General features: G+C 67.3%; 53 protein-coding genes and 4 tRNA genes (2 of these 57 running past the window's edge). 44 read left to right on the plus strand and 13 right to left on the minus strand.

The annotated features are described in order from the left end of the window. The 3 genes in view from EKM57_RS12325 to EKM57_RS12335 are tightly spaced (each overlapping or abutting the next) and all read left to right on the plus strand, a layout consistent with a single transcriptional unit that may run on beyond the window. Nucleotides 1–21 carry the final stretch of a GNAT family N-acetyltransferase gene (locus EKM57_RS12325; RefSeq protein ID WP_129792802.1) on the plus strand. It extends 1,203 nt beyond the left edge of the window, so the window shows 21 of its 1,224 coding nt (coding positions 1,204–1,224); its start codon lies off the left edge, out of view; it ends in the stop codon at nt 19–21. After that, complete coding sequence (locus EKM57_RS12330) at nt 18–881, plus strand: cupin-like domain-containing protein (RefSeq protein WP_129792803.1); 864 nt, start codon at nt 18–20, stop codon at nt 879–881. Before EKM57_RS12325 ends, EKM57_RS12330 begins: the two co-directional genes overlap by 4 nt. Further along, nucleotides 878–1,867: a polysaccharide deacetylase family protein gene (locus EKM57_RS12335; RefSeq protein WP_129792804.1), complete on the plus strand. Its 990-nt coding sequence runs from the start codon at nt 878–880 to the stop codon at nt 1,865–1,867. Before EKM57_RS12330 ends, EKM57_RS12335 begins: the two co-directional genes overlap by 4 nt. Here EKM57_RS12335 and EKM57_RS12340 read toward each other — a convergent pair. Continuing rightward, nucleotides 1,834–3,489 (minus strand): M28 family metallopeptidase, encoded by a 1,656-nt coding sequence (locus EKM57_RS12340; RefSeq protein WP_129792805.1) that lies wholly within the window; start codon nt 3,487–3,489, stop codon nt 1,834–1,836. The genes EKM57_RS12335 and EKM57_RS12340 overlap by 34 nt on opposite strands. A 252-nt stretch (nt 3,490–3,741) precedes the next feature. On the opposite strand from EKM57_RS12340, the gene EKM57_RS12345 reads away from it, so the two are divergent. From EKM57_RS12345 to clpX, 7 genes are all read left to right on the plus strand, one after another. After that, complete coding sequence (locus EKM57_RS12345; protein ID WP_243451017.1) at nt 3,742–4,002, plus strand: hypothetical protein; 261 nt, start codon at nt 3,742–3,744, stop codon at nt 4,000–4,002. A 151-nt stretch (nt 4,003–4,153) separates the two neighbouring features. Then, nucleotides 4,154–4,236 (plus strand) — tRNA-Leu (locus EKM57_RS12350). Nucleotides 4,237–4,296: 60 nt separating this feature from the next. Next, entirely contained in the window at nt 4,297–5,859 is a 1,563-nt protein-coding gene (gene tig / locus EKM57_RS12355) for a trigger factor (RefSeq protein ID WP_129792806.1), read from the plus strand. Between the two features lie 234 nt (nt 5,860–6,093). Continuing rightward, a complete protein-coding gene (locus tag EKM57_RS12360) occupies nt 6,094–7,047 on the plus strand; it encodes a glycosyltransferase family 2 protein (RefSeq protein WP_129792807.1) in 954 nt (317 codons plus the stop codon). Between the two features lie 137 nt (nt 7,048–7,184). Beyond that, entirely contained in the window at nt 7,185–10,034 is a 2,850-nt protein-coding gene (locus EKM57_RS22680; RefSeq protein ID WP_305849911.1) for a TonB-dependent receptor domain-containing protein, read from the plus strand. Between the two features lie 172 nt (nt 10,035–10,206). Beyond that, nucleotides 10,207–10,845, plus strand: a complete 639-nt coding sequence (clpP, locus tag EKM57_RS12370) for an ATP-dependent Clp endopeptidase proteolytic subunit ClpP (protein WP_129792808.1) — start codon at nt 10,207–10,209, stop codon at nt 10,843–10,845. Nucleotides 10,846–10,932: 87 nt separating this feature from the next. Next, nucleotides 10,933–12,189 (plus strand): ATP-dependent Clp protease ATP-binding subunit ClpX, encoded by a 1,257-nt coding sequence (gene clpX, locus EKM57_RS12375; RefSeq protein WP_129792809.1) that lies wholly within the window; start codon nt 10,933–10,935, stop codon nt 12,187–12,189. Here the strand turns inward: clpX and EKM57_RS12380 are convergent, their stop codons facing one another. The 3 genes from EKM57_RS12380 to EKM57_RS12390 all read right to left on the minus strand — a co-directional run bounded on the left by EKM57_RS12380 (nt 12,190) and on the right by EKM57_RS12390 (nt 16,680). Beyond that, the gene (locus EKM57_RS12380; protein ID WP_243451037.1) at nt 12,190–15,291 is read right to left on the minus strand and encodes a DUF3857 domain-containing protein; all 3,102 of its coding nucleotides are present in this window, start codon (nt 15,289–15,291) and stop codon (nt 12,190–12,192) included. 158 nt (nt 15,292–15,449) lie between these two features. After that, nucleotides 15,450–16,214: a hypothetical protein gene (locus EKM57_RS12385; protein WP_243451018.1), complete on the minus strand. Its 765-nt coding sequence runs from the start codon at nt 16,212–16,214 to the stop codon at nt 15,450–15,452. After that, nucleotides 16,201–16,680 (minus strand): hypothetical protein, encoded by a 480-nt coding sequence (locus EKM57_RS12390; protein ID WP_129792811.1) that lies wholly within the window; start codon nt 16,678–16,680, stop codon nt 16,201–16,203. Before EKM57_RS12390 ends, EKM57_RS12385 begins: the two co-directional genes overlap by 14 nt. A 148-nt stretch (nt 16,681–16,828) precedes the next feature. Between EKM57_RS12390 and lon the strand changes: the two genes are divergently transcribed. The 11 genes from lon (at nt 16,829) to EKM57_RS12445 (ending at nt 25,637) form a co-directional block, all read left to right on the plus strand. After that, the gene (gene lon / locus EKM57_RS12395; RefSeq protein WP_129792812.1) at nt 16,829–19,234 is read left to right on the plus strand and encodes an endopeptidase La; all 2,406 of its coding nucleotides are present in this window, start codon (nt 16,829–16,831) and stop codon (nt 19,232–19,234) included. 154 nt (nt 19,235–19,388) lie between these two features. Next, complete coding sequence (locus EKM57_RS12400) at nt 19,389–19,664, plus strand: HU family DNA-binding protein (protein WP_129792813.1); 276 nt, start codon at nt 19,389–19,391, stop codon at nt 19,662–19,664. A 110-nt stretch (nt 19,665–19,774) separates the two neighbouring features. Then, nucleotides 19,775–19,849 (plus strand) — tRNA-Val (locus EKM57_RS12405). Between the two features lie 40 nt (nt 19,850–19,889). Beyond that, complete coding sequence (locus tag EKM57_RS12410; RefSeq protein ID WP_129792814.1) at nt 19,890–20,663, plus strand: ABC transporter ATP-binding protein; 774 nt, start codon at nt 19,890–19,892, stop codon at nt 20,661–20,663. Further along, on the plus strand, nt 20,660–22,204 hold the full coding sequence (locus tag EKM57_RS12415) for an ABC transporter permease/substrate-binding protein (RefSeq protein ID WP_129792815.1): 1,545 nt from the start codon (nt 20,660–20,662) through the stop codon (nt 22,202–22,204). The genes EKM57_RS12410 and EKM57_RS12415 overlap by 4 nt, the downstream gene beginning before the upstream one ends. Nucleotides 22,205–22,531: 327 nt before the next feature. Beyond that, the gene (locus EKM57_RS12420; RefSeq protein WP_129792956.1) at nt 22,532–22,807 is read left to right on the plus strand and encodes an usg protein; all 276 of its coding nucleotides are present in this window, start codon (nt 22,532–22,534) and stop codon (nt 22,805–22,807) included. Continuing rightward, nucleotides 22,771–23,142 carry a DUF167 domain-containing protein gene (locus EKM57_RS12425; RefSeq protein WP_256386888.1) on the plus strand — a complete coding sequence of 124 codons (372 nt, stop codon included), beginning with the start codon at nt 22,771–22,773 and terminating at the stop codon, nt 23,140–23,142. The genes EKM57_RS12420 and EKM57_RS12425 overlap by 37 nt, the downstream gene beginning before the upstream one ends. 44 nt (nt 23,143–23,186) lie before the next feature. Then, nucleotides 23,187–23,263 (plus strand) — tRNA-His (locus tag EKM57_RS12430). A 29-nt stretch (nt 23,264–23,292) separates the two neighbouring features. Beyond that, nucleotides 23,293–24,342 (plus strand): Glu/Leu/Phe/Val dehydrogenase, encoded by a 1,050-nt coding sequence (locus tag EKM57_RS12435; protein ID WP_129792817.1) that lies wholly within the window; start codon nt 23,293–23,295, stop codon nt 24,340–24,342. Between the two features lie 195 nt (nt 24,343–24,537). Beyond that, nucleotides 24,538–25,107, plus strand: coding sequence for a hypothetical protein (locus EKM57_RS12440; protein WP_206185412.1), 570 nt, complete (start codon nt 24,538–24,540; stop codon nt 25,105–25,107). Between the two features lie 38 nt (nt 25,108–25,145). Further along, complete coding sequence (locus EKM57_RS12445) at nt 25,146–25,637, plus strand: nuclear transport factor 2 family protein (protein ID WP_129792818.1); 492 nt, start codon at nt 25,146–25,148, stop codon at nt 25,635–25,637. 16 nt (nt 25,638–25,653) lie between these two features. On the opposite strand, the gene EKM57_RS12450 is transcribed toward EKM57_RS12445, so the two are convergent. Then, nucleotides 25,654–26,574: a DMT family transporter gene (locus EKM57_RS12450; RefSeq protein WP_129792819.1), complete on the minus strand. Its 921-nt coding sequence runs from the start codon at nt 26,572–26,574 to the stop codon at nt 25,654–25,656. Between the two features lie 103 nt (nt 26,575–26,677). Between EKM57_RS12450 and ccmC the strand changes: the two genes are divergently transcribed. The 7 genes from ccmC (at nt 26,678) to EKM57_RS12480 (ending at nt 31,560) form a co-directional block, all read left to right on the plus strand. Beyond that, entirely contained in the window at nt 26,678–27,400 is a 723-nt protein-coding gene (gene ccmC / locus EKM57_RS12455) for a heme ABC transporter permease CcmC (RefSeq protein ID WP_129792820.1), read from the plus strand. Further along, nucleotides 27,397–27,534 carry a hypothetical protein gene (locus tag EKM57_RS21905; protein ID WP_165357394.1) on the plus strand — a complete coding sequence of 46 codons (138 nt, stop codon included), beginning with the start codon at nt 27,397–27,399 and terminating at the stop codon, nt 27,532–27,534. The genes ccmC and EKM57_RS21905 overlap by 4 nt, the downstream gene beginning before the upstream one ends. Next, complete coding sequence (gene ccmE, locus EKM57_RS12460; protein WP_129792958.1) at nt 27,524–27,961, plus strand: cytochrome c maturation protein CcmE; 438 nt, start codon at nt 27,524–27,526, stop codon at nt 27,959–27,961. The genes EKM57_RS21905 and ccmE overlap by 11 nt, the downstream gene beginning before the upstream one ends. Then, nucleotides 27,958–29,889 carry a heme lyase CcmF/NrfE family subunit gene (locus tag EKM57_RS12465; protein WP_129792821.1) on the plus strand — a complete coding sequence of 644 codons (1,932 nt, stop codon included), beginning with the start codon at nt 27,958–27,960 and terminating at the stop codon, nt 29,887–29,889. Before ccmE ends, EKM57_RS12465 begins: the two co-directional genes overlap by 4 nt. After that, nucleotides 29,886–30,416 (plus strand): DsbE family thiol:disulfide interchange protein, encoded by a 531-nt coding sequence (locus tag EKM57_RS12470; RefSeq protein ID WP_129792822.1) that lies wholly within the window; start codon nt 29,886–29,888, stop codon nt 30,414–30,416. Before EKM57_RS12465 ends, EKM57_RS12470 begins: the two co-directional genes overlap by 4 nt. Before the next feature lie 89 nt (nt 30,417–30,505). Continuing rightward, complete coding sequence (locus tag EKM57_RS12475; RefSeq protein WP_129792959.1) at nt 30,506–30,913, plus strand: cytochrome c-type biogenesis protein; 408 nt, start codon at nt 30,506–30,508, stop codon at nt 30,911–30,913. Continuing rightward, nucleotides 30,910–31,560, plus strand: a complete 651-nt coding sequence (locus tag EKM57_RS12480) for a tetratricopeptide repeat protein (RefSeq protein WP_129792823.1) — start codon at nt 30,910–30,912, stop codon at nt 31,558–31,560. The genes EKM57_RS12475 and EKM57_RS12480 overlap by 4 nt, the downstream gene beginning before the upstream one ends. 176 nt (nt 31,561–31,736) lie before the next feature. Here EKM57_RS12480 and ald read toward each other — a convergent pair whose 3' ends face one another. After that, entirely contained in the window at nt 31,737–32,840 is a 1,104-nt protein-coding gene (gene ald, locus EKM57_RS12485; RefSeq protein WP_129792824.1) for an alanine dehydrogenase, read from the minus strand. Between the two features lie 167 nt (nt 32,841–33,007). Here ald and EKM57_RS12490 point away from each other — a divergent pair, with 167 nt between their 5' ends. Both EKM57_RS12490 and EKM57_RS12495 read left to right on the plus strand, forming a co-directional pair. Continuing rightward, the gene (locus tag EKM57_RS12490; protein ID WP_129792825.1) at nt 33,008–34,921 is read left to right on the plus strand and encodes a potassium transporter Kup; all 1,914 of its coding nucleotides are present in this window, start codon (nt 33,008–33,010) and stop codon (nt 34,919–34,921) included. 1 nt (nt 34,922) lies between these two features. Then, a complete protein-coding gene (locus tag EKM57_RS12495) occupies nt 34,923–35,429 on the plus strand; it encodes a 2'-5' RNA ligase family protein (protein ID WP_129792826.1) in 507 nt (168 codons plus the stop codon). A 30-nt stretch (nt 35,430–35,459) separates the two neighbouring features. On the opposite strand, the gene EKM57_RS12500 is transcribed toward EKM57_RS12495, so the two are convergent. Then, nucleotides 35,460–35,882, minus strand: coding sequence for a DUF3775 domain-containing protein (locus tag EKM57_RS12500; RefSeq protein WP_129792827.1), 423 nt, complete (start codon nt 35,880–35,882; stop codon nt 35,460–35,462). Between the two features lie 170 nt (nt 35,883–36,052). Between EKM57_RS12500 and EKM57_RS12505 the strand changes: the two genes are divergently transcribed. The 3 genes from EKM57_RS12505 (at nt 36,053) to EKM57_RS12515 (ending at nt 37,024) form a co-directional block, all read left to right on the plus strand. Next, nucleotides 36,053–36,129 (plus strand) — tRNA-Met (locus tag EKM57_RS12505). An 81-nt stretch (nt 36,130–36,210) separates the two neighbouring features. Beyond that, nucleotides 36,211–36,618, plus strand: coding sequence for a GFA family protein (locus tag EKM57_RS12510; RefSeq protein ID WP_129792828.1), 408 nt, complete (start codon nt 36,211–36,213; stop codon nt 36,616–36,618). Between the two features lie 22 nt (nt 36,619–36,640). Continuing rightward, entirely contained in the window at nt 36,641–37,024 is a 384-nt protein-coding gene (locus EKM57_RS12515) for a hypothetical protein (RefSeq protein ID WP_129792829.1), read from the plus strand. 260 nt (nt 37,025–37,284) lie between these two features. Here EKM57_RS12515 and EKM57_RS12520 read toward each other — a convergent pair whose 3' ends face one another. Both EKM57_RS12520 and EKM57_RS12525 read right to left on the minus strand, forming a co-directional pair. Further along, nucleotides 37,285–37,863, minus strand: coding sequence for a hypothetical protein (locus EKM57_RS12520; protein WP_129792830.1), 579 nt, complete (start codon nt 37,861–37,863; stop codon nt 37,285–37,287). A gap of 92 nt (nt 37,864–37,955) precedes the next feature. Continuing rightward, nucleotides 37,956–39,215 (minus strand): alanine racemase, encoded by a 1,260-nt coding sequence (locus EKM57_RS12525; RefSeq protein WP_206185413.1) that lies wholly within the window; start codon nt 39,213–39,215, stop codon nt 37,956–37,958. Nucleotides 39,216–39,387: 172 nt separating this feature from the next. On the opposite strand from EKM57_RS12525, the gene trxB reads away from it, so the two are divergent. Continuing rightward, on the plus strand, nt 39,388–40,368 hold the full coding sequence (gene trxB / locus EKM57_RS12530; protein ID WP_129792832.1) for a thioredoxin-disulfide reductase: 981 nt from the start codon (nt 39,388–39,390) through the stop codon (nt 40,366–40,368). On the opposite strand, the gene EKM57_RS12535 is transcribed toward trxB, so the two are convergent. Genes EKM57_RS12535 through EKM57_RS12545 form a run of 4 tightly spaced genes read right to left on the minus strand, consistent with a single transcriptional unit; the run spans nt 40,346 to nt 43,140 of the window. Continuing rightward, a complete protein-coding gene (locus EKM57_RS12535; RefSeq protein ID WP_165357396.1) occupies nt 40,346–41,167 on the minus strand; it encodes a hydrolase 1, exosortase A system-associated in 822 nt (273 codons plus the stop codon). The genes trxB and EKM57_RS12535 overlap by 23 nt on opposite strands. Next, nucleotides 41,152–41,826, minus strand: a complete 675-nt coding sequence (locus EKM57_RS21910; protein ID WP_165357398.1) for a hypothetical protein — start codon at nt 41,824–41,826, stop codon at nt 41,152–41,154. Before EKM57_RS21910 ends, EKM57_RS12535 begins: the two co-directional genes overlap by 16 nt. Further along, the gene (locus EKM57_RS12540) at nt 41,823–42,101 is read right to left on the minus strand and encodes an acyl carrier protein (protein ID WP_129792834.1); all 279 of its coding nucleotides are present in this window, start codon (nt 42,099–42,101) and stop codon (nt 41,823–41,825) included. Before EKM57_RS12540 ends, EKM57_RS21910 begins: the two co-directional genes overlap by 4 nt. Before the next feature lie 34 nt (nt 42,102–42,135). After that, nucleotides 42,136–43,140, minus strand: coding sequence for a GNAT family N-acetyltransferase (locus EKM57_RS12545; RefSeq protein ID WP_129792835.1), 1,005 nt, complete (start codon nt 43,138–43,140; stop codon nt 42,136–42,138). 58 nt (nt 43,141–43,198) lie between these two features. Between EKM57_RS12545 and EKM57_RS12550 the strand changes: the two genes are divergently transcribed. From EKM57_RS12550 to xrtA, 10 genes are all read left to right on the plus strand, one after another. Then, nucleotides 43,199–44,713: an acyl-CoA ligase (AMP-forming), exosortase A system-associated gene (locus EKM57_RS12550; RefSeq protein WP_129792836.1), complete on the plus strand. Its 1,515-nt coding sequence runs from the start codon at nt 43,199–43,201 to the stop codon at nt 44,711–44,713. Next, nucleotides 44,710–45,942: a pyridoxal-dependent decarboxylase, exosortase A system-associated gene (locus tag EKM57_RS12555; RefSeq protein ID WP_129792837.1), complete on the plus strand. Its 1,233-nt coding sequence runs from the start codon at nt 44,710–44,712 to the stop codon at nt 45,940–45,942. The genes EKM57_RS12550 and EKM57_RS12555 overlap by 4 nt, the downstream gene beginning before the upstream one ends. 257 nt (nt 45,943–46,199) lie before the next feature. Then, complete coding sequence (locus EKM57_RS12560; protein ID WP_129792838.1) at nt 46,200–46,844, plus strand: XrtA/PEP-CTERM system exopolysaccharide export protein; 645 nt, start codon at nt 46,200–46,202, stop codon at nt 46,842–46,844. Nucleotides 46,845–46,882: 38 nt separating this feature from the next. Continuing rightward, nucleotides 46,883–48,412: an XrtA system polysaccharide chain length determinant gene (locus tag EKM57_RS12565; RefSeq protein WP_129792839.1), complete on the plus strand. Its 1,530-nt coding sequence runs from the start codon at nt 46,883–46,885 to the stop codon at nt 48,410–48,412. Nucleotides 48,413–48,420: 8 nt separating this feature from the next. After that, nucleotides 48,421–49,383 carry a CpsD/CapB family tyrosine-protein kinase gene (locus tag EKM57_RS12570; RefSeq protein ID WP_129792840.1) on the plus strand — a complete coding sequence of 321 codons (963 nt, stop codon included), beginning with the start codon at nt 48,421–48,423 and terminating at the stop codon, nt 49,381–49,383. Continuing rightward, on the plus strand, nt 49,373–51,100 hold the full coding sequence (locus EKM57_RS12575) for a hypothetical protein (RefSeq protein ID WP_129792841.1): 1,728 nt from the start codon (nt 49,373–49,375) through the stop codon (nt 51,098–51,100). The genes EKM57_RS12570 and EKM57_RS12575 overlap by 11 nt, the downstream gene beginning before the upstream one ends. Before the next feature lie 23 nt (nt 51,101–51,123). Continuing rightward, complete coding sequence (locus EKM57_RS12580; RefSeq protein WP_129792842.1) at nt 51,124–52,212, plus strand: ExeA family protein; 1,089 nt, start codon at nt 51,124–51,126, stop codon at nt 52,210–52,212. 20 nt (nt 52,213–52,232) lie between these two features. Beyond that, nucleotides 52,233–53,078 (plus strand): XrtA system polysaccharide deacetylase, encoded by an 846-nt coding sequence (locus EKM57_RS12585; RefSeq protein ID WP_129792843.1) that lies wholly within the window; start codon nt 52,233–52,235, stop codon nt 53,076–53,078. After that, nucleotides 53,075–54,331: a TIGR03087 family PEP-CTERM/XrtA system glycosyltransferase gene (locus tag EKM57_RS12590; RefSeq protein ID WP_129792844.1), complete on the plus strand. Its 1,257-nt coding sequence runs from the start codon at nt 53,075–53,077 to the stop codon at nt 54,329–54,331. Before EKM57_RS12585 ends, EKM57_RS12590 begins: the two co-directional genes overlap by 4 nt. Beyond that, nucleotides 54,328–55,612: the 5' portion of an exosortase A gene (gene xrtA, locus EKM57_RS12595; protein ID WP_129792845.1), read on the plus strand. 239 nt of this gene lie beyond the right edge of the window; 1,285 of the gene's 1,524 nt are visible here — the first part of the coding sequence; the start codon lies at nt 54,328–54,330; its stop codon lies off the right edge, out of view. The genes EKM57_RS12590 and xrtA overlap by 4 nt, the downstream gene beginning before the upstream one ends.

Consider the following 55,612-nt stretch of genomic DNA (forward strand, 5'->3'; position numbering starts at 1 on the left):
GGCGGAAGGGGGATGGCATGAGCGCGCGCGCCTTCGCCGGTCCCGCCCAAGCGGTCTTCGCCGACGCCTATCCCGAGCAGCCGACCCTGCTCGACCACGGCCTCGTCGATCATCCGCTGTTGAAGCTCGACGCACTGGCCGAGCTGGCGACCAGAATCCGCCCGATCGATGCCGAATATAATCGCGGCGACCTTCCGGTCGGAATCGATCCCGCCGACACCCCCTCCAACGGCCTGTCCGTGGAAGAGACGATCCGCTCGATCGAGCAATGCGGTTCATGGATGGTGCTGAAGTTCGTCGAGCAGGATCCCGCCTATCGCGACCTGCTCCACGACACGCTCGCGGAGCTCGAGGACACGGTCCGCCCGTCGACCGGCGCGATGCTCAAGCGCGAGGCGTTCATCTTCATCTCCTCGCCCGGCGCGGTGACGCCCTTCCATTTCGACCCCGAGCACAACATCCTGCTTCAGGTTCGCGGCACCAAGACGATGACCATTTTCCCGGCGACCGACGAGGCGCTGGTGAGCGGGGAGGCGCACGAAGCCTTCCACGCCGGCGGTCATCGCAACCTGCCTTGGCGGGACGATTTCGCCGGCCGCGGCGAACCCTTCGCGCTGGAGCCCGGCAAGGCGGTCTACGTCCCCGTCAAGGCGCCGCACTGGGTCCGGAACGGGCCGGACGTTTCGATCTCCTTCTCGATCACTTGGCGATCGGAATGGAGCTATCGGGAGGAATATGCGCGCCGGATGAACGCGCTCCTACGCCGGAGCGGACTTCGGCCCGCCTCGCCGAAGCGCTATCCCCACCAGAACCATCTGAAGTCATTCGGCTACCGGGTCATCGACAAGGTGAAGCGGACAACCGGGCTGGCAGGATCGTGATTCCCGAGCTGCTCGTCGTCGTCGACACGGAGGAAGATTTCGACTGGAGCGCGCCATTCTCGCGATCCGCGGTCGCAACCCGCTCGATACCTGCCCAGGCGAGGGCGCACGAAATTTATGACCGCCTCGGCGTCGTTCCGACCTACGTCGTCGACTATCCGGTCGCCAGCGACCCGGTCGCGTCCGGCTATCTCCGGACGCTGCTCGACGCCGGCAAGGCGGAGATCGGCGCCCACCTCCATCCCTGGGTCACGCCGCCGCACGCGGAGGAGGTGAACCCGCGCAATTCTTATCACGGCAACCTTCCCCCGGAGCTCGAGCGGGCCAAGATCGAGACGATTACCGACGCCATTCGCGGCGCGTTCGGAGAAGCGCCGACCATCTTCAAGGCGGGGCGCCACGGATTCGGGCCCCACACCGCCGCATTCCTGGCGGAACTCGGCTACAAGGTCGACTGCAGCCGGCTTCCCTACGTCGACCTGAGGCATGACGGCGGTCCGGATCATCGTCGCGCGCCGGCTTATCCCTATTGGCTGGACCGGCCCGGCGGCCTGCTCGAAGTTCCTCCGACGGTGGGTTTCTTCGGCGCCGCGGCGGGCCTGGCGCCGCGCTTCGGCGGCCTGTTCGACTCGCGAGCGGCCGAACGGCTCCACTTGCCGGGACTGTTGGCGCGGGCCGGCCTCGCCGCGCGTTCGCGCCTGACTCCCGAAGGTGTCTCGGCCGACGAGCAGTGCCGGCTGATCGCGGCAATGGCGCGGCGTGGCCATCGGACCTTCAGCCTGGTCTATCACAGCCCGAGCCTGCAGCCCGGCCACACGCCCTATGTCCGGACCGAGGCGGACCTTGCCGCTTTCCTCACCACGCTTGAAAAGGTGCTGCTCTTCTTCCGCGACCGCATGGGTGGCCGCTTCACCACCATCAGCCAGGTCTATCGGGACTATTCGGCGGCGCGTCAGCGTGGCGCGGCGGACCGGCTCGCGGCCTGACCGGGCGCGGCAGGGCGCTGCGCCCTTCGTTGCCCCTCCGCGATGGCGTCGCCGAAGAAGCTGTCGGAATACCAGAGCGGCGCTTCGGGCTCGTCGGCAATCTCGCGGGCGATCAGATAGTTGAGCTGCGCAAAGCGCGCTCCGGCGTCCCAGTCGAACGGCAAGGCAAGGTCGTCGCGCGGACTGTGATAATATTCTCGCAGGAACTGGGTGAAGCGGTCGCGGCCCTCGCCGGCGAAGCCGGTCATCAAAAAGACCGAAGGCACTCCGACCCGAACGAATCCATAATGGTCCGAACGGGTGAACAGGCCTTCGTGCGGCAATGGATCGGGCGCCAGCTGGACGTTCATCCGGGCCGCTGCGCGTTCGACGATCGGCCCCAAGGTGCTGTGCTCGGCCCCGAACGCGATGACGTCGCTGAAATCGTAGGTGAGCACCGGCATGTCGAGATTGACCACCGCGACCACCCGACCGTCCGTCACCGGGTTGCGGGCGAGATATTCGGATCCGAGCAGCCCGACTTCCTCCGCGGTCACCGCCGCGAACAGGATGGGCCGGCGCGGCGGATTGCGGCGCATCTGCTTCGCCACTTCGATGAGGGTCGCGATTCCCGTCGCATTGTCCATCGCGCCGTTGCGGATCCGATCCTCCAGCCCGGCCTCGTCGCTGACGCCGAGTCCGTCGAGATGCGCCATCAGCAGCACATACTGGTCGGCCAGCGCCGGGTCGGAACCAGGCAAGACTCCGACGATGTTGGGGCTGGTGAAGCGGGTGGTCTCGGCCGGGTCGCGATCCACCCGAGCCGTCGCCGCGAGCGCAAAGCCGGCCGGCCTTTCCCGCTCGCGAGCCGCCTCGCGCAGCACTCGGGAAAGGCCTTGCGGGGCTCCTTCGAACAGTGCCTCCGCAACCGGCCGGTCCACCGTGGCGACGAAGCGCAGACCATGTGAGGAGAAAGGTTGCCCCTGCGCGTCGACCCAGGTCGTGCCGGGGCTGTCCGAGTAGTTGACCAGCCGTTCCCACGGGGTCCGCTCCGCGTCCGCGTCTCTGCGGACGATGATCAGGCCTACGGCGCCGCGCTCGGCCGCCATCCGCGCCTTCTCCGCATTCAGGTGCGCGCCGACGTCGCTCGGCGTGCCGGACGGATAACCGTTCAGCACCACGACGATGCGGCCGCGCGCGTCCAGACCGCGATAGTCGTCGAAACCCCGCGAGGGCAGGTCCAGGCCGTAGCCGGCGAAGAGGAGCGGCGCTTCAAGCGAAAGCGGCTCCTGATCGGGACTCGGCCGCATGAGGATGTCTGTTTTGTGGGTGAAGGTGCGCCCGCCGATCGTCAGGCGGGGCGTTCCGCTCGTGGCGTAGCGAACCAGCTCCACCGGCTGAAACCAGCTGTCGCCGGCGCCGGGCCGCAGGCCGAGCGACTCGAGCTGGCTCGCGACGTACCGGGCGGCGATGTCGTAGCCCGGCGTCCCCGATTCGCGGCCTTCGAGCCAATCGTCGGCCAGGAAGGCGACATGGGACCGGAAGGCCTCGGGAGAGAAGGTCGCTTCGCTGGGCGCCTGCGCCGTTGCAGCGACGGCAGAGAGCCATGCCGCGGCAATGGCCAGAAGGGTCCTGAACGACATCGAAGAATCTCCCGCGAAGACGGCCTCTGCAAGCCGCTGATCAGGCTATTGATTGGCGCCCCGAAGTCACAATTGAAACACTTTTCCTACGCGCCCGGCATCCCGCAGACACCCGCTTGGCAGAGAAAGGCGGCCATGTTCGCGAGGGGAAGCTGAATGCCACGGAACCGGAATAGTCAGCTTTCGTTCAACTCGTCTATGGAATCTAACCACTCGTCGCACTCACTGGAAGGCGACAAGGGAGTAAAAAAGATGTTGGTCTCGATATTCGGCAAGCAGGGCACCGCCTACCCGCACGACCCCTCGCGGCGCGGCTATCATGTCGTCTACCGCGAGAACGAAGTGAACCATTGCCCCGGCTGCGGTCGTTCGCACTGGTATGTGGGCCGCCTGTCCGCGGAATGCGGCTTTTGCGGCACCGCTCTGCCGCTCGCCGATGCCGGCACCTGGGGCGTCGGACTGGTGCGCCAGCGCGGGCCCGTGCCGCGCGAGGATCTCGCGGACGCTGCCTGAGCTGCCGCCTTCGATTGTTGCCGCCGCGGCCCGGCTCGCTCCGCGGCGGCGCCTCGCTTGATCGGGGCCCGATGCTGACACCCGAATCCACGACCGAGCGTGCTTGCCCTCCCGGCCAGCGCTGCTATAGACGCCGCCTTGCCGTGGCCCGGCGGGCGTGGCGGAACTGGTAGACGCGCTGGATTTAGGTTCCAGTGGGCAACCGTGGGGGTTCGAGTCCCTCCGCCCGCACCAGCTTCGCCGCTCACGAGCGCGAAAGCCGCATAATCCTGAAATGAAGGTTCGAGCCGACTCATGCAGACTGTCGAGACGTTGAACGAGGGGCTGAAACGCGCCTTTCGGATCACCATTCCCGCCAAGGATATTGACGCGCGGGTAGACCAGGAACTGAAGTCGATCGCGCCCCAGGTGCGTATGCCGGGATTCCGTCCCGGCAAGGTTCCGGCGAACCTCGTCCGCAAGATGCACGGCGCGGCGCTCGAGCAGCAGGCGCTGCAGAATGCGGTGCAGGAGGGCGTTCAGCAGCTCATGGCCGACCAGAAGCTGCGTCCGGCGATGCAGCCGAGCGTCGAGCTGGAGGAGGGCGGCCCCGGGAAGGATGCCGTCGTCAAGGTCGAGGTCGAGACCCTGCCGGACGTTCCGGAGGCGAAGATCGACGGGCTGAAGATCGAGCGTTTCGTGGTCGAGGCCAGCGACGAGATGATCGACGAGGCCGTTCAGCGCCTCGCCGCCGGCCAGCGCAGCTTCGATTCGGCGCCGGCCTCGCACAAGGCCGCGACGGGCGACCGTGTCATCATCGACTTCGAGGGCAAGGTTGACGGCGAGACGTTCGAAGGCGGTGTCGGCGAAGGCATGTCGGTCGAACTGGGTTCTGGTCGCCTCATCCCCGGCTTCGAGGACCAGCTTGTCGGCGTGAAGGCCAACGATCAGAAGACGGTCAACGTCACCTTCCCCGAAGATTATCCGGTCGACTATCTCAAGGGCCGCGAGGCCGCTTTCGAGGTGACCGTGAACGAGGTCCAGGTCGCCCGCGAGGTCAAGGCCGATGACGAGTTCGCCCAGTCGATGGGCCTCGAGGGCATTGCCCAGCTCCGCGATCTGCTGAAGGCGCAGGTCGAGCAGGAGCTCAATGGCCTCACCCGAACCCACATGAAGCGCCAGCTGCTCGATCAGCTCGCCGCCAGCCACGATTTTCCCGTTCCGGAATCCATGGTCGAGGCCGAGTTCGACCAGATCTGGCGTCAGCTCGAGCATGAGGCGGGTCACGAGGAGGATCCAGCCGCGGCGCGCGCCGAGATGGAAAAGGAGCGCGGCGACTATCGCGCGATCGCCGAGCGTCGCGTCCGGCTCGGCCTGCTGCTTTCGGACATCGGCCAGAAGAACGGCGTCGAGGTCAGCCAGCAGGAGATGAACCAGCTCGTCATGCAGGCGGCCCAGCAGTACAAGCCGGAGGATCGTCAGCGCTTCGTTGAATATATCCGCAACGAGCCGATGGCGGCGGCGCAGCTCCGTGCCCCCATGTTCGAGGACAAGGTCGTCGACTTCCTGTTCGACAAGGCCGAGATCAGCGAACGACCGGCGAGCCGCGAGGAGCTCGAGTCGGCGATCGAAGCCGAGGAAGGCCATGTCCACGGCCCGGGCTGCGGCCACGATCACGATCACGATCATGCCGCCAAGCCCAAGGCCAAGAAGTCCGCGAAGGCGGCCGCGAAGTCCGACGAGGCGCCGGCCGAGAAGCCTGCCGCGAAGAGCAAGGCCAAGGCTGCCGCCAAGGAGGAAGCCGCCGAGGCCGCTCCGGAGAAGAAGCCCGCCGCCGAGAAGGCAGCCGCCAAGAAGCCCGCCGCCAAGAAGGCCTGAGGCTAGCCTTCATTCCGGCCTTACGCCGGAAACGATTGTCCTGGATCGGCTGACGAGCTGACCCGCAAGCCCGTACCTGCTCACAGGTGGCGGTTTGCGCAGCTCGTTCCGGAGGACGAGCAGGTCTCCTGCTTCGCGAACGAGGATGGGCCTTGCGGCGGCGGCTTGATGACGAATTCACCTTTGCCCGCTAGACAGCTCGGCATGGCCCTGTCGAAGCCCGAGGAACCTATCATGCCCGCGGCCCATGGCGCCGCGGTGCTGCGGATCGCCGTGCTGCTTCCCTGCTACAATGAGGAAGCGGCGATCGCGCAGACGGTGGCCGGGTTCCGGGCCTCGCTCCCCCAGGCCGACATCTACGTCTACGACAATAACAGCTCGGACCGAACCCGCGAGGTCGCGGCCGCCGCCGGCGCGATCGTGCGAGCGGAGCGGATGCAAGGAAAAGGGCATGTCGTCCGGCGGATGTTCGCCGACGTGGATGCGGACATCTACGTGATGGCCGACGGCGACGCGACCTACGACGCCTCGGCGGCTCCGATGCTGATAGGCAAGCTTCTCGACGAGCAGCTCGACATGGTCGTCGCCGCACGCCAGTCCGAGATCGAGGAGGCGTATAGACGCGGACATCGCCTGGGCAATCGACTCTTCAACACGCTTCTCGCCAGCCTGTTCGGAAGAACGTTCAGCGACATCTTCTCCGGCTATCGGGTCTTTTCGCGCCGGTTCGCCAAATCCTTTCCGGCGCTGTCGAGCGGCTTCGAGACCGAGACCGAGATCAGCGTTCATGCGCTCGAGCTGGCCATGCCGGTAGGGGAAGCGGTTACCCCTTATGGCGCGCGCCCGGAAGGATCGCATTCGAAGCTCTCGACCTGGCGCGACGGCTGGCGGATCATGAAGACGATCCTCCACCTCTTCCGGACTGAGCGGCCCGTCATCTTCTACGGCAGCTTCAGCCTGTTCCTGGCTACGCTGGCGGTCGTCCTCTCCATTCCGATCGTCGTCACCTATCTCGAGACAGGCCTCGTGCCGCGCTTCCCGACCGCGATCCTCGCCACCGGCCTGATGATCCTTGCGGCGTTGAGCTTCTTCGCCGGGTTGATCCTCGACACCGTCGTGCGCGGCCGGCGGGAGGTGCGCCGGCTCCATTATCTGAGCCTTCCCGCCCCGGGCGTCTCCCGATTGTAGCGTTTCTGCAACGATCCTGAAAAATCCGTCGCTGCGAGCTTTCGGCAGCGTCGTTCCGCCCCCGTCATCCGTTTTCCCCGCACCGCGTGCTGAACGTCGGTAGGCGACGTGCGGCGCCGGCAAACGGGAGGGTTAGCATGACCAGCCTTATGCGCAGAATCCACCAGGGAACCGCCACTTTCGCCATCGCCGCGGCACTCGCCGGCTGGAGCAATCCAGCGCTCGCCCAGCCGAGCACCGACCAACCGGATCCGCTTCCTGAGGATGCCGCGCCCGGCGCCGGAGGCGAGCAGGCGATCCTTATCACCGGTTCGCGTATCCGGCGCGATCCGCTCGACCAGGACCAGCCGATCACCTTCGTCGACCGCGCCGACATCGATCGCACGGGCCTCGTCTCGACGGCCGAGGTGCTCCAGCGCATCCCGAGCTCGGGCGGAGCGCTGAACAGCCGGTTCAACAATAGCGGCAATTTCGGCAATCCGCCCGACGGCGGCGGCGTCGGAGCCGGCGCGGCCGAGGTCGACCTGCGCTATCTCGGCTCGCGCCGCACCCTCGTCCTTGTCGACGGCCTGCGGTTCGTGAACGCGGCATCCGCCAGCGGCGTGCCGGGCTCGACCGACCTCAACGCCATTCCAGAGAACATGATCGAGCGGATCGAAGTGCTGCAGGCCGGCGCTTCGGCCATCTACGGTTCGGACGCGATCGCCGGTGTGGTCAACATCATCACGCGTACCCAGCAGGAGGGTTTCCTCGCTTCCGCGCAACTGGGGCTGTTCGGCCAAGGCGACGGCTTTACCGAGAATTACCAGCTCAGCTGGGGCACCGGCAGCAGCGACGACAGCACGCGGATCGTCGTCGGCGGCCACTATGTCCACCAGAGATCGGTCAGCGCCGGCAACCGGGACCTGTCGCTGTTCCCGACGCCGGGCGCGACCGAATGCGACGACCAGTGCAGCTCGGGAACGCCCGCCGGGCGGTTCATCGTACTCGGCAATGATCTGACCCTGCGAGCGCCTGTGCTCGCCGGCCGTCCGGTCTTCAACCCCGCGAACCCGACCGACCCGGCCAGCGATTTCCGGCAGTTCCAGACCGCCGACCGCTTCAACTTCGCCCCCTACAATTTCCAGCAGATTCCGCTGGAACGCTATGGCGGGTTCGTCAACGTGACGCAGGAGCTCGGCGACGTCGCCAATCTTACGGTCCGGGCGATCTACAACAAGCGCAAGTCCCGCAACCAGGCGGCGCCGCTGCCCCTGTTCGTCGGGCCCGATGCCGGCAACGGCAACCTCCTCGACACGATCGACATCGACATCACCAATCCGTTTAATCCGTTCGGCGTGACGCTCGATCCGTCCACTTATGCCTTCATCGGCCGGCGCGTCGTCGAGGGCGGACCCCGCCGCTACGACCAGGAAGTCGACAGCTATTACGTGTCGGGCACGCTCGACGGTTCGTTCCAGCTGCTCGGCCACGACTGGTATTGGGACGTGAACGGGGTCTGGGGGCGCAACAAGGCGAAGCAGACGGTGCAGGGCAACATCAATGCCGCCAATCTGGCACGGGCGCTGGGGCCGGTGGCGGACTGCACCGCGCCATGCGTGCCGTTCAACATCTTCGGCGGGCCGGGCTCCATCACCCAGGAGATGCTCGACTATGTCGGCTTCACCCAGCGGGACAGCAGCCGTCAGCGGCTCTGGGATGTCTCTGCCAACCTGAGCGGCGGCCTGTTCGATCTTCCGGGCGGGACTGCGGCTATCGCCCTCGGCGTCGAGCATCGCGACCAGACCGGACGCTTCGATCCCGATCCGATCGTCGCGGCGGGCCTGGGATCGGACATTCCGGCGCTGCCGACCAGCGGCGGCTTCAACGTCGACGAAGCTTATGCGGAGCTGCGGTTGCCGCTGCTCGCCGAAACGGATTTCTTTCATCGCCTGGAGCTGACCGGCGCCGCCCGCTATTCGGATTACTCGACCTCCGGCTCCACAACGACGTTCAGCGCCGGCGCCAATTGGGAGCCGATCCCGAATCTTCTGTTCCGGGGGAGCTGGGCCGAGGGCTTTCGGGCGCCGAGCATTGGGGAGCTGTTCGGCACCCCCAGCCGCTTCGATCAGGAGGTCGACGATCCTTGCTCGGACTTCAACAATAGCGGCATCTCGGACGCGGTGCGTCAGAACTGCATCGCGGCCGGCGTCCCGGCGGACGGAAGCTACGTCCAGCTCAACCCGCAGCTTTCGGTCGTTACCGGCGGCAATGAGGCGCTGGAGCCGGAGACCTCGGAAAGCTGGGTTTTCGGCGGCGTCTGGCGACCTTCCTTCGCGCCGCGACTGTCGATCGAGGCAAACTATTTCGACATCCGCGTCGACGGAGCGATCCAGGCGATCGATGCCGAAGTGCTGCTCGGCCGCTGTGCCACCACGGCCGACGAACTCAGCTGCGCCGCCATCACCCGTACGGCATCCGGGCAGGTCGCACAGATACGCGGCTTCCTGCAGAATATCGCCAGCATCGAGACCGACGGGCTCGACGTGACCCTGAACTATCGCAGCCCGGAAACCGGCGCCGGCACGTTCGGCTTGTTCTGGACCAATACCTTCCTGCGCAACTACACGGTCACTGTGCCCGCCACCGAGGGCGTGACCGTGATCGAGCGTGAGGGGACGGAGCAGGGGAGCCCGGACCAGGCATTTCCCAAATTCAAGTCCACGGCGATCCTCGACTGGACGTTGGGCGAGTTCGGCGCCTCGGTCACTGGCCGCTACATCGACGGCGTCGACGAGGCGAACGGCAACCATATGGACGCGGTTTTCTATACCGACGTTCAGATCCGCTGGAATCTCGACGACGGCTTCGGCTTCGCGCTCGGCGTGAACAACCTTCTGGGCGAGGATCCGCCGCCCTGCTTCACCTGCGGGCTCAACAATATCGACCCGACGACTTACGACGTCCCCGGCACCGTCTTCTACGCGCGGGCGACGGTTCGCATGTAGCGCGTCCGGGGATGGATCAAGCAGGGGCCGGGCGCTTCCGGCCGGCCCCTGCCGCCCCTGGCGGAGCAAGGCTGTCTCTCGGTCGTTCATGATCGGTGGCGAGGGGCTTGAACCTTCGTCGCTTTGATCCGATGTTCCTCGCACGCCAACAGATCAGGATTCTCCCCCTTCCATGGACCACGAAGACATCATCGGCGGGCTCGTCCCCATCGTCATCGAGCAGTCGAATCGCGGCGAGCGCAGCTTCGACATCTATTCGCGGCTGTTGCGCGAGCGGATCGTCTTCGTCACCGGCGGGGTCGAGGATCACATGGCCACTCTGGTCACCGCCCAGCTGCTCTATCTGGAATCGGAGAATCCGAAGAAGGACATCTACATGTACATCAACTCGCCGGGCGGTGTGGTCACGGCGGGCATGGCGATCCACGACACCATGCAGTACATCCGGCCCAAGGTCGGGACGGTCTGCATCGGTCAGGCCGCTTCGATGGGCGCCTTCCTGCTGTCGGCGGGCGAGCCGGGCATGCGGGTCGCCCTGACCAATTCCCGGATCATGATCCACCAGCCGTCCGGCGGCGCGCAGGGAATGGCGACGGACATCGAGATCCAGGCCAAGGAAATTCTCCGCATTCGCCACCGGATGAACGAGCTGATGGCGAAATATACCGGCCAACCGCTCGAGGAGATCGAGCGCAACGTCGAGCGCGACAAGTTCTTCTCCGCCGACGAGGCGAGGACGTTCGGCCTGGTCGACGAGGTGTTCGAAAAGCGGCCTGTGCCGGCCGACGAGGGAGCCGCACGCGCGGCTTAACCTTTAGGCCATTGTGATTGTGATAAATTGCCGTCAGGATGGCCCCCCAGAGGCGAGGCCGGCACTGAATCGGCCTGAAGGAAGATTATGACGAAGCTCAGCGGCGGCGACAGCAAGAGCACGCTCTATTGCTCATTCTGCGGAAAGTCGCAGCACGAAGTGCGCAAGCTCATAGCCGGCCCGACCGTGTTCATTTGCGATGAATGCGTCGAGCTGTGCAATGACATCATCCGCGAGGAGACCAAGTCGGCGCTGGTCAAGACCCGCGACGGCGTCCCCACGCCGGCCGAGATCTGCAAGGTGCTGGACGATTATGTGATCGGCCAGGACCACGCGAAGCGCGTCCTCTCGGTCGCCGTCCACAACCATTACAAGCGGCTCGCCCACGGCGCCAAGGGCGGCGAGGTCGAACTCGCCAAGTCGAACATCCTGCTCGTGGGGCCGACCGGCTGCGGCAAGACCCTGCTCGCCCAGACGCTGGCACGCATCCTCGACGTGCCGTTCACCATGGCCGACGCGACCACGCTGACCGAGGCGGGCTATGTCGGCGAGGATGTCGAGAACATCATCCTGAAGCTGCTCCAGTCCTCCGACTACAATGTCGAGCGGGCGCAGCGCGGCATCGTCTATATCGACGAGATCGACAAGATCAGCCGCAAGTCGGACAATCCCTCGATCACCCGCGACGTCTCGGGCGAGGGCGTCCAGCAGGCGCTGCTTAAGCTGATGGAAGGCACCACCGCCTCGGTCCCGCCGCAGGGCGGCCGCAAGCATCCGCAGCAGGAATTCCTGCAGGTCGACACGACGAACATCCTGTTCATCTGCGGCGGCGCCTTCGCCGGCCTGGAGAAGATCATCGGCGACCGGCTCGAGGGCAAGTCGATCGGCTTCGGCGCCCATGTCGCCGCGCCGGACGAGCGCCGCACCGGGGAGGTGCTTCGCCACACCGAACCCGAGGATCTGCTGAAGTTCGGCCTCATCCCCGAGTTCGTCGGCCGTCTGCCGGTGATCGCGACGCTCGAGGACCTCGACACCGAGGCTCTGGTCAAGATCCTGCGCGAGCCCAAGAACGCCCTCGTCAAACAGTATCAGAAGCTGTTCGACATGGAGGACGTCAAGCTCACCTACACCGACGACGCTCTGGTCGCGACCGCCAAGAAGGCGATCGAGCGCAAGACCGGCGCCCGCGGCCTGAGGTCGATCATGGAGAATATCCTGCTCGACACGATGTTCGACCTGCCGTCGATGGACGGCGTCGACGAGGTGCTGATCGACAAGGACGTCGTCGAGGGCCGCAAGGAGCCGGTGCGCATCTACGCCAAGAAGGCTGAAGACGCCGCCTGATCAGGATCCGGCGCCGGCGGGGCTTACCGGCGCCAGCCCGTAGCGCTCGAACTCCCACTCGATCGCCGAATTGAGCCGGCGCGCGCGTGCAAGATCCCGGCCGCCCGCCGCAGCCTCGCTGCCACGGATTCGCGCCACGGCGCGCCCGTAGAGAGCGAACGAATTGACGGGAACTATGCCGAGAGCCCGGTCGAACTCGCGAGCGGCATCGCTCCATCGCTGCAGTCGCAGATAGACAAGTCCTCTCGCGATCATCGCCTCGTCATGCTCGGGATCAGCTTCCCGCGCGGCATTGCAGTCGCTAAGCGCCCGCTCGAGGTTGGTATCGGCTTCCGCGAGCAGCCAGCAGCGCGCAAGCTGGGCTCGGTAGTTGCCGGGATAGCGTCTCAGCCGCGCTTCGATCTGCGCCAGCGCCTCGTCATAGCGGCCGGACTTTACCAGCAGGCGCATCCGCAGCTGGTCGGTCGGCGTGTCCTCAGGCGCCAGCGTCCGTTCGACTCCCCTTGCCACCGCTGCCTCGTAGAGCTGAAGGGCGTTCCGATAGGCGTCCAGCGCTTCGGCGGGCCGCTGCAGCCGGGCAAGAAGGTCGCCTCGTTGCGCGGCGATGAAGAAGTTTGTCGGGTCTGCGGCTTGGGCGGCATCCATGGCGGCAGCTGCTTCGTCGAAACTTTCCAGGCTGACCAGCAAGGCGGCGCGTTGGATGTGCCCGAAGGCATTTCCCGGTTCGACGGCGACGACCCGGTCCGCATCCGCCAGGGCTTCATCCTCGCGATCGACCATCTGGTAGGCCCAGGAACGAAGCCCGAGCGTCGTGCTGTTGTCCGGGTCGAGCTCGAGTGATCGCGTCAGCGCGCTGATCGCATCTTCGGGCCGTTCCTGATTGAGATGCAGGAGGCCGTAGCCCTGATGAACGACGAAATCCTCGGGATCTCGGCGCATCGCCTGTGCGAGTGCGGCCCGCGCCTCATCGAGGCGTTGGAGGTCGATCAACGCGATGGCTCGATTGGCGTGAGCCGTCGCCCAATCGGGAGCAAGGGCGATCACGCGGTCGAAGTCCTCCAGCGCCGCTCGCGGACGCTCCGAATTCAGTTTCACATAGCCCGAGCTGATCAGCGCCGAGGCCGAGCCGTCCTGTCCGACCGGGCCTTGCGAGGCATCGCTGACGGCGCCGAGCGGTGCGACGAGATAGGCCTCGTCGTCCGCGATCTCGCGCAGCGCCGGAAGGCCCGCCTTCGCCTCGGCCGCCGCCAACTCGCGGGCTATGGGCTGGAAGAGCGACCGGGCGATTGCCCGGCCGTCGACGAGGCTGAGGCTGCGGCTGAATCGGACACCGGCCACGGTCCGGTCGAAATCGCCGCCATCGAGGGTGAAGCCCCGGCCTCGGTTGGGCAGGAGCACAGTCTCGACCGTTTCGATGAAGCTCTGGGCGTCGAGGGCGAACGGGACGTCGGCATGGGGCCCTTCCTGCCGCTCGAAGTCCTGATCCCAGTCGATCGTGTCGTTGTCGAAGCGGAAGCGGTAAGAAAGGGTGCCTGTATTGCGCGTCCATTCCAGCCGAACCGTTCCGCTATGGATGAGGGTGAAGGTGCCCTCGTCGGGGTCGTCGCGTATATCGACGCTCGTCACTTCCTCGTCCGAGCCGTTGATGTCGATGCTCGATTCGCGAATGCGACGGGTAAATTCGTCGCGGCCGACCTGGGACATCGCCATGCGCATGCTCAAGGCCGAATCGCCGCGCATCATCATCTCGCGCCGGAAGGAGACGGGTTCGGCTAGGCCGTTCGAGCCGTCATAGGTGATGCGGGTGCTTAGCATCGGTCGGCTGGGGGGCGAGAAGGGGATGGCCTCGAGCTCGGCGCCGCCGGCGCGCACCGGAAGACCCCATGCGAGCGGCGAGGAGGCGAGCGATTCGAGGTCCCGGTCGCCGACGTGCGTCCCGTCGAGCCAGTAGGATCGACCGTCGATCCTAGTGCGGACGATGACGTGGTTGAACGCACCCATCTGGGGAAGCAGCTGATCGAGCGTATCCCCTATCGCGACATTGACGAGGACCGGCTCCGCTTCGAGGCCGAGGCCTCTCAGCAGGGCGACGAGGGTGACGGTCTTGGCCTTGCAATCGCCGTAGCGGCGGGTCCAGGTCTCATCGGCGGTCGCGGGCAGGTAATTGCCGTTGCCCATGAGTAGGGCGAAATAGCGGACGTCGTCCTGGACGAGCCGCAGAGCCGCCATGGCACGTGACCGCGGATCGGCGTGAGCGGCCGCAATCCGGTCGATCTCCCTCCGCAGCGCCGAGTCGGGAGCGAGCTCGCTCGCGCGATCATAATGCGGCGCGATGAGCGCGCTCAGCTCGGCCCAGTCCCGGAAGGCGGTGACCTGCAAGTTGGCGGCAAGCGCGTAGCGGGCCGGCGCCTGGTCCGGCACCTCCGGTCCCTCGGCGTTGCGCAGGTCCACCACCAGCTCGGTGCCGCGCGCGGTCCTGCGGACCTCCGGTCGTGCCAGGCGCTCGCGGCCGCGCCATTGGATCGGCAGCGTCCGAGGCCAGATCTGCCGAATATGGTACCGGCCGATTGGATTGCCGTGCCGGAGCAGGAAGAAGTTCTCGCCCCCGAGCCCGAGAGTGCCGGCGCGCCGGCGAACGGTGAAGGCCAGGTTGAGCGTGTCGCCGATCTCGAGCCCCTCGGCCTGCATCACGGCGGTCAGCGTGCCGTCGAGCATCGCCGCCTCGAGATTGTTCTCGCGCCGCAGGACGGTGAATTGATGGCCCTGCGCCAGCAGGTCGATCACCGTCGCCCCGCGTCGGATCTGCACCTTGTGGATGATCAGTTCGCTATGGTCCGGCTGCCAGGGCAGGACTATGTTCCCGACCCCCTGCAGGCCCGGCATCGTCTGGACGAGGGTGGCCATTTCCATGAAATGATCGACCTGCTCGGGGCCGTAGAGGGATTGGGCTGTGATCAGCAGGTTCTGGACATGGCGGTCGCGCAAGGCCGGGTCTGCCTCTGGAATGTCCAGTCTCTCGACCCACTCGGGAATCGGAGCGATGGTCGGCTCGCGCGCGGCTGGGGCGGGTGCCGCCGCAAGCAGCAGCGCCCAAAAGGCCATGATCAACGACCGCAATTTCGCCCCCCCGGAATAGTCCCCGCCAGCAGGATGACTTGGTCGGCGCAGATTTCAAGCGATGTGTCGCTAAATCGAGCGGCCGGTGGGGAGACTTGTCGAGGAAAGGGACGACGAGGTCCCGCCTCGCTGGAACGGTGCCCCTACTTCGTGTCCGCGGGCGCGGACCGCCTTGCGCCGGCCTGCCACGGCACGGTGGCGACATTATAGTCGTTGACCTGGGCCTGGGTCAGGCAGCGGCGGGTTTCGCGATTGCTTGCATCGGCCACCGCGGAAGTCTGGTACATGACTTCGGTGAGCAGCCGGCGCGAAATGCCCATGCGTATCAGGAAGTCGTTGTCCTCGCTGGCGAGCAAGGCGGACTGTTGCTCGATCTCGCCGATCAGGCTGACCGTATTGTCCTCGCCCTGCGCAACCTCCCGACGAATCACGTCCCGATTCCCCGTGTGCGTGAACATGTGAACGATGAAGAGACCTCCGTCGTCGACATAGCGGGCCATGCCGCCCATGAACATGAAATTACAGGCGGAGAAGCAGGCCCAGCCGCTCGGAATGCGGGTTACCATGCCGTTGTCGCGGATCAGGCGGCCCGCTTCGTTTCCGATCCGCGCGTTTCCGCCGGGCGAACGAAGCCAAATCTCTGCAATGTCTGGATTGCCGTCAAGCGCCGCCTGGAGGCGGGGCACCACATTGTCGTCGATGACGCCTTCCGCAAGCAGGACGCGGCGACCTTCCACCTGCTGTGGCGTGAACCGCATCTCGCGATAGTTCGACCAGTTAGGGCTGGCCGGACAGGTGGGATTATCCGGATCCATGGCCGTCTGCGCGACGGCCGCCTCCGCCCCGATCAGCGCAGCGGCGGACGCGATGGAACCGAAGAGGCGGAAGAGGCGCCTAGACGCGGACATAGCGGTTCGAAGGCGGCCGCCGGCACATCTGCTTCGGCGCGCGCGTCTCCTCGCCGTCCACTATGACAATATCGGTCACGGTCATGCAATTGTCTTCGACCGCGGTGACGGTCGAGGCGCCGCGAACGCCAGGACGGCTTTCGCTTTCCCATTCGGCCGTCGCGCCGACCTCGCCGCGCTGGACCGCCTGCTCGGTCGCCTCGGCGGCCTTTTCCTGCTCCTGACAGTCGAGCATGTTCATGATCGCGTCGCTGAGCATGTCGGTGAACGGGATTGCGACGGCGGCGGCTCCGCCGAGACGCCCCAGCGCGCCGCTGGCCAAGCCGCCCAGCAGGCCGCGCGCGACCGATCGGCCGGGGCTGCTGCTCGCCTGGCATTCCTCGCCAGTGAGGCTCTGCGCGGCAGCGCCCGTCGGCACGGCGAACAGAAGGAGCAGCGGAGAAAGAAGAAATAGGACGCGTGACATCGCTGGCACCCTCTCACTCGGACGCCGGAGATTAGACCTGCGACCGACGGGAATCAATGCCGCAGGCCGTGCTTCGCGGACGATGAACCGCCCGCATTGATGCCGTCCGGATATCCCCCCATATAGACGGCAAGAGAGTGGAGTATCCATGAGCACAAACTATCCCCTTCTGCCCCTGCGCGACATCGTCGTTTTCCCCCACATGATCGTCCCCCTCTTCGTCGGGCGCGACAAATCGGTGGCGGCGCTGGAAAGCGCGATGGCGGCCGACAAGAACATCTTCCTCGTTGCCCAGCTCGATCCGGCCGAGGACGATCCCGATCGAGACGCACTGTACGACCTCGGCGTGGTCGCCACCGTCCTCCAGCTCCTGAAGCTGCCCGACGGCACCGTGCGGGTGCTGGTCGAGGGCCGCCAGCGCGCGTCCCTGAAGTCGCTGAACCACGAGAGCGGCCATCTCTCCGCCGAAGTCGAGCTGATCGACACGGCAGAGCCCGAAGGCCCCGAGGTTCTGGCGCTGATGCGCTCGGTCATCGAGCAGTTCGAGAATTACGGGAAGTTGAACCGCAAGCTGCCCGCGGAGACCGCCGTTCAGCTGGGCCAGATCGAGGAGCCCTCCAAGCTCGCCGACGCGGTCGCCGCCAACATCAACATCAAGGTGGCCGACAAGCAGGCCCTGCTGGCCGAGCTCGATCCCGTGCGCCGGCTGGAGATGGGCTTCGCCTTCATGGAAGGCGAGCTCGGCGTGCTCCAGGTCGAGAAGAAGATCCGCTCGCGCGTCAAGCGCCAGATGGAGAAGACCCAGCGCGAATATTATCTCAACGAGCAGCTGAAGGCGATCCAGCGGGAGCTCGGCAATGCCGGCGAGGAAGGCGAGGGTGACGAGCTTGCCGAGCTTGCCCGGAAGATCGAGCGCACCAAGCTCTCGAAGGAGGCCCGCGGCAAGGCCCAATCGGAGCTGAAGAAGCTGAAGGCGATGGCTCCGATGTCCGCCGAAGCGACGGTGTCGCGCAATTATCTCGACGTTCTGCTCGGACTGCCCTGGGGCAAGAAGTCGAAGCTGAAGCACGACATCAAGGAAGCCGAACGGATCCTCGACGAGGATCATTATGGCCTCGAGAAGGTCAAGGAGCGGATCGTAGAATATCTCGCCGTCCAGGTCCGCACCAACAAGCTGAAAGGCCCGATCCTGTGCCTGGTCGGCCCGCCGGGCGTCGGCAAGACCTCGCTCGGCCGCTCGATCGCGCGCGCCACGGGTCGCGAGTTCGCCCGCCAGTCATTGGGCGGCGTGCGCGACGAGGCCGAGATTCGCGGCCACCGGCGCACCTATATCGGCTCGCTGCCCGGCAAGATCGTCACCAACCTCAAGAAAGCGGGCACCTCGAACCCGCTGTTCCTGCTCGATGAGATCGACAAGCTCGGCCAGGATTTCCGCGGCGATCCTGCCTCGGCCCTGCTCGAAGTGCTCGATCCGGAGCAGAACAGCCGGTTCCAGGATCATTATCTCGAGGTCGATTACGACCTTTCCGACGTCATGTTCGTCACCACGGCGAACTCGATGGACATGCCGCAGCCGTTGCTCGACCGCATGGAGATCATCCGCCTCGAAGGCTATACGGAGGACGAGAAGGTTGAGATCGCCAAGCGCCACCTGATCCCGAAGCAGATCGAATCGCATGGCCTGAAGGAGGGCGAGCTCACCCTTACCGAGGAAGGGCTTCGCGCGCTGATCCGTCATTACACCCGTGAAGCGGGCGTGCGCACGCTCGAGCGGGAGATCGCCAAGGTGGCGCGCAAGGCGCTTCGGCAGATCCTCGAAGGCAAGGCCGAGAAGATCGAGGTCACCCCCGGCAATCTCGGCGACTTCGTCGGGGTGCGGAAGTTCCGCCACGGCATGAGCGAGGAAGAAGACCAGATCGGCGCGGTGACCGGGCTCGCCTGGACCGAGGTAGGCGGCGAATTGCTGACCATCGAAGCGGTGACCGTTCCCGGCAAGGGCCAGATCCGGACCACCGGCAAGCTTGGCGACGTGATGCAGGAGTCGATTCAGGCGGCTTTCTCCTTCGTGAAGGCGCGCTCGCCCAGCTACGGCGTCAAGCCGAGCCTGTTCGCGCGCAAGGACATCCACGTCCACCTTCCCGAGGGGGCGGTGCCGAAGGACGGCCCGTCGGCAGGCGTCGGCATGGTAACCGCGATCATCTCGACCCTGACGGGCATTCCGGTGCGGCGCGACGTGGCGATGACCGGCGAAGTCACGCTGCGTGGCCGCGTGCTGCCGATCGGCGGCCTCAAGGAGAAGCTGCTCGCGGCGTTGCGCGGCGGCATCACCAAGGTGCTGATCCCGGCCGAGAATGAGAAGGACCTGGTGGAGATTCCCGCCAACATCAAGGAAGGGCTGGAGATCATTGCCGTCTCCCACGTCGACGAGGTGCTGGCCCAGGCTTTGGCCACCCCCGTCGTGCCGATCGACTGGACCGAGGCCGACGAGCTTGCGGCGATTCCGCCCTCCGAGCTCGGCACCGGATCGGAAGACCGGCCGGGCGTGCGCCACTGAGATTCGGCAAGGCCGGGAGGGCTCCCCCGGGGGCTGCTCCCGGCTTTTTCAGGTCGGCGAGCCTCTTTCCTTTTGACTTCGGTCCCCCTCCTGGCCTTTAAAAGGCGTTCCGGCGAGGGCCGGGGCGTCATCGGGTAGCAGGGGTTCGGGAGACATGAACAAGCAGGAGCTTATCGGCCACGTCGCAGAAGTGACGGGCTTCGGCAGGGCGGACGCTTCCCGGGCCGTCGAAGCGGTCTTCGACACCATCTCGGGCGCGCTCAAGCGCGGCGACGAAGTCCGGCTGGTCGGCTTCGGCACCTTTTCCTGTTCCCGGCGCAAGGCCTCGACCGGGCGCAATCCGCGAACCGGCGAGCCGATGCAGATCAAGGAATCGACGCAACCCAAGTTCAAGCCCGGCAAGGGCCTGAAGGATGCGGTCAACGCCTGAGCCCCGCTGGACAGGGTATCGCACCGCCGCTATTGACCGCCGGCTTCGGCGGTATCATCTGCCGGCATCCCGACCGGACCGCCACATCCGGACGGGTTTCTTCGAGGCGTGGGCGCGTAGCTCAGTGGTAGAGCACTGTGTTCACACCGCAGGGGTCGCAAGTTCAATCCTTGCCGCGCCCACCACGCCTTCCATCTTCTTCCCGTGCGGTCGGGCAACGGTCCGGTGACCGACAGCGGTCCGCGCGTGGCGCTGGAGGGCGTAACCCGGCGCCGCGGCGGTCAGCTCGTCCTCGACGGCATCGACCTGTCGATCGCCGCGGGCGAATTCGTCGCGCTGATCGGCCCCTCGGGCTCGGGCAAGACCACTTTGCTCAAGGCGATCAATCGCCTGGTCGAGCCGGACTCGGGGCGAATCCTGTTCGACGGACGCGAGGTGCGCGACCTTGGCCTCGCCGAGCTGCGGCGCGGCATCGGCTACGTTTTCCAGGGCATCGGGCTTTTCCCTCACATGACGGTCGGGGAGAATATCTGGCTGGTTCCCAGGCTCGCCGGGGCTCCTGGGCAAGAGCAGGAGGGGAGGGTCGCCGAGCTGCTCGACCTCGTCGCCCTGCCGTCCGGATTTGCCCACCGGCTGCCGCGATCCCTGTCTGGCGGCCAGGCGCAGCGCGTCGGCGTCGCCCGGGCGCTTGCCGCGCGGCCGCGGCTGATGCTGATGGACGAGCCATTCGGCGCGCTCGATCCGGTCACCCGCGACGAGCTCGGCGCCGCCTATCGTGCCCTGCACGACCGGCTCGGCCTCACTAGCCTGATGGTCACCCACGATCTTGCCGAGGCGCTGCTGCTCGCCGACCGGATCATCGTTCTTATCGAGGGCCGGATTCGGGCCGACGCGCCGCCGGCGCGACTCGCCGACGTCGCCGATCCCGAGGTCCGCCGCCTTGTCGACGTGCTGCGCCGACAGGCGGAACGCGTCGCTGCGCTGACGGGGCCGCAATGAGCCCATCGCTGGCCGAAGCGGTGGCCGAGCTGCCAGTCCTGCTGCGCGACCATCTGCTCGTCAGCGGCTGCGCCATCATGATCGGCGTGGCCCTCGGCCTTCCGCTTGCCGTCTGGGCCGCGCGCGACGATCGCGCCCGCCGGCCGCTGCTGGCGCTGGCGGGTCTTGTCCAGACCGTGCCGGCGCTGGCCCTGCTTGCCCTCTTCTATCCGATGCTGCTCATTGCCGCCCAGGCGAGCGGGCTCGCCATCCCGGCGCTCGGATTCCTCCCAGCTTTGCTGGCGCTCAGCCTCTACGCCTTGCTGCCAATCCTTCGGAACGGCATCGCCGCCCTGCGCAATCTCGATCCGGACCTCATCGAGGCGGCCGACGGATTGGGCATGACCGGTCGCCAGCGCCTGAGGCTGGTCGAACTGCCGCTCGGCGCGCCGGTCATCCTCGCCGGCATCCGTACCGCATCGGTGTGGACGATCGGCGCGGCGACTCTCGCGACGACGGTCGGCCAGCCGAGCCTCGGCAACCTCATCTTCTCCGGCCTCCAGACCGAGAATTGGGTGCGCGTGCTAGTCGGCTGCGCCGCGGCGGCTGGGCTGGCCCTCGTGGTCGATGGGCTGCTCGGCTTGGTCGAGACCGGCCTCGCCCGACGTTCGCGCCGCCGTGTCGGTCTTGGGCTGGCAGGGATCGCCGCTGGTCTGGCCTTCGCCGTGGCGCCACTCCCGGCGACCGGCCCGGCCACCGAGACGATGATCGTCGGCGCAAAGAACTTCTCGGAGCAATATATTCTCGCCAGGGTGATCGAGCAGCGCCTGGAAGCGGCCGGGCTGCGCACGGGGCGTCGCGACAATCTCGGATCGACGGTCGCCTATCAGGCGCTCGCCGCCGGCGATGTCGCCGTCTACGTCGATTACGCCGGAACCTTGTGGGCCAACATCCTCGGTCGCCGGGACACGCCGCCGCCGGAGGAAATGCGGTCGGTGCTGGCCCGCGAGCTTCGGGCGCGCGACGGCGTGCGGCTGCTCGGCGCGCTCGGTTTCGAAAATGCCTATGCCCTCGCCATGCGCCGCGACCGGGCGGAAGCACTCGGGATCCGCACGCTGGACGATCTCGCCCGGCACGCGCCGCGGCTGCGCCTCGCGGCCGACCTGGAGTTTCTGAGCCGCCCGGAATGGCGCGCCGTGCGCGACGCCTACGGCCTCACCTTCGCCGAGCAAAGGTCGTACAGCCCGACCTTCATGTATCGCGCGATCGCCGGCGGGTCGGCCGAGGTCATCACCGCTTTTTCCTCGGACGGCCGCATCGCCGCTCTGGATCTGGTCATCCTGGCCGATCCCCGGCGCGCTTTGCCCAGCTATGACGCCCTGCTGCTGCTGGCGCCCGATCATGCCGACGACCTTCGCCTGGTCGGCGCCTTGAGACCCTTGATCGGCGCCTTGCCTGTCGACCGGATGCGGCGCGCGAACTTGATGGTCGATCGCGACGAGGACAAGAGGACGCCTGCCGAAGCCGCGTGCTGGCTGGATCCGGAGTCCTGCCGCCCCTGACCGGTGCAGGGCAGGGGTATCGAGGCTCGGCGCCGTTTTCACGATCGGCGGAAGCGGTGCAGATACAGGCGCTCGGGCGAACCTTTTTTCGAGCGGAACCGCTCACGCCTGAGGTTGAGCGGGAAGCACGCGGCATGGGCCGACCGGCCTGCGGGCCCGGGCGATCCACAACTCGCTTAGGAGCGACCCAATATTCTCCTTTCTGTCGCATTTCCCTGCCGTTAACCATGACGTGGCTATAACGAAACCGTAATTGGGTGGAGACGTTGAATCGGGAGATGAGCCAGACTGGCTGAAAGGAGTAGGCAGGTGCGTGGAGAGCAAGGTATGCGCGTTTCCGATGCGGACTTCCGGCGGCAGATCGAAGGCTACGGCCTCAGCACGGTCGAGATAAGCTATTACATGCCTGACCATCCCATGCTTCTGCAGCTCTTCGTCTGGCAGCATTACGACGTCGCGCCTCAATTCCCGGTTCTTCGCGACTTCCTCGACCATTGGCGCCGCGAAGTCGAAGCGGCACTCCACTCCGTCCGGGTCGCGCACAAGCATCTGATCGGCCCGGCCGAGTGGCGCGCCGTGGACGGCGTGATCACGATCAATTGAGCCGCGGCGGCGCCGTACCCTTCACGGCCGAGGACGGGAGCGTCCGACTCCATGTGCGGGTGACCGCACGGGCCGCTCGCAGCGCCATCGCCGGCCAGGTGGACGTGGGCGGCGGTCGCACGGCGCTCTCGGTCAGGCTCGCCGCGCCGCCGGTGGCCGGCGCCGCCAATCGTGCCCTTGTCGCCTTCCTCGCCTCCTGGCTTGGCGTGTCCGGTTCGGCGGTTCGGATCGTCGCGGGCGAGAAGTCGCGGCTGAAGACCGTCGCGGTCGCCGGCCTCGACCTTTCCGAGCTCGCCGGACGCCTTCCCGTGGCGGCGGCACCCAGCCGTCCTTGACCTTGGGGTGGGGGCGCTCCTATGTGCCCTCCGCATCCATTACGGCGATCGTAGCTCAGCTGGTTAGAGCATCGGTTTGTGGTACCGAGGGTCGCGGGTTCAAGTCCCGTCGGTCGCCCCATTTCTCCTAGTCTGAGCAGGATCTTCCGAATGGACTCGCTGTGGGATTTTCCCGACTTCGACGGGCATGAGCTCGTGCAGTTCGTTACCGATCGGGAAAGCGGCCTCACTGCCCTCATCGCGATCCACTCCACCCATGTCGGTCCCGCCGCCGGCGGCGTGCGCGTCTGGCATTATGCCCGCACGGGTGACGCCGTCGTCGACGCGCTGCGCCTGTCGCGCGGGATGAGCTACAAGAATGCGATGGCGGAGCTTCCGCTCGGCGGCGGCAAGGCGGTGATCCTTGCCGACGAGAATCGCAGCAAGACGCCGGAAATGCTCGCCGCCTTCGGCCGCGCCGTCGAGCGGCTCGGGGGCCGTTACGTCACTGCCGAGGATGTCGGCATGTCGGTCAGGGACATGGTCGCGATCTCGCGCGAGACGCGCTACGTCGCGGGCCTGCCGGCGAGCGAGGGCGAGGTCGGCGGCGATCCTGGCCCCCATACCAGCTACGGCGTCTATCTCGGCGTTCGCGCTGCCGCGAAGCGCGCGCTCGGAAAGGACAGTCTGGCGGGGCTGCACCTTGCCATCCAGGGCGCCGGCAGCGTGGCCGGCGGTCTTGCGCGCCGTGCGGCGCAGGACGGCGCGCGAATCAGCCTCGCCGACATCGATGCGGACCGCGCGGAGCGGCTCGCCGCCGAGGTAGGCGCTAACGTGGTCGCCCCCGATGAGGTGCTTTTCCTGGAGGCCGACATCGTCAGTCCCAACGCGCTCGGGGCGATCCTGGACGAACGGAGCATTTCGCGGCTGCGGGCGCCCGTCGTCGCCGGCGGCGCCAATAATCAGCTTGCCACGCCCGAGGACGGAGACCGGATCCACCAGCGCGGCATCCTCTATGCGCCCGACTATGTCATCAACGCCGGAGGCATCATCAACGTCTCGACGGAATATCTGCGCGACGGGGACGAATCGGCGGTGCGCGAGCGGATCGAGCGCATTCCCGGCCGGCTCGAACGCATCTGGGACGAGAGCATCGCCACCGGCCGCAACGCTGCCGCCGTCGCCGACGACATGGCCCGCCGCCTGATCGGGCGCGCCTGAAACCAGGCAGCTGACGATACCGCTGCAGGCGGGGATCCGTATTGCGCGCCGGACCCGCCCCTGCGGCGCCGGCGTTCGTCGGCGGCCGTGCGTTTGGACGATCAGTTTCCCGCCTTTGCCGAAAAACCCGCCGCCAGCGCGGCTTCGGGTGCAAGGAGGCACGGCCGATGCTCGGCCGACGACAAGGGGGCAGCTATGGCCAGGCGATGGCCGATACTTTTCCTGTGCGCTTCGACCGCCGCGCTCCAGCCGTCGGCCGGCTATGCGCAGGCGGAGAATTCCGCGGATCGGTCCGCAACGCCGGACGGGCAACATGATTTCGATTGGGAGATCGGCACCTGGACGACCCACGTCAGAGTGCTCCGCAACCCACTGTCCGGATCGGACAGCTGGGTGGAATATGAAGGCACGAGCGTTGTTCGCGAATTATCGAACGGGCGCGCCAACATTGTCGAGCTCTCGGTCCAAGGGCCGGCAGGACGTATCGAAGGCCTGTCCCTGCGCCTCTACGATCCGCGATCGCGCCGCTGGAGCCTCAATTATGCCAGCCTGGCCTCGGGCGCCCTGGGTCCGCCGGTCGTCGGCGGTTTCCGGGACGGGCGCGGCGAGTTTCATGGCCGCGAGACGCTCGACGGCCGCGAGATCCTCGTTCGTTTCGTCATTTCCGACATCACGCCCAGTTCCGCCCGGTTCGAGCAGGCCTTCTCCGCCGATGGCGGAGAGACCTGGGAGTTGAATTGGATCGCAACCGACACGCGCCGCTGAAGCCTGTCGCTCCCCTTGAGGAGCAAGGAACGAAGATCATGCACGATGAAGCCGCCGATACGGATCCGGTACGCCGAACCCTCTTGTCGATGATGACGATGGCGCCGGCATTTGCCGCGGGCATGTCCGGCGCCGGCGCACCGGCCCGGGCGGCCATCGGCGAGGCGCCGACCGGTCTTGCCGATGCGATCGAGGCCTATAACCGGGCGACGACGAGCAACGACGTCGCAACGCTCGCTGACCTCGTCACCGAAGATTACATGCTCGTAAACTCGGACGCGACGGTCCAGGACAAGGCCTCCTATCTTGCCGACTTCGAGGTGCAGGGCTTCAAGATCGACGCTTACGAGGTCGAACAGCCGGTTCAGCGGACCTATGGCGACGCAGCCTTCACCGCCTGGCTGATGAGGCTGGGGTGGACACAGGAGGGGCTGCACCAGAGCCGTCGGCTTCGGATCGTCCATGTCTGGACCCGGCAGGAGGGGCGCTGGCGCATCGCCTTCACCCAGCTTACCCGGGCCCCCGAATGAAGGGGAAAGCCGGCGCTCACCCTTGCAGCGGAGGCAGATGCGGCTTTTCGCGCCCGAGCCGGTGCTCGCGGTAGATGGTGTAGAGGCCGCTGGCGACGATCACCGCGGCGCCTGCCCAGGTCGTGCTGGGCGGATGCGTGTTCCAGATCAGCCAGCCGAGCATCACCACCCAGATGAGCTGGCCATAATCGAGCGGGACCACGACCGACACCGGCGCGAAGCGCAAGGACGAAGTCAGGAAGAGTTGTCCGATTCCGCCCGAAAGCCCCAGGCCCGCGAGGATGAGCCACTCGCGTGACGAATGGTCCTCGCCGTAGAATGGGAGCAGAAAGCCCGACGCGATCATCGACAATGCGGTGAACCACAGGACGATGGTGGGCGTGCTCTCCGTGCGGCCGATCTGGCGGAGGGTGATGGTGACCGCGGCCACGCCCAGCGCGCCGCCGAGCGCCAAGGCGAGCCCGATCGGGGGCAGGTCGGACCCGGCCGGCTGCATGACGATGACGACGCCGGCGAAGCCCAGCGCGACGGCGCTCCAGCGGTGGCGCCCGACCGGCTCGGACAGGAGGAGCGCAGAAAGCAGGACCGAGAAGAGCGGCGCCGCAAAGCTGATCGTCGTCGCCTCGGCAAGCGGCAGGAAGGCCAGGGCGCTGAACGCCATCACCATGGTCGTGAGCCCGATGACGCTGCGGGTGACGTGGGCGAGCGGGCGGCGCGTCCGCCATGCACCGAAATTGCCGGTCCAGGCCATCCAGGCGAGCAGGGGCGGCATACCCAGGGCGAAGCGGTAGAAGACCAACTCGGGCAGAGCGATTCCGGCTTCGTGGCCGAGCTTGATCATCGCCGCCATCACCGCGAAGCTCAAGGTCGCCCCGATTCGGCAGCCGATGCCGAGGAGTCGATTCTGCTCCGGCGGGTTCGGGAGGACGGTAGCCATGGACCGGCTTCCAGTGCGCGACCGGCGGTCAAAGCTCAAGGTGGGGCGCCCTGCGCATGCGCCTTTCGCGTTTCGAAAGGCTTCGCTAAACGAGTGCGCGACAATGCACGTCTACGCGAATCCGGCTCGTTTCCTCAAATTGGCGCGACCCCTGACGGCCTGGCTGGGCTGGGCAGGGGTGGCGCTGCTCCTGGCGTCGCTCGCGGTGGGCCTGTTCGTCGCTCCACCGGAGCGTTATCAGGGCGAGAGCGTCCGCATCATCTACATCCACGTGCCCGCCGCCTGGCTTGCGATGGGCGGCTGGACCGGCATCGCCGTCACCAGCCTGATGCAGCTGATCTGGCGCCATCCGCTCGCGGCGGTCGCGGCGCGCGCGATCGCCGTGCCGGGCAGCGTCTTCGCGGCGATCTGCCTGATCACGGGGTCGCTGTGGGGACGGCCGACCTGGGGTACTTATTGGGAATGGGACGGGCGCATGACTTCGATGCTCGTCCTCCTGTTCCTCTATCTCGGCTACATCGCTTTGGCCGCTGCCGAGCGGGAAAAGGGCGGGGAAGGGAGGTTGACCGCCATCTTCGGCCTGGTGGGAGCGATCAACATCCCAATCATCCGCTTCTCGGTGGAATGGTGGGAGAGCATCCACCAGAAAGCGAGCATCAGCCTGCTCGAAGGCAAGGTCAGCATCGATCCCTCCATGCTTTGGCCGCTGCTCGGCTCTGCGCTGGGATTCTCGCTGTTGTTCGGCGCCGTCGTGCTGATGCGGATGCGTGCCGAGCTGGCGCGGAACAAGGTCGAGGCGCGAATGAAGCGGATGGCGGCGTCGTGAGCCACTGGCCCTTCATCATCGCCGCCTATGCGGTTGCCCTGCTCGGCACCGCCGCGGTCGCCTTGTCGAGCTATATCGAAATGCGTCGCGCCGAAGCGGCGGCGGAAAGGCTCGGGCGTGGTCGTGAAGCCTAAGAACCAGCGCCTCGTCCTGCTCCTGCTGGCCGTCGTGGCGGTGCTCGGGGCCGTCCTGCTCGCCATGTCGGCGATGCGCGACCAGGCGAGCTTCTTCTATGCGCCGGCCGACGTCGCTCGAAAGGGGCTGCCGCTCGACCGGGCGGTGAGGATCGGCGGAATGGTGCGGCAGGGCTCGATCCGGCGCCACGCTGACGGGGTTACGATCGATTTCGTCGTCGGCGACGACACGCCGGCCACCATCCCCGTCCTCTATACCGGCATCACGCCCGACCTGTTCCAGGAGAATAGCGGCGTCGTGGCCGAAGGCCGCTTCCGCCCCGACGGCACCTTCGTCGCTTCCGAGATCCTCGCCAAGCATGACGAGAATTACATGCCGCCGCAGCTCGGAGAACGCGGCCTGCACAAGACGGAATCGCTGGAATGATCGCGGAGGGGGGGCTTGCAGCGCTGTGGCTTGCGGCGGCTCTGTCGCTGCTCCAGCTTTTCCTCGGCGCGGCCGCCTTGCGGCCGGGTGGCGAGACCTTGCTGCGCATCGTGCGTCCGGTGGCGGTGGCGCAGGGCGTGCTGGCGGCGGTCGCCTTTCTGGCCCTGATCTGGCTGTTCCTGCGCACCGACCTTTCGGTCGAGCTGGTCGCCGCCAACAGCCATTCCGCCAAGCCTTGGCTGTACAAGTTCGCCGGCGCCTGGGGAAACCATGAAGGCTCGATGCTGCTCTGGATCACCATTCTCGCGGTCGCCGGCGCCGCGGTCGCCTTGCTCGAGCGGCGGCTGCGCCAGGATACGTTGATCGCCACCCTGGCCGCGCAGGCGGCGATCGGCCTCGGCTTCTACGTCTTCCTCCTCTTCGCCTCCAATCCCTTCACCCGCCTGTCGCCGACTCCCGTCGAAGGAAACGGGCTCAACCCACTGCTTCAGGATCCGGGCCTCGCTTTCCATCCGCCGACTCTCTATTTCGGCTATGTCGGCATCTCGATCGCTTTCTCCTTCGCGGTCGGCGCGCTGGTCACGCGCGATGTCGGGCCGGCCTTTGCCCGGGCGATGCGGCCCTGGGTCCTGGCGGCATGGATCTTCCTTACCTTGGGCATCACCGCCGGCTCCTACTGGGCCTATTACGAGCTCGGCTGGGGCGGCTGGTGGTTCTGGGACCCGGTCGAGAATGCGTCGCTCATGCCCTGGCTTGCGGCGACCGCCCTGCTGCACAGCGTCACCGTGCTCGCCACGCGCGACGGACTGCGCGCCTGGACGGTCATGCTCGCGGTCGTCGCTTTTTCCATGTCGATGATCGGCACCTTCCTTGTGCGCTCGGGCATTTTGACCAGCGTCCATGCCTTCGCCGTCGATCCCCAGCGCGGCGCCTTCATTCTCGTCCTGCTCCTCTTCTATATTGGCGGGGCGTTGGCGCTGTTCGGACTCAGGATAGGCACGGTGAAGGAAGGCTCGCGCTTCGATTTCGTCAGCCGGGAAGGTGCGCTGGTGGTCAACAACCTGCTCCTTTCGGCGATCCTGGGCATCGTCTTCGTCGGCACCCTCTATCCGCTTGCCGTCGAAGCGGTGACTGGCGAGAAGCTTTCGGTCGGCCCGCCTTATTTCAACAGCGCCGCCGGCCCGATCGCCCTGCTCCTCGTCACGGTCATGGGAATGGGCGCTTTGTTGCGCTGGCGTCGGGACGATCTCGGCGCCCTGGTGCGGCGCATCGCCGTGCCGATCCTGATCTGCGCGGCGGCCTTGTTGCTGGTCGTGCTGCTCGCGCCCGGGATCGGCGTCCTGCCTCTGCTGGGTCTCACCCTCGCGGCGGGGGTCGGCGCGGCCAGCCTCGCGCCCTTGTGGAAGCGCAACCTGCGCCGGACACCCTTGTTCATCTGGGGCATGGTCGTCGCCCATTTCGGCATCGCGGTCAGTCTCGCCGGCATGGCTTCCGAAAGCGCCTTCACCCGCGAGACGCTGGTCGCGGCGCAGCCTGGTCAGGTGATGAACGTCGGCCCCTGGTCGGTCCGCTTCGCCGGAGTCGAGCCCGTCGCAGGCCCGAACTGGACGGCCATCGAAGCGCGGCTGACGGCTCGCCGCGGTGGCGGCGGGTCGTTCGAGCTCAGGCCGCAGGCACGGATGTTCAGCTCGCCGCCGACGCCGACCAGCGAGGCCGCGATCGCCACCGTATGGAACGGCCAGCTCTACGTCGCCATCGGGGAGCCCGACGAGCAGGGGCGCTGGCAGCTTCGGCTGTGGTGGAAGCCCTGGGTCACCCTGATCTGGCTCGGTGGCGGCCTGGTCGCGCTCGGCGGTCTGCTCGCCTTGATCGGTCGACTCAGGCGGGAGCACCGCATTCCCGCCAGAACCGAGGAGGCGATCGCGTGAAGCGCCGGCTGATCCTCTGGGCGCCGCTCATCGTCTTCGCCCTGTTCGTCGTTGTCGTGGCGGTCGGCCTCTACGCGCCCGCCGACCGCGCCATCCAGTCCCAGCTGATCGGACAGCCGGTGCCCGAATTCGCGCTCGCGCCGGCCCTGCCGGGGCGGCCCGGCCTTTCGAGCTCGGATTTCCGCCGCGGCGAGCCGCGTGTGGTCAACATTTTCGCGAGCTGGTGCATTCCCTGCCGCGCCGAGGCCCCCCAGCTCGCCGAGCTCGAGCGGCGCGGGGTGCCTATCGACGGAATCGCGGTCCGGGATCGGCCCCAGGACCTGCTTGCCTTCCTCGCCGCGTGGGGCGATCCCTTTCGCACCATCGGCGCCGACAACGACCGCCGCGTCCAGCTGGAACTGGGTTCCGCCGGCGTGCCGGAGACGTTCGTGATCGACGGCAACGGCATCATCCGCCACCAGCATATCGGCGCGATCAACCCGCAGGACGTTCCCGCGATCATCGCGGCCTATGAGGCGGCACGATGAGCAGGATGCGTCCCCTGTCCAGCGTCGCCGCCGAGGCCGGGACCCGGTTCGGACGCCCCAATGAGCGCCACCGGCCAGGGCACAAGGCCATGCTCGTCGCCGTGACCCTGTTCTTTACGCTCGCAGCCCCCGCCTTCGCCGACTCACTCCTTCCAGCCGCAGAATATGCCGACACCCAGCTCCCCGACCCGCGTCAGGAGCGGCAGGCGAAGGCGCTGATGGAGACGGTGCGGTGCCTGGTCTGCCAGGGCCAGGCGATATCCGACAGCGATGCCGAGATGGCCGGCGACATGCGCGCGTTGATCCGCCAGCGCATCCAGGCCGGCGAAAGCCCCGACCAGATCCGCGACTGGCTGATCGCGCGCTACGGCAATTGGGTAACCTACGATCCGCCGCTCGAGCCGGTGACCTGGCCGCTCTGGGGCGCGCCGATCCTCCTCCTGCTCGCCGGCCTGTGGCTGGCTCGTGGCCGCTTCCGGCGCAGGAAGAAGCCATGACCGGCTGGATCCTCATGCTCGTGCTCGCACTGGCGACCGGCGCTGGCCTGTGGCGCTTCGTCCGAAGGGACAAAGGCGCGGTCCAGTTCCTCGGCGCGGCCCTCCTGCTCGCGCTTGCCGGCTATGCCTGGCAGGGGCGGCCGGCACTGGAAGGCCGCCCCAAGCCGCCGCCGCAGCGCCAGCAGATCCCGGACAGCGCCTTCGCCGAGACTCGTGAAGACATGCTCGGCCGGTTCGACCGCGCCTGGTACTGGCTGAACATGTCGGAGGGCTTCGCCCGCCGCGGCGACACGCAGGGGGCGGCCCAGGTGATCAGCGCCGGCCTGAGGGACTCGCCGAACGATCCCGACCTCTGGGCGGGACTCGGCAGCGCGCTGGTGACTCATGCCGACGGCATGATGACCCCGGCGGCCGAGCTCGCCTTCCGCCGCGCCCGGGCGATCGCGCCCGAGCATCCGGCGCCCCGCTTCTATTACGGCCTCGCCCTCGCCCAGGGCGGCCAGTTCGACCAGGCCGAGCAGATCTGGCGCGAGCTGCTGTCCCAGGCCCCGCCCGACGCCGACTATCGCCGAATCATCGAGGAACGGCTCGCGGCCCTGCAGCAGGCTCGCTCCATGGGCCAGATCCCGCCGGCCGCGACACCTTAGGATAGCCCCTCCCTTTGAAGGAGGGGGTAGGGGCCGCGATGTCGTCGCAGCCCTCCGACCGGCCACCTCGGTCGGGAGAGGGCGCATCGGTCCGTGCGGACGAGTACGGACTCGCCGGCACCGATCCGACCCGCTCCTCCCGGCCCTTCGATTCGGCCCGGGAGGAGCGGGATCCGCTAGGCCGCCGCGTCGAAGGGCAGCCCGAGCGCCTCGGCGACAGCCTGATGGCGGATCTTGCCGCCCGATACGTTCAGGCCGTTCGCCAGATGCGGGTCGGCCTTCATCGCCGCTTCGGCGCCCATGTTGGCGAGCCTCAGCACGAAGGGCAGGGTGGCGTTGTTGAGCGCGAAGGCCGACGTGCGTGCGACAGCGCCGGGCATGTTGGCGACGCAATAATGAATGACCCCGTCAATCTCGTAGACCGGATCGCTGTGTGTGGTCGGCCGCGACGTCTCGAAGCAGCCGCCCTGGTCGATCGAGATGTCGACCAGGACCGAACCACGCTTCATCGTCTTCAGCATGTCGCGGGTCACCAGCTTGGGCGCGGCGGCGCCGGGGATCAGCACCGCGCCGATTACCAGTTCCGACTTGGCCACCGCCTTGGCGATCGCCGCCTTGGAGGCGTAGGCCGTCTTGATCTGGCTGCCGAAGAACATGTCGAGCTCGGCGAGCCGAGCATTGGAGATGTCGTAGATCGTGACGTCGGCGCGCATGCCCACCGCCATCTGAGCGGCATTCACGCCGGCAATGCCGCCGCCGAGGATGGTCACCTTGGCCGGCGCGACACCGGGCACGCCGCCGAGCAGGACGCCGCGTCCGCCCTGCTCCTTCTCCAGGTAATGAGCGCCCACCTGGATCGACATCCGACCGGCGACCTCCGACATCGGCTTCAGCAGCGGCAGCGAGCGGTCGTTGGCGGTCACCGTCTCATAGGCGATGCAGGTCGCGCCCGACTTCATCAGGCCCCTGGTCTGCTCGGGATCGGGGGCGAGGTGGAGATAGGTGAACAACAGGTGGCGGGGCTCCAGCAAGGCGATCTCGCTCGCCTGCGGCTCCTTCACCTTGACGATCATGTCGGAGCCGGCGAACAACTCGGCGGCATTGCCGGCGATCTTGGCACCGGCCTCGACATAATCCTCGTCCGAAAAGTCGATCCCGACTCCGGCCTGGGTCTCGATGAGAACCTCATGGCCGGCGGCGACGAGCTCGGCGACCGACGCGGGGGTGAGGCCGACGCGATACTCGTGAACCTTGATTTCCTTCGGCACGCCGACGCGCATGGAAAGTGCTCCTGGTAGTTTGTGATAGAAAAGCGCGCGTCCTATAGCGGGGCGAATTCGCTTTGTCGCCGTTGCGAAGGCGGAGCCCCGGTGCTAACCCGCCCCCGCCTTGGCACGGTCAGGGCGTCAAATAAGGACCTTCGGACGTCTTCTTCCGATCCTGACCGATGAGCGATAGCGCAGCCGTTCCGAAGGAACCCGCGGACCGTCCCGCCGGGCAGCATGCACCGCAGGCAAGCATTGCCGGGCTGACATTGCTCGCCATGGGCGTCGTCTTCGGCGACATCGGCACCAGCCCCCTTTATGCGCTCCGCGAGACATTCGCAGGCGCGCACCCGCTGCCGATCAACCAGATCCAGGTATTCGGGGTCATCTCGCTCATCTTCTGGTCGATGATGCTGGTCGTCAGCATCAAATATATCACGATCCTGACCCGTGCGGACAATAAGGGGGAAGGCGGCAGCCTCGCTTTGCTGGCCCTGATCTCGCGCAAGGCGGACGTGCGCTGGTCCGGCGGGATCGTTCTGCTCGGCGTCTTTGCCTGTGCGCTCTTCTACGGCGATTCGATGATCACGCCGGCCATCTCGGTGCTTTCGGCGGTCGAAGGCCTCACCGTCGTCGAGGACAGCCTGCAACCCCTGGTGGTGCCGATCGCCATCGCGATCCTCATCGGCCTGTTCCTGCTCCAGCGGACCGGGACGGCAAGGGTCGGAGCGCTGTTCGGACCGATCGTCGTCACATATTTTCTGACGCTCGCCATCCTTGGGAGCGCAAGCATCCTGCGCCACCCGGAAATCCTGTGGGCGCTCAATCCCTGGTACGCGCTCAACTTCTTCCTGATCGACAAGTGGCTGGGCTTTCTTGCGCTCGGCTCGGTGGTGCTGGCGGTAACCGGCACCGAAGCGCTTTACGCCGATATGGGGCATTTCGGTCGCAAGCCGATACGCAACGCCTGGGTCATGTTCGTCATGCCCGCTCTGATGCTCAACTATATGGGGCAGGGCGCGCTGCTGATCGCCGATCCGTCGGCCGTCAGCAGCCCCTTCTTCATGCTCGCGCCCGAATGGTTCCGGCTGCCGCTCGTGTTCATCGCGACGCTTGCGACGATCGTTGCCAGCCAGGCGGTGATATCGGGTGCCTTTTCGGTGACCCAGCAAGCGGTGCAGCTCGGCTTCGTGCCCAGGATGCGCATCACGCACACGAGCGCGCGCGCCGCAGGGCAGATCTACATACCGGCGATCAACAACGCGCTGATGGTGCTGGTCATCCTGCTCGTCCTCTTCTTCCAGAATTCGAGCAATCTGGCGGCCGCTTACGGCGTCGCGGTGACCGGCGCGATGCTGATCGACACGTGCCTGCTCGCGGTGGTCCTCTTCTCCTTGTGGAAATGGCCGCGGTGGGCGTCGCTGCCGTTGCTCGCCATCTTCTTCATCGTCGACATCACCTATTTCGCGGCGAACCTCACCAAGGTTCCCAACGGCGGCTGGTTCCCGCTGTTGATCGGGCTGATCGGCTTCACGCTTCTCACGACCTGGGCGCGTGGCCGCAAGCTGATGATCGAGCGGATGGACGAGGCGGCCATCCCGCTGCCGATCTTCGTCAAGTCGGCCGCAAGCAGCGCGACCCGCGTTCCCGGCACGGCCGTGTTCATGACCACGTCGGCAGAAGGCGTGCCGCATTCGCTGCTGCACAATCTGAAGCACAACAAGGTCATTCACGAACGCGTGATCCTGCTGACGGTGAGGATCGAGGACGTGCCCTTTGTCGACCAGGAAAAGTCCTTCGAACTGAAGGAGCTAGGCAGCGGCTTCTTCCGGCTCATCGTCCGCTACGGATTCATGCAGGAGACGAACGTGCCGGCGGCTCTGGCGCGCGTCGACGAATGCGGACCCCAGTTCAAGATGATGGATACGAGCTTCTTCCTCGCCCGCCAGACGCTCATCACCTCGGCCACGCCGGGAATGGCTGTCTGGCGCGAGAAATTGTTCGCCTGGATGCTGCGCAACGCGGAGAGCGCAATGGAGTTCTTCAAGCTTCCGCCCAACCGTGTCGTCGAGCTGGGCGCCCAGGTCGAGATCTGAATTGGAAGCCGGGCCGCTGATCGTCACCGCTTTGTTCGGGCCGGGCGACGACGGATGGCTCCAGCAGCTACGGCGCGAACATTATCCCGCCGCGCTGAACCGCGTGCCGGCGCACCTGACCTTGTTCCGCCAGCTTCCGCCGAGCCTTGAAGGCGAGCTTTCGGCCCGACTTGGCCGGGCGACGGCGGCGGCGCCGCCAAAAGCCGCGGTCGTAGACATCATGGATATGGGGGAGGGGACGGCGCTGCGGGTCGACAGCCCGGCGCTCGAGGCGATCCGCGACGACCTCGCCGAAGCCTTTCACGGGCTGCTGACGCCTCAGGACCAGACAGGGTGGAGGCCGCACGTCACGATCCAGAACAAGGTCGAGCGGAGCGAGGCACAGCGCCTGCAAAAGGCCCTGCGCGCCCGCTTCGAGCCGCGCCCGCTCGCCATCCGAGCGCTCGCTTCCTGGCGCTACCGGGGCGGACCGTGGGAGCCGCTGAAGACGCACCCGTTCCGGAAGTGATTGTCGGCGGGCGGACGCGCCCGGCGCGGCTCAGTCGGTCTGGCCGATACCGTCGCAGCTGAAGTCGAAGGCGGCAAGGCCCGCCTCCAGGTGACCGGCTAGCAACGGCATATCCAGGAGTTCGTCCAGCCGCTCGTCCGGATCCAGCTCGCTTGCTTCCGCGAATGCATCGTCCCATTCGCTCGCATCATAGGTGCCGCGCCCCACCCAGGCCAAGGCGAGCGTTTCGGCCAGTTGGTCATCGGCGAGGTCGTCGAGCGTCGCCTGAATCTCTTCCTCGACGCCGCTGTTCAGCTCATCCTCCAGCGTCGACAGCGCCTGATCGCCCTCGTCGTCCAGATCGTCGACATTGTCGGCATCATCGTCGGGGTCCTGCGCGGGCACCTGCGCCTCGAGTTCGCGCGCCCTCAATATCAGCCGGCACAGGGTTTCCAGCGGGGTAAGCAATTCCATGGGCGGTCTCCGTTCCGGTCGAAACGACATCAGGGGCGGGCGGTTCCGGCGCTTTCGCATCGACGCGGCCGAGCTTGAAAATCCCTGCCGCTCACTCCAGTTGACCCTTCGCCCACGCCTTCCTATAGCGCCGCGGCGCGTGCCGGACGAGGCACCTCGTTTTGCCTTGGGGCGGAGTAGCTCAGCTGGTTAGAGCAGCGGAATCATAATCCGCGTGTCGGGGGTTCAAGTCCCTCCTCCGCTACCATATCCACCGACCATGCCGATAAGCCGTTCCGCGGACTGGCTTGCTGTGGCAATGTCGGTGCTCATCGGAAGAGGCAGTTCCATGACGGCGAGGACCTATAGAGGCAGCTGCCACTGCGGCGCCATCGCTTACGAGGTCGAGATCGACCTCGACGCGGGGACCGGCAAGTGCAACTGCACCTTCTGCATGAAGGCGCGGGCATGGAAGGCGTTCGTTGCCCCGACGGCCTTCAGGCTGTCGAGTGGAGCCGGCGATATGGCGGCCTATCGCAAGCAGCCTCAGGCGCCTTTGAAGCATTTCTGCCCGGCCTGCGGCGTCTACACGCACGAGACGGGAAGTGCCGATTATATGGGCGGCGATTTCGTGGGAGTCTTCCTGTCCAGCCTCGATGACGTCGAACCAAGTGCGCTGGCGTCCGCCCCGGTTCGCTATTCGGACGGGCGCAACGACAATTGGCAGAATCCGCCCGGGGAGACGCGCTATCTATAGGCCTGGCCGAAACATCGCGACCTTGGCTCGCCATGCGGGAGCGCTGCTCGGGCTGGCGCTGGTCGCGCCTTGGCCCGCGGTAGCCCAGTCGGGTGGACAGCCGGCGCCGTCGCCTGGCTTCGGGCGAATGTGGACTGGCTGGAGCAGCATCAACCGGCAGGCCCTCACCCAGGAGCATGAAGCCGTTCGGCGCTACCGGGAGGATCTCGCCACGGCGGACGCCCGGCGTCTGCGAGCGCTTCGCGATCAGGGCCGGCCCTTGGGCGAGCGGGTCGGGGAAATCGTGCGCCTCGGCGATTGCGAAGAAGGCGAACGCCTGGCCCGCGCCGCCGGTGACTTTGCGCTCGTCGAGGCGGTGCGCGGCTATTGCCGAGGGGTGCCGGGCGACGATGCGCCTCGGTCCTAGGGCCGCCTTCCGGTCGATTGAACCGACCTCGCGATCAACGGTGCCGACCGGGCCCACATGGCCGACCGGAGGAGGGAGCTGGTTCGAAGGCATCTGGCCGAGCACGTCGGCGCTTCCTGCCGAGCTTTGGGCAACGCCCGTCCACGGCTCCCGCACCGGGCCTAGTTTCTATGGCGTTCCACGGGATCAGGAAGCCTCGATCACCGGCCCGCGAGCGGCGGGCCGATCCCTTCCGTTAGGAGGGGATCGGCCGCTCTGCCTTAATTGCTCCCGGACGGTGCGGCGTCGCCGCTGGCGCCTTCCGTCGTGGCCGAAGCATTGCTGTCCGGAGTCGCGGCGGGCGAAGCCGCGGCGATCTGCGCCTGCAGGTCGGCCAGTGTCGCGCCGATGCGCAGACCGTTCTGGCCCGGTGCGACCGAGCTGCGGGGCAGCCTGATCGGCTGCTCGCCGAGCTTGACGGTGACCGTCTCGGCATCCGTGGTCTCGATCGCGCCGATCGGAGCGCCATTGCGGTCGTGCACCATGGCGCCGACCTGGATCGCCTGCTGTGCCTGGGCGATCGCCTGGTCGAGCTGGCTGTTGAGCTGGTCGCGAGTCAGGCCGAACAGGACGGCTTCCTCTGTCGGGGTGAAGGAGGAAACCGGAAGCCGCGCCGCATGGCGGTCGGTGCGAACGACGACAAATTCGCTGTCGACGGACTCGACGGTGCCGACTTCGCCGCCCTGCGGATCCTTGACGGTGGCGCCGACCTGGATCGTCTGCGCGCCGGCCGGAGCGGCGACGGGGAAGAGCAGAGCCGCGGAAAGCGCGGTTGCAGCGAGCATTTTGCGGAAGTTCATCATCTCTCCTCGATGTGATGGCTGACGGGGCGGGCCGGGGGCCTTATCCACGACTCAACTTAATGCCCTGAGCCGCCAAGGCAAGTTTCGGGTCAGAACAGGGTGGTCACCGCGCCGGTGACCCTATGGGCCCCGTCGACCGTCAACAGGGCCGTCCAGCGGTCGAAGGTCGCGCAAGGATGGGAAATGCCGAAGCCGACGAGGTCGCCCACCGCCAGCCGGCCGTCCGGAGCGGACAGGCTCAGATGCTGATCCCACATCGCGACGACCGTCATGTCTGTGGCTTCATTGGGCGGACCTTCGCCGGGCGGGCGATGCACCCATAGCGGCCGCGGCGGCTCGACGTCGTAAGAAAGGTCGCGCTTTCCGGCGCCGACGATCGCAAGCCTGGGCTCCGGCAGCGAAAGCACGGTGCCCCAGACCTCGAGCGCATGTTCGAGCTTCGGCAGCCCGGGCAGGCGGCTCCCCCCCGGTCCGGTCAGCCGCGCGTAAAGGCCGCTGTCGTGGGTGACGTAGCAGCCCGGCCGAATCACGCGCCGGACCGGCTGGCCGCCGATCCGGCCGGGGAGCTTGGCCGCGCACAGGTCGAGAAAGCCCGACCCACCGGCCGAGATCAGCACCTCTCCTTCGGCGAACAGGCCTTCCGCGGCGATGTCGTGGGCAGCGATCAGCGCCAGGTCGATCATGTCGGCGGCCTCGAGCCGGGCGTCGGGCCGAGCCTGGCGGATTCCTTCGAACGTCTCGACGCCGCGAAGCGCAAGCCGCGGCTGGGCCGCGACAGCGCGCGCAAGTGCGAGCGCTTCCGCGGTGCTGCGAACGCCGGAACGGCCGCCTTCCAGCCCGGTCTCGATCAGCACCTGCACCGGCCGTGCGCTTGCGACCCGCTCCACCGCTTCGACGAGCAGGGCCGCGCCATCGGCCGAATCGACGAGACAGAAGAAGTCGAAGGACGGGTCGCGCGCAATCTCGCTTATGACGAAGTCGAGGTCGGTTCGCCCGACGAGCTGATTGGCAAGGAGGATCCGCTCTATCCCGAGCCGCCGATAGACTCGCACATGGTGAGCGGTCGCGGCGGTGATTCCCCAGGCGCCCGCCTCGAGCTGCCTGCGCAACAGCTCCGGGCTCATGCTGGTCTTGCCATGAGGGCAGAGCAGGGCGCCGTTTCGGTCGGCGAAGGCCTGCATCTCCCTTATATTGTCCGCCAAAGCCTCTTCCCGGATGATTGCTGACGGCATCATCAGGTCGCCGGCGAGCAGGCTTAGGCCAAGCCGGCCGATCTCGGGGCCGGTAAGACCCTCGGCCGAGGGCGGCAGACCTTTGGTCCGCCAGTCGAGCGGGCGCTCGATCACCATACGGCCTTGTCGCGGCCTGTCATTGAACGGCATGCCCCATCTGCTGCAATCCGAAGCCGCATCGGCTCCTATCAACCCGGGCTCCGGGCGGCAAATGACGGTTGCACGGGCAGGGGGACGACCCTACCTCGCATTCATCACCCGAGTTGATCCTTCCAGGAAAGACCCCTTCATGGCGGCTACCCACTCCACCCGAATGCTGATTCTCGGCTCCGGCCCGGCCGGCCTTACCGCGGCCATCTACGGCGCGCGGGCCGGCCTCGCGCCGATCGTCGTTCAGGGCATCCAGCCGGGCGGACAGCTCACCATCACCACCGATGTGGAAAATTATCCCGGTTTCGCCGACGTCATCCAGGGACCGTGGCTGATGGAGCAGATGCAGAAGCAGGCGGAGCATGTCGGCGCCCGGATGGAGTGGGATCATATCGTCGAGGTCGATCTGTCCAGCCGCCCGTTTCGAATGCTGGGCGACAGCGGCACCGTCTATCTCGGCGACACGCTGGTGATCGCCACCGGGGCCCAGGCGAAATGGCTCAACCTGCCGTCCGAGGAGCGGATGAAGGGGAAGGGGGTCTCGGCCTGCGCCACCTGCGACGGTTTCTTCTATCGCGGCAAGAAGGTGATCGTGATCGGCGGCGGCAACACGGCCGTCGAGGAAGCGCTGTACATGACCAACCACAGTCATGACGTCACCTTGATCCATCGCCGCGACTCGCTGCGCGCGGAGAAGATCCTGCAGGAACGGCTGTTCGCTCACGCCAACATCAAGGTGATGTGGAACCGCGAGGTGGCGGAGTTCGTCGGCGGCGGCGAGCCCGAAGGCCTGGTCGCGGTGGATTTGCGCGACACCGTCACGGGCGAGATCCAGCGGCTCGACACGGAGGGCGCCTTCATCGCCATCGGCCACTCGCCGGCCACCGAGTTGTTCAAGGGACAGCTTGAGCTCGACAAGGACGGCTATATCCCGGTGGAGCCTGGCACCAGCCGCACGTCGATTCCCGGCGTGTTCGCCTGCGGCGACGTAATGGACAAGCATTACCGGCAGGCGGTCACCGCCGCCGGCACCGGCTGCATGGCCGCGTTGGACGCCGAGAAGTTCCTCGCCGAGGCCGATTTCGAGGCGAAGCCCGTCAGGAGCCTTCAGGAAGCTTGACAGCCGGTCGGGCGTCCAACCGCCGCACCGCCTCGAGCACCGCTTCCGACAGGCGCCCCTCGTCTCCTGGGCGTGCGAAGGTGTGTGAATCCGTGTCGAGCTTCTGAGCCTTTCCGGCCAACCCGCGGAAAATGGGTGACCTCATCTCAACGTCCGCTGCGATGGCCGTTGCGTCGCCCGTCGCGAGGAGCAGTTCGGCCGGCAGTCGATGCCGCGCCATCGCGGCGGCCACCTCCTGCGCCAGTGTCGAAGGCGCGCGGCTTCCGGACTTCAATATCCCTTTGAACAATTTTCGATAATTCACTCCGCCTGAAACCAGTCTCTTCCAGCCGTCCAGGCTGAGCAGGCGGTCTCGATAATGTTGGCGGATTGCCGCCGGCGCAGGTTCGCCCGAGGCGGTCTCCACCAGCCAGGGGTTGACCAGGATCAGCCCGTCCAGCCCGGCCTGATCGCCCAAGAGAGCGATCGCGGTCGCTCCGTCGCACAGGCCGAATCCGTCTATCCGAGTCAGCCCTGGGCGCTCTCGGCGAAGCAGATCGGCCGCGGCAGTCAGATCGGGCCCGCTGCTGCGGTAGCCCGGATCGTCCCCGCTGCTGTCGCCGACCCCCCGCCGATCGAAACGCAGGCAGGAAATTCCCCGCTCTGCCAGGTACATAGCGAGGCGCTCGTACATACGGTGCGAACCGATTCGTGTCTGACTGCCGCCGGTCACCATCAGCAGGCCGCGGTCGCCGCCGCCTTCGTCGAGCGCCGCGCCGAGCGTCTCTCCCTCGCAGGCGAAGGTCAGGAGACGACGCATGCCGCATGCCATTCGACGATGTCGGCGGCCATGGCCTCCGCGAGTTCCGGCGCACTGCCCGGTTCGGACCGGCGCCATAGAGCGGGCCCCGAAAGCTTGATGTCGGCCGGCGCTGCATCGCTCGACAAGCGGGCCGTGCGCAACGGCTCCTGGTGGACGGCGGTGGCGTCGGCCAGACGGCCCTTCAGACTGTCCGAAGGCGCGTAGCCGGCCCATTCGACGCCGGCGAGGCCGGCCCGAGTCATGTCCCGGACCAGCGACGCCCCCGGCACCGGCGCCAGGCGCCACCAGCCGATCGCGGCCGCGGCGTCGTCGATCAGGCAGCCGCCCCGGATCGATGCAATGAGCGGCGTCTTGCCGCTGCGGGCCTGGAGATGGTCGGCCGCCGCCATGACGTCATGCCGCCAGTCTTCCCACCGGCTGGTCTCCAGCGCTTCGAGGCTCTCGCCCGTGCCCTTGAGGTCCGGGAGCCAGCCGGACATGCCCTTTCCCGCGAGCGCCCGCATGACGCCAGCGACCAGCGCCCGCGTGCGGTTCATTTCCTCGAACAACGGAGGGACGATCAGGATCGGCGGCGCCTCGACCGGTCCGATCCGCATCAGATATTCTTCCCGGCCTGCGCTTCGGAACGTCTCGTAAGCGAGACCGCCCAAACTCACTGCAGCGCCTTGGCCCGCGCGAAGGTAAGGAGGGAGCCGAACGTCTCGAGCATGTCGGCATCGACCTCATGGTCCTCGATGAGGATCCCGAGCCGTTCCTCCAGCTCGGTAAGCAAGCCGGCGACCGCCATCGAATCGAACTCCGGCAACGCGCCGAACAAGGCCGTGCTCTCATCGAAACCGCGAACCTTGTCCTCGGCCAGGCCGAGCACGTCGACAAGCACCGCGCGCAGCGTCGCGTCGACCTGTTCTTCATCGTTGAAGGCGGCAACCATGCTTCGGCTCTTATCCCCCGTTGCGCCGGGCGCCCTACCGACTTCGCCGGCGGGCGGCAAGCGCGGAAGCCCAGGCACGAGCCGCGCCGAGCAGTCCCTTGAACGTGCGCGGATTGAAAGCGGTGAGGTTCCAGAGGGTTTTCTTCTCCTCCATCCACTCGGCCTTATAGGCTTCGTCCCCGGTGCCGTAGTCGATCCTTTCGACCCGGTCGTGATCGAGCACGTGGCGGAACATCGCCATGCCCAGGATCGTCCCAGGCGACATCGCCTTGGCCGCTTCCGAATAAGCGAGCTTGTGGATGGTCGCCTCCTTGTTCTCGACGAGCCAGAGTTGCGCCGCGACAGGCACGCCTGCCGCTTTGGCAATCCCCAGACGCAAGGTTCCGGCGGCGCCCTCCTGCTCGGCGAGCGCGCGAAGGAACGGGAAAGAGCCTTCTTCCGGCTTCCAGCTAGCCCGATAGACCGACTCGTAATCGTCCCAGGCCGCGGCGTCGAAGCGATCGTGGACAACGACGTCCAGGGCCGCGCCCTTGGCCTTGCGCTTTGCCGTGTTGCGCAGCCGCGCCGGCCGCTTCGCCCAATAGCGCTCGAAATCCATGCCTGCCGTGTCGATCCGCCAATTGGTGGTGCGCGGCGCTGCGAAGACGATCCATCCCGCCTCGCGCAAGCCGTGCTCCAGCGGCTCGGGATCCTCGATGGGCCCGAGCTCGACCCGGGCGAGTCCGCCGTCGCGCAAGGCCGCCGCGATCGCCGTCAGCAGATCCGGGTCGCGATCGCCGACTGCGTCGAAGCGCAGCGAATACCAGACCGCGTAAGCGGCGGCCGTCGGATGGTTCACCGCGAGGAAGAGCCAGGCGCGGCGGCGGCCGGCGCGGGCGCGAAGCGCAAGCAGCTTACCGGAGGGCGGGCAATGGCGGGCGAGCAGGCGGAACCAGTCGAGCCGTCCGTACAGAGAAGGCACGGACTGCCGGTCGAGCGTGCCGGCGGCGTCGCGGGCGACCGAGTCCAGATCCTCGAACAACTCGACCTCGGCCGCCACTGCCTCTTCCCCTCCGCCCCTGCCTGCGGCAGAAGCTCTGGGCCATCAAGGAACCACAGTGCAAGCCCCCGATCCGAACCCCCGTCCGCTCGATCACCTTTCAACGCTGGGCGCGCCCGGCGCGCCGGCGCTCGTCTCGCGCGAAGGCGCGCTCGATTATGCGGCCCTCGAGCAGGCGGTCGGCACGCTCGCCGCGGCGCTTCGGGCGCGCGGCCTCGCGCCGGGTGCGCGGGTGGCGAGCTGGCTCCCCAAGGGCCGGATGACCAGCCTGCTGCCGCTCGCGGCCGCGCGAGCGGGCCTGGTCCATGTTCCGATCAATCCGCTGCTCAAGCGCATGCAGGTCGCCCACATCCTCGCCGACAGCGGCGCGGAGCTGCTCCTCAGCGGCCGAGCCCGCCTGGCAGCCCTGGAGCCGGGCGACGTGCCGTCGATCTGCGCGGGGCTCGACGAGGAAGCGGGCTTTGAGCTCCTCGGCCACGGCGAAAAGCTCGCCCCCTCGAGAGCGGCGCCCGACGATCTCGCCGCTTTGCTCTATACCTCAGGCTCGACCGGCCGGCCCAAGGGCGTGATGCTGACCCACGCCAATCTTTGGCTCGGCGCGGTCAGCGTCGCCGCCTATCTCCGGCTTGGCCCCGAGGACCGGGTTCTCGCCGTGCTGCCGTTCAGTTTCGACTACGGCCAGAACCAGTTGCTTTCCGCCTGGGCGGCCGGCGCCTGCGTCGTCCCGCTCGAATATCTGACGCCGCGTGATGTAATTCGCATGGTAGAGGAACATAGAATCAGCACCTTGGCTGGCGTTCCTCCCTTGTGGGTTCAGCTGATCGAAGCGGCATGGCCGCCCATGGCCGCGCTCAGCCTGCGCCGCCTGACCAATAGCGGCGGCAAGCTGCCGCCCTCGGTGATTCGGCGGATGCGCGAGATATTCCCCGTCGCCGAAATCTACTCCATGTACGGTCTCACCGAGGCGTTCCGGTCCACCTATCTCGAACCGGCCCTGCTCGACACGCACCCCGACTCGATGGGTACCGCCATCCCTTTCGCCGAGATCATGGTGGTCGATCATGAAGGTCGGCCGATCGAGGGACCGGGGGAGGGCGAATTGGTCCATGCCGGGCCCTTGGTTGCGATGGGCTATTGGAAGGATCCCGAACGGACGGCCGAACGGTTCAGGCCGGCGCCCGAGGGGTCGCACTACGGCGGCACCGCGGTCTGGTCTGGCGATCGGGTGCGACGCGACTCCGAGGGGTTGCTCTATTTTGTCGGGCGCGAGGACGGGATGATCAAGACGGCCGGCAACCGAGTCAGTCCCACGGAAGTGGAGGAAGCCGCGATCGCCTCCGGGCTGATACATGAGGCGGTGGCGCTCGGTTATCCCGACGCCCGGCTCGGGGAGGGCATCGCCCTGGTGGTGCGTCCCGCCGTGCCCCATCAGGAAGAAGCTCTGCGCGCCTATCTTCGGCGCCAGTTACCCAATTTTATGCAGCCGGGGCCTATCGTCTGGCGCGACGAGCTGCCGCGGAGTCCGAACGGAAAGCTCGACCGGGTGGAGCTGAAGAACGAGCTGACAGCATGAGCAAACCCATGGGGACGATACCGGCCGGCTTCGCCGCCGACGCCGATGGCATGCTGCTGGTCGGCGGTCGCCGCGCCGACGCGCTCGTCGCGCAGGCCGACACGCCCATGTTCGTCTACGATCTGGCGCTGATCGACCGTCGGATCAGGGATTTTCGTGCGGCCTTCCAGGATGTCGATCTTCATTATGCCATAAAAGCAAACTCTTACCAGCCAGTTCTTAGGCACGTTGCGAAGCAGGTGGACGGCCTGGACGTCGCCTCCGGGGGTGAGCTGCGTTTGGCCCTGGGGGCCGGCGGTGATCCAAACGTGATCAGTTTCGCCGGACCCGGCAAGCGTGACGTCGAGCTCGAGCAGGCCATAGCGTCGGGCATCACGCTCAACTGCGAGTCGGAAGGGGAAGCCGAGCGCGCCTTTGCGATTGGAGACCGGCTCGGCCGGACGCCGCGGCTCGCCGTTCGAGTCAATCCGGACTTCGAGATCAAGGGCTCGGGCATGCGGATGGGCGGCGGCGCGAAGCCGTTCGGAGTCGATGCGGCGCGCGTGCCCGCGCTGATCCGGCGCATCCGCTCGGCGGGTGCCGACTGGCGCGGCTTTCACATCTTCGCCGGTTCGCAGGCGCTCGACCCGGCCGCGTTGATCGAGGCGCAAAGGGCCACGGTGGCACTCGCCGCCGAGGTGTCGCAAGCCGCCGGCGCCGCGCCGCCTTTGGTCAATCTCGGGGGTGGGTTCGGAATTCCCTATTTCAACGGCGAGCGGCCGCTCGACATCGGCGCTGTCGGCGCGGCCCTCACCGAGACGCTGAACGGCCGACACGCCATTCTCGCGGACAGCCGGTTCGCGATCGAGCTCGGCCGCTGGCTGGTCGGGGAGGCGGGGGTGTATCTGACCCGGATCGTCGACCGTAAGGAGAGTCACGGCCGGACCTTCCTCATCACCGACGGCGGCATGCACCACCAGCTCGCCGCATCGGGCAATTTTGGCCAGGTGATCCGACGCAACTATCCTGTCGCGATCGCCTCGCGCTTCGGTGCCGAGCCGGACGAGGAAACGAGCATCGTCGGCTGCCTGTGCACGCCGCTCGACCGGCTCGCGGACGACGTCATGACGCCCCGAGCCGGGCCGGGCGATCTCGTCGCCATATTCCTTGCGGGTGCTTATGGCCTCTCGGCCAGTCCCCAGGCCTTCCTCGCCCAGCATCCCGCGAGCGAGATGGTGGTGGGCGGCTAAGCCCGCGAACATCGGGCCGGACCGGGCTCTTGAGCAGAGCCGAGCCGCGCCGCTCGATCCTCGCGGCGTCTTCCAACCCTTTCTGCCTTAACGACATCCCCTGCTCCGGTCCCGTTCTGGGACGGCGTCCAAATGCGCCTTGTTCCTAACCGTAATTTTACCTCTTGCAGCCATAGCAGTCCCAAATCCTGCGCCCCGTCCATCCCGTCACGGGACAGGCCGGGACCCGGGCTTGGGTGCGAGTGAAGAGGATGGTCATGCGTTTTTCTGCGAAGTTCACACTGGCTCTCGCCACGTCCAGCGCCATGCTCCTGTCCGGCTGCGCGTCGACGGGCGGCACCGGCAACAGCCTGCCCGCCGCCGGATTCGTCGGCGACGGTGCCCAGGTCAGCGACAATTATCTGATCGGCGCGCTCGACGAACTCACCGTCTTCGTCTGGCGCAATCCGGAGCTCGGCGCCCGGGTCCAGGTTCGCCCCGACGGACGCATCACGACGCCGCTGATCACCGACATGGTGGCGGTCGGCAAAACCCCGGCGCAGCTCGCGGAGGATATCCGCGTCATCCTCGCCGAATATATTCAGGACCCGCTCGTCTCGGTGATGGTCGATCGGCCGCAGGGCACCTTCTCCCAGCAGATCCGCATCGTCGGGGCCACCGAGCGGCCGGCCGCCATCCCCTATCGCGCGAACATGACCCTGCTCGACGCCATGATCGCGGTGGGCGGCCTCTCCGAGTTCGCCGCGGGCGATCGGGCGAGGCTGATCCGCGTCGACCGGGAGAGCGGGCAGCAGCGGCAGTACGACCTGCGCATCGCCAGCCTGCTCCGCCGGGGCGACGTACGCGCCAACGTCCGGCTCGAGCCGGGCGACGTCATCATCATCCCCGAGAGCATGTTCTGACCCCGCACGCTCTGCCTTTTCAAGGACGATAGCTCTCGATGGACGGACTCTACGAACAGTTCCGGATCGCGCTGCACCAGATCTGGCGCCGCCGCTGGCTGGCGATCGCCGTCGCCTGGGGCGTGGCCGTGCTCGGCTGGCTGGTGATCGCGCTCATCCCCAACAGCTATGAGGCAAAGGCACGCCTGTTCGTCCAGATGCAGTCGATCCTGACGAATCAGATCGGCATCACTCCGGACGAGCGGCAGAACCAGCTGCTCCGCCTGAAGCAGACGCTGACGTCGAACGAGAATCTCGTGCGGGTCGTGCGGCGCACCGACCTGAACTCGATGGTCGCCAGCGAAAGCGACCTCGGCGGCGTCGTCTCCGCGCTGCGCCAGCGCATCATGATCACCGCCATGCCCGACGGCATGATCGAGATCACGGCTTTCTCCAACATTTCCGGCTTCTCGAACGGCCAGAACGCCCGCACCGCCGCAGCGACGGTCCAGGGGCTGATCGACCTGTTCGTCGAGCAGAACCTGACCGGGGACGGCCGCGAGACCGGGCAGTCGCTGCAGTTCCTCGATGAGGAACTGCGCCGCCGCGAGGTCCAGCTCCAGGAAGCCGAGCAGCGCCGGGTCGAGTTCGAGCAGCGTTTCATGGGCCTGCTCCCGGGCGCCGGCACCATCGATCAGCGCATGTCCGCGGCCCGCGCCGAGCTCGCGAATATCGAGCAGCAGATCATCGCCGCCCAGGGCGCGCTGAACGCGATGCGCGGCCAGCTGGCCGCTACGCCGCAGACCATGCCGGGCATGGGGGAGGCGGCGAGCACGGCCAGCGGTCAGATCGCCGCGCTCGAAGCGCAACTGAACCAGAATTTTGCCCGTGGCTGGACCGAGCAGCATCCCGACGTGATCGCTGCCCGCCAGCAGATCGCGCGCCTGCGTCCCTATGCCGCCGCCGAGCGGCGCGAGGGGACGACCGGCATGCCCAATCCTTCCTACGTCTCGCTGCGGGCGATGATGGCCGAGCGGGAGGCGCAGCTCGCCGCCTCGATCGCCCGTCGCAACCAGCTCCAGTCGGACCTGGCCCAGTTGGGCTCGCGCCAGTCCACGGAACCGAGCCTCGCCGCCGAGCAGGCCCGCCTCAACCGAGACCATGAGGTGCTAAAGCAGCAATACGACCAACTGCTCGCCAATCGGGAGCAGGTGCGTCTGCGCAGCGACGTCCAGACCCGGACGAGCCCGTTGAACATCCAGGTCGTCGAGCCTCCGAGCGTCCCGAGCGTTCCCAGCGCGCCCAATCGCCCGCTCTTCCTTACGCTCGTGCTGGTGGTTGCCGCCGGCGCCGGAATCGCCGCCGCCTTCATCGCCGGCCAGCTCCAGACCACTTTCCCGACTCAGAACCGGCTGGCCGAGCTGACCGGGCTGCCTGTGATCGGCACCCTGAGCGAGGTGGTGACGCCGCCTGAGCGCTCCCGTCGGCGTCAGCGGCTGGTCTGGCTCGGCGGCGCCGCCGCCGGCCTCGCCGGCAGCTACGCCGTGCTCATCCTGATCGAATTCTGGCAGCGAAGCTCGGTGGCGTGAGGAACGATATGAAGCATAGCCGCATCTCGTTGATCGAACGCGCCGCCGAGGTCTATGACTTCGGGGCCGCGCTGCGCGCCCGCACGGTGCAGCCGGACCCGGAGCCGCTTCCGGTCGTGGAAGCCGGCGAGCCGGAGCGCGAAGCTCCGGCCCCCGTTCCCGCGCTCGAGCCCGAATCCGAGGCCGTTTTCGTGTCGAAGCGCCCGATCGCGCCCCATCGTCCCGAGGGCGCTATCCGGGTGTCTCCGATCGACCGGGACGCTCTGGCCGAGGCCGGCTATATCGTGCCCGAAGCGCCGGCCACGGGCCTTGCGGAAGAGGTGCGGCTCCTCAAGCGCCAGCTGCTGGCGATGGTCGAGCGGCGCGTGTCGCTGCCCGAGGAGAAGCGTCGGTCGGTCCTGATCACCTCCGCCCAGTCCGGCGACGGCAAGAGCTTCTGCGCGACCAACCTGGCCTTGTCGCTGGCCGGCGAGCGCGGCCTCGAAGTGCTGCTGATCGACGGCGACTTCACCAAACGCGACGCGCTCGCGATCCTCGGCATCGAGGACGGACCGGGCCTGGTCGACGTGCTCGCCGATCCCTCGTTGGACCCCGAATCGCTGGTCATTCGCACCGACGTACCAGGCCTTTCGGTGCTCCCAGGCGGGCGCAGGGACCATGCGGTGCCCGAGCTGCTCGCGTCGGATCGGACCCGTGAGGTGCTGGCAGGGCTGATTGCCAGCGATCCGAGGCGCATCATCCTGCTCGATTCTCCGCCCGTCCTGATGGCTTCGCCCGCGACCGTGCTTGCCGGGCATGTCGGTCAGGTGCTGGTCGTCGTGCGGGCCGACCGCACCACGGAAGCTGACCTGCGCGAGACGGTCGGGCTGCTGGTAGGCTGCGACAATGTCGCGCTGATCCTCAACGGCGCCGCCATCGCCGTCTCGGGGCGTAATTTCGGCTCCTATGAGGCGCTCGAACATGAAGCGTGAAACGCACCTCTTCCGCCGTTGCCAGCGGCTCGCGCTGGCGTTGGGCCTTGCCTTTGCCGGAGCGGCAACCGCGCAGGCGCAGACGGCGCCGGGGGCGGGCGTCTCCTATCCGGAGCCAGCGCTCGACGGCTCTGGCCTCGAGGCGGCTCCAGCGCAAGATGCGGCCCCCGGCCCGGCTCCTGCCGCATCGCAGGGGCGGGCGCGGCGCGCGCGGACCGAGATAAGACCCTATCTCGAGGTAGCCCAGGTGGTCAGCGCCGAGCTCGATGGGGGCGATACGCTCACCTATACGAGCGTCGCAGCCGGTGTGGACGGTCGCGTCGAGACCCGCCGCGTCTCCGTGCAGATGAGCTATCGCTATCAGCGCAACATCGAATGGCAGGGCGAGGTCGGAGACCAGGACGTGCATTCCGGCGTTGCGCTGGTCGGCGTCCAGGTCGTTCCGGGCGCGCTTCAGTTCGAGGCGGGCGCGCTTGCCACCCGAACCGGCGGCGAAGGCCGCGCGATCGGCGTCACCGACCGGGACGAATCGGTCGAAGTCTACAGCGTATATGCCGGCCCGACCCTGTCGACCCATGCCGGTCCGGTCGCGGTCAATGCTTCCTACCGACTGGGCTATGTCGCCATCGACGACGACAGCATCGTCGGCGGCCCGCGCGAGGATTTCGATTCGGCGGTCGCGCATAGCGCCACCGCCAGCGTCGGCATGGCGCCGGGCCGGCTGCCGGTCGGCTGGACCGTCGGCGGCGGCTATGCACGCACCGACACCGAAAGCGAGTTCGATCATGATTTCGAAGGCGCGTACGTACGCGCCGACGTCGTCGTCCCGGTCGGCCCGACGCTCGCCCTCACCGCCGGTGTCGGCTATGAGGATATCAGGTCCAGCCAGCTCGATCTCGCCCGCGACGCCGACGGGATCCCGATCGTGGGTCCGGACGGCCGTCCGGTTGCAGATCCGACGCGGCCGCGGGTCCTTACCTACGACATTGACGGAATCATCTACGATGCCGGGCTGATATGGCGCCCGAGCGCCCGTACCGAGCTGCAGGCCCGGGCCGGCCACCGCTATGGCGGAACCACCTTCGTCGGTTCGCTGTCGCACCAGTTCAGCGCCAACACCGGCATGAACATCGTGGTCTATGACACGGTCGAGACGTTCGGCAATCTTCTGGTCAATGATCTCAGTAACTTGCCGGACGGTTTTGAGATCGATCGTGATCCGTTGACCGGCAATCTCGGCGGCTGCGCCTTTGGCGCGGATCCGGGCACCGGCGTGTGCTTCGACCGGTCGCTCCAGTCGATCCGCGGCAACACCTTCCGGATGCGGGGGGCAAGCCTGATCCTGTCCGGCAATCGCGGCCTTTGGAGCTGGGGCGTCGGCGCCGGCTATGCCCAGCGCCGCTACAAGCGGCCGCAGGACCCGGCGTTCGACGTGTTCGGCGCCGAGGAGGACGAGACGATCGGCCTGTTCGGTTCGGTCGGCCGCCAGCTGAGCCGCACCTCGAGCATCGATTTCAATACCTATGCAAGCTGGTTCGACACCGACCTCGCGGACTTCGACCGCGTGTTCAGCACCGGCGCGACCTTGAGCTACAACCGCAACTTCCTCCTGGACAGGATGCGGCTGATCGCGGCGCTCGGCATCGACCATCACGACGACGGCACCTTCAACAGCACCGTCATCTCGGCGCTGCTGGGCCTGAGATACACCTTCTGAGCGGGAAAGATCAGGGAGAGCCCATGTATATCGAGCATTACGGTCTCGCCGGTCAGCCCTTCCAGCTGACGCCGGACGCCCGCTTCTGGTTCGAAAGCCGCACCCATCGCAAGGCGATGGCCTATCTCGGCTACGGCCTCGCGCAGGGCGAAGGATTCATCGTCGTCACCGGCGAGATCGGTGCCGGCAAGTCGACCTTGGTCGCCCATCTGATGGCGACGATCGACCGCGCGCGGCTGAACGCCATCAGCCTGGTATCGACCCAGGTGGAGGGGGACGACATGCTCCGCCTCGCCGCCCAGGGGCTCGGCCTCGCCACGGCCGGAGTGGAGAAAGCGCGCCTGCTCGACGCCGTGGAGCAGCGCCTGGAGCAGGAGCTTCGGTCCGGCAAGCGCACCCTTCTCATCGTCGACGAGGCGCAGAACCTTCCGGTCTCCGCGCTCGAAGAGCTGCGCATGCTCTCCAACTTCCAGATCGCGGGCAAGGCGCTCATCCAGATCGTCCTGCTCGGCCAGCCGGAGTTCCGCGACAAGCTCGCCTCGCCGGGCCTCGAGCAGCTCCGGCAGCGCGTCATTGCGACCCACCATCTCTACGCCATGGGCGAGGACGAGGTCGAAGCCTATATCCGCCACCGCCTCGGCCTAGTCGCCTGGCAGGGCCGTCCCGATTTCGCGCCCGGCGCCCTGGCGGCGGTCCATGCCGCCACCGGCGGAATTCCGCGCCGCGTCAACCAGCTCGCCAACCGGCTGCTGCTGCATGCGGCGGTCGAGGATGCCGACATGATCGTCGCCGAGGCGGTGGAGGCTGTCGCCGCCGACATGAATGCCGACACGCCGGCACCGGCTCCTGCACCGGCGGCGCCGCCGCAGGCGGAAGAGGAGAGGGTGCTCCCGATCAGAGCCGCCCGTTCTTCTCCGGCCGAGCCGGCCAATGAGCCCGCATCACCGTCGCAGGCCGTGCCCTTCGCGGACCCGGCCCTGCTGCGGCGCATTGCCGCGCTCGAGGCCCGCGCCGAGGAGCAGGAGAAGATGCTGAGGCGTGTCCTGACCCTGCTGGTCGACTGGGTCGAGAATGGCAGCCCGGAGACGGCCTACCGCACCCACGCGGCCTGAACGGGCGAGGAGGCGCGAGCATGCGCAATGCCCTCTCGGTCGATGTCGAGGACTGGTTCCAGGTCGGCGCCTTCGAAAGGGTGATCGCCCGCGATTCATGGGAGACGCTCCCGCGCCGGGTCGAGCGCAATACCGATGCGGTGCTGGACCTGTTTGACCGGGCCGGCGTCAAGGCGACCTTCTTCACGCTGGGATGGGTGGCGGCGCGCCACCCCGCGCTGGTCCGGCGCATTGCCGAAGCCGGGCATGAGCTCGCCAGCCACGGCTGGGACCATCGCCGCGTCTTCACGATGGACGAGGCCGAGTTCCGCGCCGACCTCGCCCGCGCCCGCGCGGCCATCGAGGATGCGGGCGGCGCCGCGGTCGCCGGCTACCGCGCGCCGAGCTTCTCGATCGACGCCCGAACGCCCTGGGCCCATCCGGTGCTCGCCGAGCAAGGCTATGCTTATTCTTCGAGCGTCGCGCCGATCCGCCACGACCATTATGGCTGGCCGGAATCGCCCCGCTTCGCCTGGCGCCCGGTCGAGGGTTCCAGCCTGATCGAGCTTCCGGTCACCACCGTCACCGTCGCCGGCCGCCGTCTGGCCGCCGGCGGAGGCGGCTTCTTCCGGCTGCTGCCCTTCGCTTTCTCGACCTGGGCGGTAGCCCGGACCAACCGGTCTGAGGGACGCCCGGCCATCTTCTATTTCCATCCCTGGGAGATCGATCCGGACCAGCCGCGCCCCGACGGCGCGCCGCTGAAATCGCGCCTCCGACATTATACCAATCTCTCCGTCATGGAGCCCAAGCTGCTGAAATTGCTCGGCCGGCACCAATGGGGCCGTATCGACGAAATAGCCGCGGCCGAGCAGTCGAAGCTGGCATGAGCGCTCGGAGCCTCGTTGGCGGGGACCGGGCGCATGACGGGCCCTCGATCCTGTTCCTCGCCCACCGCATTCCCTTTCCGCCCGACCGTGGCGACAAGATCCGATCCTGGAACCTCCTGCGCGCGCTTGGCCGGATCGCCCCGGTTCATCTCGCCTGCTTCGCCGACGATGCGGCGGACGCCGCCCACCTCCCGGCGCTGCGCGAAGCGATGGGCGAGGCGCTCGGCGAGGCCCATGTCGAGGTCCGGCGTACCGGCCGCGCCGTCGCCGGGGCACGCGCCCTGATCCACGGCAAGCCCGCCTCGCTGACCTTGTTCGACAGCCCGGCGCTGCGCCGCTTCGTCGATCGCCTGCTAAGATCGGGCCGGATCGGGACCGTCTTTGCCTTCTCCGGCCAGATGGCCCAATTCGTCCCGCAGCCGCTCGGCGCGCGCTTCGTCATGGATCTGGGCGACGTGGATTCGGCCAAGTTCGCCCAATATGCCGACGAGGGTAGCGGACCGATGCGCTGGGTCCATCGCCGCGAGGCCGGTCTGCTCTTCGCTCATGAGGTGGCGACCGCCGCCCGGGCCGACGTCACCACCTTCGTCAGCGAGGCGGAGGCGGCGCTGTTCCGACAACGGACCGGCCTGCCGAACATCCGCGCCCTCTCCAACGGCATCGATCTCGGCACCTTCGGCCCCGCGGCCGGATTCGAACGCCTCGATCCCGCAGCGAAGGGGAAGGGCCCGGTCCTGCTGTTCACCGGCCAGATGGACTATGCGCCCAACGTGGACGCGGTGCGCTGGTTCGCCGCCGAGGTGATGCCGCTTCTGCGCGAGGCGCGCTTCGTCGTCGCCGGACGCAACCCGGCGCCCGAGGTGCGTCGGCTCGAAAGCGAGAGGGTGACGGTGACCGGGGCGGTGCCGGACATTCGAAGCTGGCTCGAAGCCGCCGACATCGTCGTCGCGCCGCTGCGGATCGCCCGCGGAATCCAGAACAAGGTGCTCGAGGCGATGGCGATGGCCAAGCCGGTCGTCGCCAGCCCCGCAGCGTTCGAGGGGATCGAGGCCCAGGCAGGCCGCGACCTGCTCGTGGCCGACGGTGCCGCGGCTATGGCGAAGGCAATAGGCGCGCTGCTGGCCGACAGGGAAATGGCCGGCAAGCTCGGGCGATCGGCCCGCGCATGCGTGGAGCACAGCTACAGCTGGGAACAGAGGCTCGCCCCGCTCGAGGCGATGGTATTTACCGGCCAGGCAAGGCGAGCGGCATGACCGCCGCGCTCCATCCAGCCCGACTGCGCGAAGGCCTGGCCGCATCGCCGTGGAGCCGCCACCTCGCCGCGCTCGGCCTCGCCTGGGCGGCCATCCTTCTCATCCTTCATCGCGACGCGGGCGAGATCGTCGCGATCTGGTGGAACAGCTCGACCTTCAACCATTGCCTGCTCATCCCGCCGATCATCGCCTGGCTGGTCTGGCAACGCCTCCCCGAGCTTCGACGCCTTGCGCCGGCGGCGTGGGCGCCCGGCCTGGCGCTTGTGGCGGCGGGAGCGCTCGGCTGGCTTCTGGGCGAAGCGAGCGGGATCGACCTCGCCCGTCATGCGGGCCTGGTGCTGATGCTTCAGGGCGCGGCGATCGCCTGCCTCGGCCCGGCCGTGTCGCGCGGGCTCGCTTTCCCGATCTTCTTCGCCTTGTTCCTTATCCCGGCCGGCGAGGAACTGGTGCCCGCCCTGCAGACGCTGACCGCCCGTTTGGCCATGGCGATGCTCGGCCTGGCCGGCGTCCCGGCCCATCTCGAGGGCATCTTCATCACCACGGCGAGCGGCTATTTCGAGGTCGCCGAAGCCTGCGCCGGGGCCAAGTTCCTGATCGCCATGACCGCGTTCGGCGCGCTGGTCGCCAACGTCTGCTTCCGCTCCTGGCCGCGCCGGATCGCCTTCATGGCGGTCTCGATCGTCGTGCCGATCCTCGCCAACGGCGTGCGCGCCTGGGGGACGATCCACATCGCCCACCTGACCAGCGTCGAGTTCGCCGCCGGTTTCGACCATGTCGTCTATGGCGGCATCTTCTTCGCCATCGTCATCGCGCTGATCCTCGGCCTCGCCTGGCCCTTCTTCGACCGCGGCGCGAACGAACCGTGGTTCGATCCGGCGGAATTGCCGCCGGGGAAGGGGAGCCGTCTCGGTCCCGTCGCGGCGGCGGCCGTCGCCCTGGCGGCGCTGCCGCTCGCCTGGTCCGCCGCCATCTCGGCTTCGGCGACGCGGCCGGTCCCGCAAAGCTTCGAGCTTCCGCAGCCGGCCGGCTGGGCCCGGCTCCCGCCGGCAAGCGACTGGCGCCCGGGCTTTGCCGGCGCCGACCGGCTGGTCATGGCCCGCTATCGCGACGCTCAAGGCCGCACCGTCGACCTTGCGGTTGCCGTCTACGCCCGCCAGAGCGAGGGCCGCGAGCTGGTCGGTTTCGGGCAGGGCGCGGCGCCGCCGGGCGGACGCTGGGCCTGGACCGGGGACGTTCCCGCTCCACCCGGCGGACGCGCGGAGCGGATCGCCTCGCATGGGG

The organism is Sphingosinicella sp. CPCC 101087, from assembly GCF_004151485.1.
Classification (GTDB): domain Bacteria; phylum Pseudomonadota; class Alphaproteobacteria; order Sphingomonadales; family Sphingomonadaceae; genus Allosphingosinicella.

Excerpts from the sequence above, each read along its gene's own strand:
- EKM57_RS12475 (WP_129792959.1), top strand. The coding sequence starts at position 30,506 with ATGCTCGTCGCCGTGACCCTGTTCTTTACGCTCGCAGCCCCCGCCTTC.
- trxB (WP_129792832.1), top strand. The coding sequence starts at position 39,388 with ATGGCGGCTACCCACTCCACCCGAATGCTGATTCTCGGCTCCGGCCCG.
- EKM57_RS12590 (WP_129792844.1), top strand. The coding sequence starts at position 53,075 with ATGAGCGCTCGGAGCCTCGTTGGCGGGGACCGGGCGCATGACGGGCCC.
- EKM57_RS12440 (WP_206185412.1), top strand. The coding sequence starts at position 24,538 with ATGGCCAGGCGATGGCCGATACTTTTCCTGTGCGCTTCGACCGCCGCG.
- EKM57_RS12380 (WP_243451037.1), bottom strand. The coding sequence starts at position 15,291 with ATGGCCTTTTGGGCGCTGCTGCTTGCGGCGGCACCCGCCCCAGCCGCG.
- EKM57_RS12560 (WP_129792838.1), top strand. The coding sequence starts at position 46,200 with ATGCGTTTTTCTGCGAAGTTCACACTGGCTCTCGCCACGTCCAGCGCC.
- EKM57_RS12385 (WP_243451018.1), bottom strand. The coding sequence starts at position 16,214 with ATGTCCGCGTCTAGGCGCCTCTTCCGCCTCTTCGGTTCCATCGCGTCC.
- EKM57_RS12540 (WP_129792834.1), bottom strand. The coding sequence starts at position 42,101 with ATGGTTGCCGCCTTCAACGATGAAGAACAGGTCGACGCGACGCTGCGC.
- EKM57_RS12330 (WP_129792803.1), top strand. The coding sequence starts at position 18 with ATGAGCGCGCGCGCCTTCGCCGGTCCCGCCCAAGCGGTCTTCGCCGAC.
- EKM57_RS12525 (WP_206185413.1), bottom strand. The coding sequence starts at position 39,215 with ATGGTGATCGAGCGCCCGCTCGACTGGCGGACCAAAGGTCTGCCGCCC.
- EKM57_RS12570 (WP_129792840.1), top strand. The coding sequence starts at position 48,421 with ATGAAGCATAGCCGCATCTCGTTGATCGAACGCGCCGCCGAGGTCTAT.
- lon (WP_129792812.1), top strand. The coding sequence starts at position 16,829 with ATGAGCACAAACTATCCCCTTCTGCCCCTGCGCGACATCGTCGTTTTC.
- clpX (WP_129792809.1), top strand. The coding sequence starts at position 10,933 with ATGACGAAGCTCAGCGGCGGCGACAGCAAGAGCACGCTCTATTGCTCA.
- EKM57_RS12500 (WP_129792827.1), bottom strand. The coding sequence starts at position 35,882 with ATGGAATTGCTTACCCCGCTGGAAACCCTGTGCCGGCTGATATTGAGG.
- EKM57_RS12345 (WP_243451017.1), top strand. The coding sequence starts at position 3,742 with ATGTTGGTCTCGATATTCGGCAAGCAGGGCACCGCCTACCCGCACGAC.
- EKM57_RS12535 (WP_165357396.1), bottom strand. The coding sequence starts at position 41,167 with ATGCGTCGTCTCCTGACCTTCGCCTGCGAGGGAGAGACGCTCGGCGCG.
- ald (WP_129792824.1), bottom strand. The coding sequence starts at position 32,840 with ATGCGCGTCGGCGTGCCGAAGGAAATCAAGGTTCACGAGTATCGCGTC.
- EKM57_RS12435 (WP_129792817.1), top strand. The coding sequence starts at position 23,293 with ATGGACTCGCTGTGGGATTTTCCCGACTTCGACGGGCATGAGCTCGTG.
- EKM57_RS12580 (WP_129792842.1), top strand. The coding sequence starts at position 51,124 with ATGTATATCGAGCATTACGGTCTCGCCGGTCAGCCCTTCCAGCTGACG.
- EKM57_RS12480 (WP_129792823.1), top strand. The coding sequence starts at position 30,910 with ATGACCGGCTGGATCCTCATGCTCGTGCTCGCACTGGCGACCGGCGCT.
- EKM57_RS12565 (WP_129792839.1), top strand. The coding sequence starts at position 46,883 with ATGGACGGACTCTACGAACAGTTCCGGATCGCGCTGCACCAGATCTGG.
- EKM57_RS12585 (WP_129792843.1), top strand. The coding sequence starts at position 52,233 with ATGCGCAATGCCCTCTCGGTCGATGTCGAGGACTGGTTCCAGGTCGGC.
- EKM57_RS12340 (WP_129792805.1), bottom strand. The coding sequence starts at position 3,489 with ATGTCGTTCAGGACCCTTCTGGCCATTGCCGCGGCATGGCTCTCTGCC.
- EKM57_RS12400 (WP_129792813.1), top strand. The coding sequence starts at position 19,389 with ATGAACAAGCAGGAGCTTATCGGCCACGTCGCAGAAGTGACGGGCTTC.
- ccmC (WP_129792820.1), top strand. The coding sequence starts at position 26,678 with ATGCACGTCTACGCGAATCCGGCTCGTTTCCTCAAATTGGCGCGACCC.
- EKM57_RS12490 (WP_129792825.1), top strand. The coding sequence starts at position 33,008 with ATGAGCGATAGCGCAGCCGTTCCGAAGGAACCCGCGGACCGTCCCGCC.
- EKM57_RS12510 (WP_129792828.1), top strand. The coding sequence starts at position 36,211 with ATGACGGCGAGGACCTATAGAGGCAGCTGCCACTGCGGCGCCATCGCT.
- EKM57_RS12465 (WP_129792821.1), top strand. The coding sequence starts at position 27,958 with ATGATCGCGGAGGGGGGGCTTGCAGCGCTGTGGCTTGCGGCGGCTCTG.
- EKM57_RS12575 (WP_129792841.1), top strand. The coding sequence starts at position 49,373 with ATGAAGCGTGAAACGCACCTCTTCCGCCGTTGCCAGCGGCTCGCGCTG.
- EKM57_RS12445 (WP_129792818.1), top strand. The coding sequence starts at position 25,146 with ATGCACGATGAAGCCGCCGATACGGATCCGGTACGCCGAACCCTCTTG.
- EKM57_RS22680 (WP_305849911.1), top strand. The coding sequence starts at position 7,185 with ATGACCAGCCTTATGCGCAGAATCCACCAGGGAACCGCCACTTTCGCC.
- clpP (WP_129792808.1), top strand. The coding sequence starts at position 10,207 with ATGGACCACGAAGACATCATCGGCGGGCTCGTCCCCATCGTCATCGAG.
- EKM57_RS12415 (WP_129792815.1), top strand. The coding sequence starts at position 20,660 with ATGAGCCCATCGCTGGCCGAAGCGGTGGCCGAGCTGCCAGTCCTGCTG.
- EKM57_RS12360 (WP_129792807.1), top strand. The coding sequence starts at position 6,094 with ATGCCCGCGGCCCATGGCGCCGCGGTGCTGCGGATCGCCGTGCTGCTT.
- EKM57_RS12390 (WP_129792811.1), bottom strand. The coding sequence starts at position 16,680 with ATGTCACGCGTCCTATTTCTTCTTTCTCCGCTGCTCCTTCTGTTCGCC.
- EKM57_RS12450 (WP_129792819.1), bottom strand. The coding sequence starts at position 26,574 with ATGGCTACCGTCCTCCCGAACCCGCCGGAGCAGAATCGACTCCTCGGC.
- tig (WP_129792806.1), top strand. The coding sequence starts at position 4,297 with ATGCAGACTGTCGAGACGTTGAACGAGGGGCTGAAACGCGCCTTTCGG.
- EKM57_RS12520 (WP_129792830.1), bottom strand. The coding sequence starts at position 37,863 with ATGAACTTCCGCAAAATGCTCGCTGCAACCGCGCTTTCCGCGGCTCTG.
- EKM57_RS12555 (WP_129792837.1), top strand. The coding sequence starts at position 44,710 with ATGAGCAAACCCATGGGGACGATACCGGCCGGCTTCGCCGCCGACGCC.
- EKM57_RS12420 (WP_129792956.1), top strand. The coding sequence starts at position 22,532 with ATGCGCGTTTCCGATGCGGACTTCCGGCGGCAGATCGAAGGCTACGGC.